The organism is Erwinia piriflorinigrans CFBP 5888 (assembly GCF_001050515.1).
Taxonomy (GTDB): domain Bacteria; phylum Pseudomonadota; class Gammaproteobacteria; order Enterobacterales; family Enterobacteriaceae; genus Erwinia; species Erwinia piriflorinigrans.
Genome location: NZ_CAHS01000021.1, coordinates 57,179 through 113,050 on the forward strand (window position 1 = coordinate 57,179; position 55,872 = coordinate 113,050).

Annotated in this window: 59 protein-coding genes and 4 pseudogenes (2 of these 63 only partly in view); 14 read left to right on the forward strand and 49 right to left on the reverse strand. The window is 52.3% G+C overall.

All coding sequences use genetic code 11. The features are described 5' to 3' along the window. The 6 genes from EPIR_RS14650 to EPIR_RS19215 form a co-directional block, all read right to left on the reverse strand. Positions 1-45, reverse strand: the beginning of a protein-coding gene (locus EPIR_RS14650) for a phage tail assembly protein (RefSeq protein ID WP_023656242.1). It extends 258 nt beyond the left edge of the window; 45 of the gene's 303 nt are visible here — the first part of the coding sequence; its start codon is at positions 43-45; the stop codon falls past the left edge of the window. A 56-nt stretch (positions 46-101) separates the two neighbouring features. Continuing rightward, positions 102-617, reverse strand: a complete 516-nt coding sequence (locus EPIR_RS14655) for a phage major tail tube protein (RefSeq protein ID WP_023656243.1) — start codon at positions 615-617, stop codon at positions 102-104. A gap of 9 nt (positions 618-626) precedes the next feature. Next, the gene (locus EPIR_RS14660) at positions 627-1,799 is read right to left on the reverse strand and encodes a phage tail sheath protein (RefSeq protein ID WP_023656244.1); all 1,173 of its coding nucleotides are present in this window, start codon (positions 1,797-1,799) and stop codon (positions 627-629) included. A gap of 223 nt (positions 1,800-2,022) precedes the next feature. Continuing rightward, complete coding sequence (locus EPIR_RS14665; protein ID WP_023656246.1) at positions 2,023-3,096, reverse strand: phage tail protein; 1,074 nt, start codon at positions 3,094-3,096, stop codon at positions 2,023-2,025. A 63-nt stretch (positions 3,097-3,159) separates the two neighbouring features. Then, positions 3,160-3,714 carry a phage tail protein I gene (locus EPIR_RS14670; protein ID WP_023656247.1) on the reverse strand — a complete coding sequence of 185 codons (555 nt, stop codon included), beginning with the start codon at positions 3,712-3,714 and terminating at the stop codon, positions 3,160-3,162. After that, positions 3,707-3,832 (reverse strand): hypothetical protein, encoded by a 126-nt coding sequence (locus EPIR_RS19215; RefSeq protein WP_023656248.1) that lies wholly within the window; start codon positions 3,830-3,832, stop codon positions 3,707-3,709. Before EPIR_RS19215 ends, EPIR_RS14670 begins: the two co-directional genes overlap by 8 nt. A 607-nt stretch (positions 3,833-4,439) precedes the next feature. Here EPIR_RS19215 and EPIR_RS18975 point away from each other — a divergent pair. The 5 genes from EPIR_RS18975 to EPIR_RS18405 all read left to right on the forward strand — a co-directional run bounded on the left by EPIR_RS18975 (position 4,440) and on the right by EPIR_RS18405 (position 8,289). Continuing rightward, a complete protein-coding gene (locus EPIR_RS18975; RefSeq protein WP_023656251.1) occupies positions 4,440-5,840 on the forward strand; it encodes a hypothetical protein in 1,401 nt (466 codons plus the stop codon). Between the two features lie 303 nt (positions 5,841-6,143). Next, complete coding sequence (locus EPIR_RS19245; RefSeq protein ID WP_023656252.1) at positions 6,144-6,296, forward strand: hypothetical protein; 153 nt, start codon at positions 6,144-6,146, stop codon at positions 6,294-6,296. 105 nt (positions 6,297-6,401) lie between these two features. After that, complete coding sequence (locus tag EPIR_RS19220; RefSeq protein WP_338043468.1) at positions 6,402-7,232, forward strand: POTRA domain-containing protein; 831 nt, start codon at positions 6,402-6,404, stop codon at positions 7,230-7,232. A 254-nt stretch (positions 7,233-7,486) separates the two neighbouring features. Next, positions 7,487-8,014, forward strand: a complete 528-nt coding sequence (locus tag EPIR_RS14690; RefSeq protein WP_048697793.1) for a hypothetical protein — start codon at positions 7,487-7,489, stop codon at positions 8,012-8,014. Positions 8,015-8,142: 128 nt separating this feature from the next. Further along, positions 8,143-8,289 carry a site-specific tyrosine recombinase XerC gene (locus EPIR_RS18405; RefSeq protein ID WP_023656254.1) on the forward strand — a complete coding sequence of 49 codons (147 nt, stop codon included), beginning with the start codon at positions 8,143-8,145 and terminating at the stop codon, positions 8,287-8,289. 141 nt (positions 8,290-8,430) lie between these two features. On the opposite strand, the gene EPIR_RS14695 is transcribed toward EPIR_RS18405, so the two are convergent. The 16 genes and pseudogenes from EPIR_RS14695 to EPIR_RS14770 all read right to left on the reverse strand — a co-directional run bounded on the left by EPIR_RS14695 (position 8,431) and on the right by EPIR_RS14770 (position 18,501). Further along, a complete protein-coding gene (locus EPIR_RS14695; protein ID WP_023656255.1) occupies positions 8,431-8,682 on the reverse strand; it encodes a hypothetical protein in 252 nt (83 codons plus the stop codon). 12 nt (positions 8,683-8,694) lie between these two features. Further along, the gene (locus EPIR_RS14700) at positions 8,695-9,033 is read right to left on the reverse strand and encodes a type II toxin-antitoxin system RelE/ParE family toxin (protein WP_048697902.1); all 339 of its coding nucleotides are present in this window, start codon (positions 9,031-9,033) and stop codon (positions 8,695-8,697) included. Positions 9,034-9,660: 627 nt separating this feature from the next. Next, positions 9,661-10,260 carry a tail fiber assembly protein gene (locus tag EPIR_RS14705; RefSeq protein WP_023656258.1) on the reverse strand — a complete coding sequence of 200 codons (600 nt, stop codon included), beginning with the start codon at positions 10,258-10,260 and terminating at the stop codon, positions 9,661-9,663. Continuing rightward, entirely contained in the window at positions 10,260-11,252 is a 993-nt protein-coding gene (locus tag EPIR_RS14710; RefSeq protein ID WP_023656259.1) for a phage tail protein, read from the reverse strand. The genes EPIR_RS14705 and EPIR_RS14710 overlap by 1 nt, the downstream gene beginning before the upstream one ends. Next, positions 11,249-11,854 (reverse strand): phage tail protein I, encoded by a 606-nt coding sequence (locus tag EPIR_RS14715; protein WP_023656260.1) that lies wholly within the window; start codon positions 11,852-11,854, stop codon positions 11,249-11,251. The genes EPIR_RS14710 and EPIR_RS14715 overlap by 4 nt, the downstream gene beginning before the upstream one ends. Further along, positions 11,847-12,755: a baseplate assembly protein gene (locus EPIR_RS14720; protein WP_023656261.1), complete on the reverse strand. Its 909-nt coding sequence runs from the start codon at positions 12,753-12,755 to the stop codon at positions 11,847-11,849. Before EPIR_RS14720 ends, EPIR_RS14715 begins: the two co-directional genes overlap by 8 nt. Further along, positions 12,742-13,101, reverse strand: coding sequence for a GPW/gp25 family protein (locus EPIR_RS14725; RefSeq protein ID WP_023656262.1), 360 nt, complete (start codon positions 13,099-13,101; stop codon positions 12,742-12,744). The genes EPIR_RS14720 and EPIR_RS14725 overlap by 14 nt, the downstream gene beginning before the upstream one ends. Beyond that, positions 13,098-13,676: a phage baseplate assembly protein V gene (locus EPIR_RS14730; RefSeq protein WP_048697796.1), complete on the reverse strand. Its 579-nt coding sequence runs from the start codon at positions 13,674-13,676 to the stop codon at positions 13,098-13,100. Before EPIR_RS14730 ends, EPIR_RS14725 begins: the two co-directional genes overlap by 4 nt. Then, the gene (locus tag EPIR_RS14735; protein ID WP_048697798.1) at positions 13,673-14,134 is read right to left on the reverse strand and encodes a phage tail protein; all 462 of its coding nucleotides are present in this window, start codon (positions 14,132-14,134) and stop codon (positions 13,673-13,675) included. Before EPIR_RS14735 ends, EPIR_RS14730 begins: the two co-directional genes overlap by 4 nt. Further along, a pseudogene (gene lysC, locus EPIR_RS19140) lies at positions 14,097-14,315 on the reverse strand (Rz1-like lysis system protein LysC); the annotation flags it as partial. The gene EPIR_RS14735 and the pseudogene lysC, both read right to left, overlap by 38 nt. Next, on the reverse strand, positions 14,215-14,658 hold the full coding sequence (gene lysB, locus EPIR_RS14740; RefSeq protein ID WP_048697800.1) for an Rz-like lysis system protein LysB: 444 nt from the start codon (positions 14,656-14,658) through the stop codon (positions 14,215-14,217). The gene lysB and the pseudogene lysC, both read right to left, overlap by 101 nt. After that, on the reverse strand, positions 14,655-15,221 hold the full coding sequence (locus tag EPIR_RS14745) for a lysozyme (protein WP_084007860.1): 567 nt from the start codon (positions 15,219-15,221) through the stop codon (positions 14,655-14,657). The genes lysB and EPIR_RS14745 overlap by 4 nt, the downstream gene beginning before the upstream one ends. Further along, a complete protein-coding gene (locus EPIR_RS14750) occupies positions 15,202-15,417 on the reverse strand; it encodes an HP1 family phage holin (RefSeq protein ID WP_048697906.1) in 216 nt (71 codons plus the stop codon). The genes EPIR_RS14745 and EPIR_RS14750 overlap by 20 nt, the downstream gene beginning before the upstream one ends. A gap of 3 nt (positions 15,418-15,420) precedes the next feature. Next, on the reverse strand, positions 15,421-15,630 hold the full coding sequence (locus EPIR_RS14755; protein ID WP_023656267.1) for a tail protein X: 210 nt from the start codon (positions 15,628-15,630) through the stop codon (positions 15,421-15,423). 390 nt (positions 15,631-16,020) lie between these two features. Further along, positions 16,021-16,653 carry an Asp23/Gls24 family envelope stress response protein gene (locus EPIR_RS14760; protein ID WP_023656268.1) on the reverse strand — a complete coding sequence of 211 codons (633 nt, stop codon included), beginning with the start codon at positions 16,651-16,653 and terminating at the stop codon, positions 16,021-16,023. Between the two features lie 1,656 nt (positions 16,654-18,309). Next, positions 18,310-18,501, reverse strand: a complete 192-nt coding sequence (locus EPIR_RS14770) for a hypothetical protein (protein WP_023656271.1) — start codon at positions 18,499-18,501, stop codon at positions 18,310-18,312. Between the two features lie 1,247 nt (positions 18,502-19,748). Here EPIR_RS14770 and EPIR_RS14775 point away from each other — a divergent pair. After that, positions 19,749-20,276 carry a phospholipase D family nuclease gene (locus tag EPIR_RS14775; protein WP_048697908.1) on the forward strand — a complete coding sequence of 176 codons (528 nt, stop codon included), beginning with the start codon at positions 19,749-19,751 and terminating at the stop codon, positions 20,274-20,276. A 153-nt stretch (positions 20,277-20,429) separates the two neighbouring features. On the opposite strand, the gene EPIR_RS14780 is transcribed toward EPIR_RS14775, so the two are convergent. From EPIR_RS14780 to EPIR_RS14805, 6 genes and pseudogenes are all read right to left on the reverse strand, one after another. Continuing rightward, positions 20,430-21,488 carry a serine hydrolase domain-containing protein gene (locus EPIR_RS14780; protein ID WP_193387551.1) on the reverse strand — a complete coding sequence of 353 codons (1,059 nt, stop codon included), beginning with the start codon at positions 21,486-21,488 and terminating at the stop codon, positions 20,430-20,432. Positions 21,489-21,635: 147 nt separating this feature from the next. Continuing rightward, positions 21,636-23,753, reverse strand: a pseudogene (locus EPIR_RS14785) (replication endonuclease); the annotation flags it as partial. Between the two features lie 61 nt (positions 23,754-23,814). Beyond that, entirely contained in the window at positions 23,815-24,042 is a 228-nt protein-coding gene (locus EPIR_RS14790; RefSeq protein ID WP_023656276.1) for a TraR/DksA family transcriptional regulator, read from the reverse strand. Next, positions 24,042-24,272: a DUF2732 family protein gene (locus tag EPIR_RS14795; protein ID WP_023656277.1), complete on the reverse strand. Its 231-nt coding sequence runs from the start codon at positions 24,270-24,272 to the stop codon at positions 24,042-24,044. Before EPIR_RS14795 ends, EPIR_RS14790 begins: the two co-directional genes overlap by 1 nt. A 65-nt stretch (positions 24,273-24,337) precedes the next feature. Further along, the gene (locus tag EPIR_RS14800; RefSeq protein WP_023656278.1) at positions 24,338-24,679 is read right to left on the reverse strand and encodes a DUF5347 family protein; all 342 of its coding nucleotides are present in this window, start codon (positions 24,677-24,679) and stop codon (positions 24,338-24,340) included. A 71-nt stretch (positions 24,680-24,750) separates the two neighbouring features. After that, on the reverse strand, positions 24,751-24,987 hold the full coding sequence (locus EPIR_RS14805) for a hypothetical protein (RefSeq protein WP_023656279.1): 237 nt from the start codon (positions 24,985-24,987) through the stop codon (positions 24,751-24,753). 98 nt (positions 24,988-25,085) lie between these two features. Here EPIR_RS14805 and EPIR_RS14810 point away from each other — a divergent pair, with 98 nt between their 5' ends. The 3 genes and pseudogenes from EPIR_RS14810 (at position 25,086) to EPIR_RS18415 (ending at position 27,624) form a co-directional block, all read left to right on the forward strand. Next, positions 25,086-25,700 (forward strand): phage repressor protein CI, encoded by a 615-nt coding sequence (locus tag EPIR_RS14810; RefSeq protein ID WP_023656280.1) that lies wholly within the window; start codon positions 25,086-25,088, stop codon positions 25,698-25,700. 432 nt (positions 25,701-26,132) lie between these two features. After that, a complete protein-coding gene (locus EPIR_RS14815; RefSeq protein WP_023656282.1) occupies positions 26,133-26,321 on the forward strand; it encodes a hypothetical protein in 189 nt (62 codons plus the stop codon). Between the two features lie 179 nt (positions 26,322-26,500). Continuing rightward, positions 26,501-27,624 (forward strand): annotated as a pseudogene (locus EPIR_RS18415) (IS3 family transposase). Positions 27,625-27,664: 40 nt separating this feature from the next. On the opposite strand, the pseudogene EPIR_RS18420 reads toward EPIR_RS18415, so the two are convergent. The 10 genes and pseudogenes from EPIR_RS18420 to EPIR_RS14875 all read right to left on the reverse strand — a co-directional run. Further along, positions 27,665-27,929, reverse strand: a pseudogene (locus EPIR_RS18420) (IS1-like element transposase); the annotation flags it as partial. 675 nt (positions 27,930-28,604) lie between these two features. Next, positions 28,605-29,093, reverse strand: coding sequence for a hypothetical protein (locus tag EPIR_RS14835; protein WP_048697810.1), 489 nt, complete (start codon positions 29,091-29,093; stop codon positions 28,605-28,607). Continuing rightward, positions 29,090-29,959, reverse strand: coding sequence for a winged helix-turn-helix domain-containing protein (locus EPIR_RS14840; protein ID WP_023656290.1), 870 nt, complete (start codon positions 29,957-29,959; stop codon positions 29,090-29,092). The genes EPIR_RS14835 and EPIR_RS14840 overlap by 4 nt, the downstream gene beginning before the upstream one ends. A gap of 551 nt (positions 29,960-30,510) precedes the next feature. Beyond that, positions 30,511-31,719 carry an IS256 family transposase gene (locus EPIR_RS14845; RefSeq protein WP_023656291.1) on the reverse strand — a complete coding sequence of 403 codons (1,209 nt, stop codon included), beginning with the start codon at positions 31,717-31,719 and terminating at the stop codon, positions 30,511-30,513. A gap of 196 nt (positions 31,720-31,915) precedes the next feature. Further along, entirely contained in the window at positions 31,916-32,497 is a 582-nt protein-coding gene (locus EPIR_RS14850; RefSeq protein ID WP_048697812.1) for a DUF1120 domain-containing protein, read from the reverse strand. Positions 32,498-32,509: 12 nt separating this feature from the next. Then, positions 32,510-34,915: a fimbria/pilus outer membrane usher protein gene (locus tag EPIR_RS14855; protein ID WP_023656293.1), complete on the reverse strand. Its 2,406-nt coding sequence runs from the start codon at positions 34,913-34,915 to the stop codon at positions 32,510-32,512. 11 nt (positions 34,916-34,926) lie between these two features. Next, positions 34,927-35,625: a fimbria/pilus chaperone family protein gene (locus EPIR_RS14860; protein WP_023656294.1), complete on the reverse strand. Its 699-nt coding sequence runs from the start codon at positions 35,623-35,625 to the stop codon at positions 34,927-34,929. Positions 35,626-35,694: 69 nt separating this feature from the next. After that, positions 35,695-36,387: a DUF1120 domain-containing protein gene (locus tag EPIR_RS14865; protein WP_023656295.1), complete on the reverse strand. Its 693-nt coding sequence runs from the start codon at positions 36,385-36,387 to the stop codon at positions 35,695-35,697. Positions 36,388-37,152: 765 nt separating this feature from the next. Next, on the reverse strand, positions 37,153-37,608 hold the full coding sequence (locus EPIR_RS19145; protein WP_023656297.1) for an apurinic/apyrimidinic endonuclease family protein: 456 nt from the start codon (positions 37,606-37,608) through the stop codon (positions 37,153-37,155). A 14-nt stretch (positions 37,609-37,622) separates the two neighbouring features. Further along, positions 37,623-38,633 (reverse strand): LacI family DNA-binding transcriptional regulator, encoded by a 1,011-nt coding sequence (locus EPIR_RS14875; RefSeq protein ID WP_023656298.1) that lies wholly within the window; start codon positions 38,631-38,633, stop codon positions 37,623-37,625. Positions 38,634-39,060: 427 nt separating this feature from the next. Here EPIR_RS14875 and EPIR_RS14880 point away from each other — a divergent pair, with 427 nt between their 5' ends. Genes EPIR_RS14880 through EPIR_RS14890 form a run of 3 tightly spaced genes read left to right on the forward strand, consistent with a single transcriptional unit; the run spans position 39,061 to position 42,163 of the window. Further along, on the forward strand, positions 39,061-39,984 hold the full coding sequence (locus EPIR_RS14880) for a substrate-binding domain-containing protein (RefSeq protein ID WP_023656299.1): 924 nt from the start codon (positions 39,061-39,063) through the stop codon (positions 39,982-39,984). 49 nt (positions 39,985-40,033) lie between these two features. Further along, positions 40,034-41,212, forward strand: a complete 1,179-nt coding sequence (locus tag EPIR_RS14885; protein WP_023656300.1) for a Gfo/Idh/MocA family protein — start codon at positions 40,034-40,036, stop codon at positions 41,210-41,212. A 9-nt stretch (positions 41,213-41,221) separates the two neighbouring features. Next, positions 41,222-42,163: a sugar phosphate isomerase/epimerase family protein gene (locus EPIR_RS14890; RefSeq protein WP_023656301.1), complete on the forward strand. Its 942-nt coding sequence runs from the start codon at positions 41,222-41,224 to the stop codon at positions 42,161-42,163. A gap of 89 nt (positions 42,164-42,252) precedes the next feature. Here EPIR_RS14890 and EPIR_RS14895 read toward each other — a convergent pair whose 3' ends face one another. The 6 genes from EPIR_RS14895 to EPIR_RS14920 all read right to left on the reverse strand — a co-directional run bounded on the left by EPIR_RS14895 (position 42,253) and on the right by EPIR_RS14920 (position 48,490). Continuing rightward, a complete protein-coding gene (locus EPIR_RS14895; protein WP_023656302.1) occupies positions 42,253-42,780 on the reverse strand; it encodes a hypothetical protein in 528 nt (175 codons plus the stop codon). Positions 42,781-42,859: 79 nt separating this feature from the next. Next, positions 42,860-43,891 carry a hypothetical protein gene (locus tag EPIR_RS14900; RefSeq protein WP_023656303.1) on the reverse strand — a complete coding sequence of 344 codons (1,032 nt, stop codon included), beginning with the start codon at positions 43,889-43,891 and terminating at the stop codon, positions 42,860-42,862. A 75-nt stretch (positions 43,892-43,966) separates the two neighbouring features. After that, complete coding sequence (locus tag EPIR_RS14905) at positions 43,967-44,473, reverse strand: hypothetical protein (protein ID WP_048697817.1); 507 nt, start codon at positions 44,471-44,473, stop codon at positions 43,967-43,969. Between the two features lie 47 nt (positions 44,474-44,520). Next, entirely contained in the window at positions 44,521-47,124 is a 2,604-nt protein-coding gene (locus EPIR_RS14910) for a fimbria/pilus outer membrane usher protein (protein WP_023656305.1), read from the reverse strand. Positions 47,125-47,133: 9 nt separating this feature from the next. Next, on the reverse strand, positions 47,134-47,844 hold the full coding sequence (locus EPIR_RS14915; protein ID WP_023656306.1) for a fimbria/pilus periplasmic chaperone: 711 nt from the start codon (positions 47,842-47,844) through the stop codon (positions 47,134-47,136). 55 nt (positions 47,845-47,899) lie between these two features. Next, the gene (locus EPIR_RS14920) at positions 47,900-48,490 is read right to left on the reverse strand and encodes a fimbrial protein (RefSeq protein WP_023656307.1); all 591 of its coding nucleotides are present in this window, start codon (positions 48,488-48,490) and stop codon (positions 47,900-47,902) included. Between the two features lie 1,156 nt (positions 48,491-49,646). Here EPIR_RS14920 and EPIR_RS14925 point away from each other — a divergent pair. Beyond that, a complete protein-coding gene (locus EPIR_RS14925) occupies positions 49,647-50,270 on the forward strand; it encodes a hypothetical protein (RefSeq protein ID WP_048697824.1) in 624 nt (207 codons plus the stop codon). Between the two features lie 151 nt (positions 50,271-50,421). Continuing rightward, positions 50,422-50,859, forward strand: a complete 438-nt coding sequence (locus tag EPIR_RS14930; RefSeq protein WP_023656310.1) for a bleomycin resistance protein — start codon at positions 50,422-50,424, stop codon at positions 50,857-50,859. Between the two features lie 89 nt (positions 50,860-50,948). Here the strand turns inward: EPIR_RS14930 and EPIR_RS14935 are convergent, their stop codons facing one another. From EPIR_RS14935 to pqqC, 5 genes are all read right to left on the reverse strand, one after another. Beyond that, positions 50,949-51,182, reverse strand: a complete 234-nt coding sequence (locus EPIR_RS14935; RefSeq protein WP_048697827.1) for a hypothetical protein — start codon at positions 51,180-51,182, stop codon at positions 50,949-50,951. 316 nt (positions 51,183-51,498) lie between these two features. Continuing rightward, a complete protein-coding gene (gene pqqF / locus EPIR_RS14940) occupies positions 51,499-53,889 on the reverse strand; it encodes a pyrroloquinoline quinone biosynthesis protein PqqF (RefSeq protein ID WP_023656311.1) in 2,391 nt (796 codons plus the stop codon). Between the two features lie 3 nt (positions 53,890-53,892). Then, entirely contained in the window at positions 53,893-55,041 is a 1,149-nt protein-coding gene (gene pqqE / locus EPIR_RS14945; protein WP_023656312.1) for a pyrroloquinoline quinone biosynthesis protein PqqE, read from the reverse strand. Further along, positions 55,028-55,309 (reverse strand): pyrroloquinoline quinone biosynthesis peptide chaperone PqqD, encoded by a 282-nt coding sequence (gene pqqD, locus EPIR_RS14950; protein ID WP_023656313.1) that lies wholly within the window; start codon positions 55,307-55,309, stop codon positions 55,028-55,030. The genes pqqE and pqqD overlap by 14 nt, the downstream gene beginning before the upstream one ends. Beyond that, positions 55,306-55,872, reverse strand: the 3' portion of a protein-coding gene (gene pqqC, locus EPIR_RS14955; protein WP_023656314.1) for a pyrroloquinoline-quinone synthase PqqC. It continues 189 nt past the right edge of the window; the window shows 567 of its 756 coding nt (coding positions 190-756); its start codon lies off the right edge, out of view — the gene reads right to left on this strand; it ends in the stop codon at positions 55,306-55,308. Before pqqC ends, pqqD begins: the two co-directional genes overlap by 4 nt.

The window sequence follows — 55,872 nt, forward strand, 5'->3', positions numbered from 1 at the left end:
AGGGGTATCCAGCAGAACAATTTTTTCGTTTGCTTTGTCGCTCATTGTTTTTTTCCTGATTATCGGGATGGCTGGCGCGGGGAGCCGCGCCAGAAAAAGGTTTACAGGCCGAGTGCGTTGCGGTGCGCTTCCATCAGATCAACGCCGCCGACGATTTCCACCATGTTGACCAGGTCGACTTCGTACAGCACTTCGCCGTCGATGGTCAGTTTGGCGTAGCTGTTGGTGCTGGTGACTTTGGTGGTGCTGCTTTCGCCGCTTTTCCACTCGCCGGAATCCAGCTCTTTGTGGCGACCGCGTACCACCAGCTCCACCGCCTGCACTTCGCCGGTATCATCGCGCTGGATGGAGCCGGTAAAGCGCAGCTGGATGCCGTCTACCGTGGCTTTGCCCATCTGCTTAAACAGCAGCAGCTCGGTGCCGCCGATGGTGAATTCCGTGTCCAGCGCGCCGTCATCCAGCCCCATGTCCACGTCCACCGCGCCGGGCATGCCGCCCCCGCGATATTTCTCAAACTTGCGGGTGAATTTCGGCAGCGTCAGAGATTCGGTCAGTCCCTGCCAGTTGTTACCGTCATTGAACAGGTTCAGATGTTTTAACTTGCGTGGTAATGCCATGTTGTCCCCTTACGCACTGACCTGACTGGAGAAATCCAGCAGGTAACGATCGGTGATGCGCTGACGCAGCATCAGGTTTTCCAGCGGCGGCACTGGCGTGAAGTCATAATCAATGGTCAGTTTCCCGGCTTTCAGGGAATCTTTATCGTTGACCGACTCATCCAGCCAGCAGTCCGCGCCGATGATATAGCCCTGGGTTTTCAGGTTACGCAGCTTGGCGCGAATGCCTTCGATAATGTCACGCGCCAGCGACGGGTTAAGCACGCCGTCTACCGCCCACATGTGCGCTTCAGCGATGGTGTCGGCCAAAACCTGCGCGGTGCGGGTGTAGTTTTCAAAGGCGAACAGCGGATCGTCGCTAAGGCAGCGTGAGCCCCAGAAACGGAAGCCGTCTTTGCGGATAAGCGTGGTGACGTCGTTCTGGTTGAGCAGCCCGGCATCAGTTGCCGGATCTTGCAGATCCCAGAACACATCGGCAGAAAGCCCGGTGACGCCGTTCACGCCGACGTTTGACAGGGATTTATGCCAGCCGGTCTGCTGATCAATTTTGGCGCGCAGGCCGAGCGCACGGGCGGTGGCGTAAGCGCTTTCTTCGGCCTTCTTCACGCTGTCAAAGTTGACGAAGTCAGGCCAAATCAGCATCCCTTCGCGCTGACTGAAGTTTTTGCGGTAGGCCAGCGCTTCCGTCACCGTTTTGCAGCCGTGGGCAGCCAGGTAAGCGAAGCCGCGCAGGCTTTGCGCCACACTCAGCAGTTCGGTGGCGACGGCTTGGTTATCCAGCCCCGGCGCGCCGAGGATACGCGGCTTAACGCCGAGCTGTGTCTGGGCAGAAAGCAGCGCTTTGATGCCGGTTTTTTTGCCGTCATCGGTGACGCCACCAATGAGATTAGCGGTGGTTTCCTCTTCGCTTTTCCCTTCAGGAACGCGTACCACCACCGTGACCGGGCTGGCCTGGTCGGCGATGGCCTTCAGCGAACGCGCCAGCGTGCCGGACTCACCGGCTTTACCGCTGGCGGTAAGCACGTCGGTCAACAACACCGGTTTGTTAAGAGGAAAGAGGGTTGCATCGGCATCATCGCCGGTGCAGACCATGCCCACGATAGCGGTGCTGACCGTGGTAATGGGGCGGGTGCCTTCGTTGATTTCAACAACGCGCACGCCGTGGTGATAGTCCTGAGCCATAAGGCAGTTTCTCCGGTTTACTTGGGGTTTGGTTATTGTTGTTTTTTTCCGGCACCGGTTGCACGCGAAGGGCTTTGTTATGCGGCTGATACAATTCGCCGCGCGTTTTCCCCTGCCGTGACGCAGGTTGGCGGCCGACAAAAACGTCGGCTTCAGGCAAAAAAAAGCCCCTGCAACAGGCAGGGGCCGGATTATCTGGCTGCGCAGTTCAGGGTGCGCGGGATTACGTCACCCGATACCAGGCCATCAGTTTGATATTCGCTTCAACAACGTTGAACGCCACATCGCTCCCCATATTTTCCGTTCTGCCGTCGACGAAGTTGTGTCCGTGTGGACCGATGTAGAGATCGTGAGCGTGATCGCCCCCTTCTGAAGTGTCATTACAGTCGTGCATAAGCTGATTATCCGATCCGCTGGACTGGGCCCCCCACTTTCCTCCCGGGCTTCCCCAACCGCTTTGATGGGCATGCCTGCCGCCCGACGAGGTCGTTTTGTTGCCGAGATCGGCTTCCTGTATCGCGCCGGTGACCGACAGCGACAGGGTTGGCAGGTTGTCTCTGGTGAGGATCACGCTGTCGCTGCCACCCATCTGCCCCACGTCTGAGCCATCCGCGCACGCCACGCGCACGGAACGCCCTTCCTCAAGGTAACGCCATGTTGACCAGGGCCATGTGCCATTGGGGTCAACGTGTTGCTGGAAGAAACGCACCGTGCCGATGGGATTATTCTCATCCCAGGCGCGACGGGATTCGCCGGCTATCGCGTCATCTATCGCCATGATGGTTCTGTTATCGGCCGCACGGATTTCCTGGTCAGTGTAGGTTTTTGCCGCGTCCAGTGCGGCGTTGACGTCTTCCCGCGTGGCAATCACGAGTGTCGGATCGACGATCATCTCCACGTTGCTGGTGCTGCTGACAGCGAGTTGGATGCGCACAATTTGCGTGCGGCTGGAGCCGTCTTCTGCCACCGGCTTATAGCTTTCCGGCATATTCCCGATGGCCACACACACGCCATCGTTGGCGAACAGTGCAACCTCGCGCAGCCACCAGCCGCCCGTCTGCGGCGGTATGATTATCTCTGCCAGCACCGTGCCGGGCAGAACCACCTCCAGCTTATTGAGCAGCGAGCGGTAAACTTCGCCAATCAGCGCCGTCTGCGCCGGATCGGGGATTGGCAGTACACCGCCGCCGTCCCCCACCGCCATATGTGTGATATCCATTTTATCACCAGCCGCGATGGCGGCAGCCAGGCGATCTGCTCCGACGTGGGTCAGGGTGGCAAAGTATTTTTTCTGCATAACATCATCCTTTATGTTTTTTTCCCAATAATAATCAACACGTTCTTAACGTTTTACGTGCCGTCACGCACTTTCGTCCGGTCGACGGGCCTGGTCGGGTGAATAGACCGTGACGATATCGCCCGTACAACTGGCCGCTTTGAGATACGCCACGCCCGCAACGATCGCAGAGATAGCAAGCTGCGCGATATGGCGGCTCACCGGTCGTGTATCGCCAATAAGCCGCTCAAGTTCGCTGACCATTGCGGCGTTAATGCCCGTCTCTCCGACGTCAATTTCCAGGCGAAAGGTGCCCGCCGCATCGTCCTCCTGCCACCACTCCCGGAGGATCATGGCATAGCCGAGGTTTTCGATAACGCGCCGCATGGCCGCGACCGTCCCCTTATGCCGATGGATGTAAAATGCATGGATGACCGTCTGGCGTTTCTCCTCTTCACTCCAGCTTTTGTCCCAGCGGTCAACGGAAAACGCCCAAGCCAGATACGGCAGAAATTCGATCGGGCAGCTGGCCGGGTTCCACAGTTCGCGCAGCGGCGTTTGCAAGTCGGAGATGCCGCTACAGCTTGATGCCAGACGGCGCTCAAGCGGCGAGGAGCCGGTAGGTAACAGGCTATTCATTGCGGCCTCCGGTGATGCGGTCTTGCCCGGCGCAGATCGCCTGCACCTTATCCGGCAGCGGCCGTGCGGGGCCGCCCTGTCGGATAGCGGATGGCGGGATAGAAAAGGTTTTGCTCACAAATACACTCCATTGCGTTATTACCGGCGTAAGCGCCGCCGCGAACGGCAGCATGGGGTGCGCAGGCCCGGTCTGTTGTCCCCGCACCTGCACAATCAACCGGGGATATAGTCGGCCTCGAAGGGGATCACTGCACCCGCTGGCCGTTGTCGGATGGCTGACACAATACGCCGCTATAAAAAACGCCCGTTAAGGGCGCTATTGCGGCGGGCGGGCACTTTTTTCAGCGACATCGTTATCTGTGATACCGATGGCCTGAGATAACCATCATCCAAATACCTGAAATTAGGCACTCATCTCATTCTTAATACCCATATCATTATCGTATTCACGCCATTGCTTAAATAATTCGGATGTGTCTTATTAATCAATCATTCCCTTTAATTAAAAAAATAATATTGGTAACTGCATTCTGAAGTTAACCACTGCAAAAATAGCTTCTCACTCTATTTTTGGCGTATGTCTTTCAGCGTCCATATTAACTTCAATTTTATTTTTTTCAGACATAACTGGAATTTTGTCTAAAAAATGAAATATGAGTTTTCCGGAATGCAAAAGTATTCCTCCCATCGATACGGGCAATCACTGCCCTTTCAGGAATAACGACATGTTTATGACCCTCGAAAATGTGATTCAGGAAGGTTTTGGCTTCGTCACCGTTAATCAGGGTGAGGTGGAGCCACTGCCAGACATTGACTACTTTGTACAATTGATAGTCTATGCTGCCAGTAAAAACATTCCGTTGCGCAATAAGCAACCTGTAGATGAAGGTGATGCGCCTCGAAAAAAGGTGATGGAGCATTTGAATGCCGTAAGCCTTTCTGCGTTAGCAGCGTCGGCCTACATTGGAGCAATACAGGATCTGCCTACTCTGGAGCATGTCGCGGGTCGTATCTCTGCATTGCCTCACTTGCTGCGGCACAGTGCTGTACAAACAGCTGGCCAACAATTAAGAAAAGCCACCACCTGCCACCCGGAGAACCTCGCCCATGAGGATCTCCGGATGCGGGTGGGCAAACGGCGTATTCTGAACGGTGAATCCTGGATTGCGGTCGCCCTGGAACAAAAAATCGCACGCCCCACGGCGGTTATCGAACTGAACAGGGAGGTTTTGAACCGGCCGCACGGGGCGATTGTCCTGAACCACCCATTCCACCCCACGCTCGCCCCGTTCATTGCCGCACTGGAGACAATAGTCGTTGAAGGCGCGGCCGGAGAGGAAGCCCACAGCGGCATACCCTGGCAAAGGGTCGCCGGCAAGTACGAAATCATGTGTCCCCGGGCCACTAACCAACTTCAGCGGATAGCCGTCAACGGTGTGGCCGGGAAGGAGGTTCGCAACGGCGTCCCCTGGGAAGAGGTCGCCGAGAAATACGGGATCACGCTCGACGAAGCCATTGTCGATCTTCAAATGATTATTGTCGAAGGTAAGGCCTGGCAGGATGTCCGCAACGGCAAACCCTGCAACATAGTCGCTGAAAAACACGGGATCACAGACCCCGGGGCCCTTTACATACTTCAATATATGGCCATTGATGAGGGTGAGGCGGGAGAGGAGGTCAGGAGCGGCACATCTTGCGACACAGTCGCCCAAAAATGGGGCATCAGCGATGTGATGGCCATTTATCAACTTCAGATGATAGCCGTCAATGGTCTGGCCGGGGAGCGTGTCCGCAACGGCGAACGCTGCAACACGGTCGCCCGGGAATGCGGGATCACGCACGACGAAGCCTTTCTCGAACTTCAGCTAAAGACCGTCGACGGCATGGCTGGGGAGCGTGTGCGCAACGGCGAATACGGGATCGCGGTCGCCGGGGAATACAGAATCAGTCATCCCATAGCCTTGAAAATCCTTGAGACAATGCCCGTCCGCCATCCGCCGTTCGGGCAGTCTACCCGAACGGCGCGCGCTGGGATCTGGTCACAGTGGAACACCCTCGCCTTTACCATTCTCCTTCCCCCCCTGCGCATGATAGCAAACGCTTTTTGGCGTCTCATGGGCAGATAAAGATCTGTCAGCGACATAACGGAGATCGCCCAGGGTGAAAAGAGCACAACAGGCCAGGATAGGTGGGCATGAATATTAAGGAAGAATAAAAGGCAAGTCGGCCTGTTTATCTGCCCTGGACTGCCCTGCTGAATGCAACACGGCATGGCAGATTGATATTAATTGTGAGCCGCCATGCAATTTCGAATTTCCCGCGCTTCCCGACATGTCAATTGCTTTATTTTTGAACATTAAGTGACTAATAATCCAGCATCATTTGGTCGTACCAGTCATTGATGGAATTTTCAGGGGAAGGTTTTTTTCATGCATCGGCTTTCATTCAGGACAGCGGCTCCTTTTCTCGCGGGTGCGCTTTTAAGAAGTGCGCTGCCGACAATGGCCGCCATGCCATCGGATGCCCCCGCTCTGGGGGGTGCGGCTATTGATGCCCGCGAACAGCTGCGCCAGCAGGAGTGAACGCGCGCCCTGCAACAGCAAAATGCCCCGCAGGCCGATGCGCGTCTTTACCCCCGCGAGATTGCGCTGCCCGATTACCCGACCGATGAACGCCCTTGCTTTACCATCGATCGGCTAATCCTGGTCGGGGCGCAGGCCGGGCGCTTTCAGTGGGCACTCGATGCTGCCGCCGATGCCAAAGGCCGCTGTCTGGGCGCTCGGGGCATCGTGCTTGCCATCAATAAGGTGCAAAATACCCTGCTGGTCAAGGGCTATACCACCACCAGAGTGATGGCGCAGGAGCAGGATCTGACCAAAGGCGTACTGACGCTGACGCTACAGCCTGGCCTCATTGGCAATAAAACCCAAAACCGCCTCGATACCGGCACCCTCGGCTGGAGCGACATCCACAACCAGGCGGATTACCGGGCCGAACACAGCGGCGTTGCGCTCAGCACCGGCGGGCCGGTAGGCAGGGAGCTGTTGACCAACATGGCTGGCAGCATGCTGTCGGGGGCCAACAACAGCGGTCATGTCTCGGGGACGACGAAGGCCGCCGTCAGTGAGGGAGCGCTGACGATCCGTGATACCGGCAGGCAGCAGCAGCAGAATGTCGCAGGGTTAAACCGCGATACCGACCACGCCAACGACGGCCGCATCAGCCCGATCTTCAATAAGGAGAAGGAGCAGCAGCGGCTACAGCAGGCGCAGCTGATTGGGGAGATCGGCGGTCAGGCGATGGACAGCATTCTCACCCAGGGCGACATTGCCGGACTGAAGGCGCAGACGGATCCCGCTGCACTGGCGCAGGCCAGGGAGCAGCTGGAAAAAAGCGGCAGGCCGGGCGACGATGCGGCGGTGATGCAGCAGGCGTATAACAATGCCATACGGCACCGGCAGCGACCTGCAAAAGGCGGCGCAGGCGATAACCGGGGCAATGACCGCGCTGGCGGGTAATAACCAGGCCGGAGCGCTAACGGAAAGCGAAAAGTGGCAGGGCGAGAAAAGTAGAAGTGATAGTTCCTGATTTGCCAAGAGATTTTATTTGGTTTAGTAACGATGGTTATGGTATCTGTTATTCCGCACTTATCTTGATGATTTATCTGAAGGTGATGAGGTTGCCTGTAAGCTATTCCTTGAAATCCTGAGAGCAGAAGGCCGAATAGAGCTGAATTCATATTAATTTCAAAAAATACAAAAAGGATAATTTTATGTATATGAAAATAAATTCGCTGGGGTTAGTTATAGCTTCCTTATTAATTTCAGGTTGTAGTTTGAGTTTTAGATCGATACCGGAAGAATATGCTGGTTCCGATGCATCACATATCAGAATACAAGACACGGGTAATACAGTCATTCGTTTTTATAGTAAGGAGGGCAGCTGCTATAAGAAAACTGCTGAAAAACGTCTAACCTCAGCATTAGCTATTATGGGCATACCTACTACAGGCTCAAAGAAAATAGCAGGAATGAAACCATCGGAAAATATAAAAGGAATACTTGTAAAGGAATACAGCATTAAACCCAATCAAACATTAACAGTCACCCACTACTATAAAGAAAACCACACATACGGTTCATTTGATCGTGAACTCTCGGAAAAGTTCTTCCCTCAACCAAATCATGACTACGATATAATAGTCGGTGATTACTCAATCACAATTAAAGATCTTGCCCCTTCGGATAATAAAATTCATACCTGGGATGGCGATTTATGTAAAACAGGTTTATTTGACTAGTTATACCTTAAATCCCGACACTTTATGGTTGGGGTTTTACTTTATAACCAGCCAGTTACGCTGTCTGTCATCCCTCTTCTACGACTCTTCAATCACCTGAATAAACTTGTTGCTTGCGGTTCCTGGCAATGGACGGACTGAGCGCAAACGGTATCACTTATGCGATGGTGCCGTATCTATGGGCGGTGGGGATTGAAAAAAGCAGCTGCCGCCTGTTCCGCCACGCGATGGCTACGCAGATGCTGGAGAACGGCACGGATCTGCGTTGGATATAGGTAATGCCTGGTCACCACAGCGTTGAGTGTACCCACATCGATCCGCAGGATGCAGCACATTCTGTTTATCAGCCTCCCTTCGCCATAGCCAGCGAAGGGAGGCTGTTGAGAGGGAGAGCCACAGAGAGATAGGGAGTGACTTTATTTCCTGGTCTGCGGCTCCGCATCACCGTTAAGCTCGCCGCCAAGCGTCTCAACATACCGTTTTAACGACGGTAAATGCGGGGTGTTGCCCGCTGCTTCCTTCGCGCCTGGCTGCCCGGTTGGCGGTATATTCAGCTCTTCGCGGAGTTTGCTCAAGGCCACTTCCTGGCGCAACTCATCAGCCAGACTCTCTATACGCGTCCGGCTATCAGAGCCACGCTCAGCTAACATTTCATCTAACGTTAACATTACGACTCCTTATTATTCCAGGTGCTTACTGAATTCGGCATCAGCCCGTGTGATCATCTGTTGGTAAATCCCTTTATCGTCAACTCCGCTATTATCAGACGGGCATAAAACGATGGCACGCTGTCTGGTGTCAAAAGCAAAGAAAACGCTGAAAGGTAATCCTGCATGGTCAATCGAGAGTTCTTTCATATTTTTGAACCGGGAACCCGCAACCGTCTCTGCCAGAGGATGTCCGAGAGCTGGCCCCTCTTCATGCAGAATGATAAAAACCGCCAGAATATCTTCCTGGAGCAGTTGATCCTGATTTTCAAACCATTCGTTAAAACAATCCGTTGTTATTACCTGTACCATAATCACCATCCTTATTAATAGGTATCATCATCACCATCCTTAATATTCCTTGTTGGCGATAAAAGAAGCTATCTCTAATGCGCTTTAAGAACAAGGAAAAAAGTGCGGTTTGCTTTTTAGGCGGTTAAATGTGTGATCCACCGCTAATACCCAAGTATCACGTCACAAATAAATCACTGGTTTTTAGAGTGAAATAAAACTCGTACTTTAGGGGAGGTCTTTATTTTAGGTTATTTTTACTTAGAAGCGTAAGTCTATGTATTGTAAATTTTTTTAGCCAATCTTATCTGCAACTACCGACTTCGGTAAGCTAACGCAGAAGTAAGAGGCAATAAAACGCTTTAAATCTGTTTCCGAATAAACCCCAAGATGTATTTTTCAACCTACAAAAAATTAACAGTCAGGAACATAAAGATTTCCGGTTAATCCCCCAACGCCACACAATTAAAAAACGATGGGAAATACATGATAACAATAATCACCAAATAAAAATCGCTCGATACTTTGGTAAGAGCGTTATGGCTGGACGCCGTCGGAATAAACAAAGGAATGGATAATGACAAAAGATTAACCGGTATGGAGAGCAACCGTCAGACTGAAACGTCCCCGCCGCGCGGGGACTTTTTTTTATTTTTCCGGCGCGGCGGGCCAGTCGATATCGGGGGCCAGCGCGGTATTCACCCGCATCAGCAGCACACGATATTGACGCCAGGCGCTGTAGCGAGCCTTTTCCTCGTCAGTCGCCATCCCCAGCTCTGATGCATCCTGCAATGGGCTGATAGTCTCTCCCGCCGCCTTGATCAGCGCATCCTTCTTCGATTGCGCTGCGGCCACATCCGCTGCCTTTTTCAGAGCGGCGTCGGTGACCCATTTTTCCCCGTCCCATTTGTCGTAGCGGGTGGCCGGAGCAAGCGGCGTGGTGCCGTTCGGGTAGTCGCCGGGTGCGGTAACCGGCTGCGGCTGCGCGCTTGCCGTACCCCATACCGTTTCGCCTCGATGGTCGGGCAGATATTCCCAGCCCGCGTTTTTGGCCTTGCGGCAGACGGCAAAGCCCTTTTTGACGGGCGGTGGCGCGTCGGCACACGACCAGGCCGGCAGGCCAATGCCCATCGCCAGATACTCGCTGGATGTCGACAGGTATTCACCCGTTGTGCCGTCATAATGAAATACGGTGAACTCCCCGGCTACGGTGGCGATCTGCTCTTTATTCAGTATGGCCTGGGTCATTATGCTGCCCTCACGATATAGTTAAATGCGATATTGCGCGGGCGGGTTTCCGCGCCCCCCGTCTTTTCCATAAAAATATAGGTATGACAGCGAGATCCTTTTTGAGCGGTGACATCAATGCCTTCGCTGTTCTGATCGGTAAAGGCAATAATATTCTCTGTCGGCGTGCCGTATTCATTCACAAAACGGTGGTTGTGCGAACGCAGTTCGTCGCCCTGCGCAGAAAGCAGCCCACGCACCGCATCCGCCCCCCTGCCATCATCCCAGCCGCGAATAAACTCCCCGCGCAGATCGGGCAGTTTCAGCGAGGGATACGCCCGTGCCAGCTGCGGATACTGCACGGCGGTAAACGCCGAGCCGTTACATTGCAGCCAGCCGACCGGCGGGGTTGCCGTGGGCCACGGCAGCGGCACGCCGACCGGAATATATTTCTCTATTTCTACCGTTTTCAGGTACTGCGCATGCGGGTCCGCCGCCGCCAGGTGCTTCGCCAGCTGGTCGTCGACGTACACGCGCAGCTCCAGCACCTTGTCATCGACGTATTTGCGCGTCGCCAGCACCACCGCCGGGTCGATTTTCAGCGTGATACCTTCCGTACTGCTGACGATCATCACCATACGCACCGTCTGGGTGCGCCCGCTGCCCTCCGCCAGCTGCGGCTTGTAGCTCTCCGGGCAGTTGCCCACCGCAATCAGCGCCCCACTTTCGTCGAACAGCCCGACCTCGCGGATCCACCAGCCGCCCTCGTTTTCCGGGATCACCAGCTCGGCAATAATCTGGCTGCCGTTCTGCGGGTCGATATACAGCGCGTTCAGATCGGCGCGGCGCTTTTCCGCCACCAGTTGGGTTTGCTGCGCGTTGGGGGTGGGCAGCACGCCGCCGCCATCCCCCACCGCCATTTTGCTGATTTTCAGCGGGACGCCAAGCACGGCGGCATTCGCCAGCTTCGCCGCACCGATCTCGGTCAGCAGGGTATAAAATTTTACGCTCATGGATTGACTCTCATATTATCAATAATGTGGATGGCCGCGCCCTCGTAAGCGCCGCCGCTGGAAACAATGGTTTCGGTGATATACGGATAGATGGTCAGCTCCTCGCCGCTGTAGTTGGCCGCGCCGACAAACAGCGGGCCAGAGGTTTGCAGATGGATCGACATCCCCACCAGGTGGCGGCTACAGGGCCGGGCATCGCTAATCAGCCGCTCCAGCTCCTGATACGTTTCCTCAGTGATACCCTGTTCCTGCACGCCGATATCCAGGCGAAACGTGCCCGGTGCTTCCCCGTTCTGCCACCACTCTTTAATGCGGATCAGATAGCCGAACGGCTCCACCACGCGGCGTACGGCGCTGGTTGTGCCCTTATGCTGATGAATGTAGAACGCGTCCTGCACCATGCGGCGCTTGACGCTTTCGCTCCAGCTTTCATCCCAGCGGTCGACGGAAAACGCCCAGGCGAGATACGGCAGAAAGCCCACCGGGCAGGCTGCCGGGTTCCACAGGTCGCGCAGCGGCGTGCGTAAGTCGGAAATGCCGCTACAGCTCTGAGCCAGGCGGCGCTCCAGCGGCGAGGAGCCGGGCGGCAGCAGGCTATTCATCGGTGCCCCCGCCGATCACGCTCCATTCGCTGCACGATGCGGCCTGGGTTTTGTCCAGCACCACGTCCTGCAACGGCTCGGCCAGCTCCACGCGCTGCACCCCCTCCACATGCAGCGCGGCGTAGATGGCACTGCGGCGAATATCGCGCCCCAGCCGCGTCTGGCTGGCGATATATTTTTGCAGGCTGGCTTTCGCCGCCGCCATCACCGGCTCGGCCTCCGGGCCGGGATAGAGGAAAATCGTTGCCTCTACGCGGTAAGGGATAATCTCCGCACTGCGCACCGTCAGGCGGTCGGCCACCGGACGTACGTTCTCGCTGTTCAGCGCCTTATCCACCACCGTCAGCAGGTCATCCGCCGCCGTGCCGTCGCCCTCGCGGCTTAGCACCGTCAGCACCACCTCTGCCGCCGCCGGACTGGTGGCGCTGGCATCGGCCACGCGCCCGTCGGCACTTCTGGCGTGGAACTCGTAGGCCGCCGTTGGCCCGGCCACTGACAACCCCTCAAACGCGGCGGGGATGCGCTGGCGCAGCGCCTCGTCGCTCTCCATCACCGCCGCCAGCGGCGGCACGGCGCTGTCGTCGCCCGGCGTCACCGTCAGGCGCGTCACGTTGTAGTTGGCGGCCAGCTGCTCCAGATCGCTGCCGCCCGCGTAGGCCACCATCACCGCCTTCGCCGCCTCGTTGATGCGCTGGCGCAGCAGGAGTTCGCGGTAAGTGCTCTCCTGCAACAGCTTGACGACCGGCTCGGATTCCAGCGCCAACGTGTCGGCGATCGCCTGCTGCTCTTCCGGCGGGTAAAGCGCAATAAAGGTCGCCTTACGCTCCGCCAGCAGCGCCTCGAAGTCCGGCACATCGACGATCTGCGGTGCCGGGAGTTGTGATAAATCAATCACTGCCATTTTCTGCTCCTGTTGATACGGAAAGGGAAACCGCCGCGCCGTTGCTGCGCTGTCCGGCCAGTTCAACGACCATCGAACCGTCAAAATTGCTGTTGATATGGACGGAGTCCAGCATCAGCCGTGGCTCCCAGCGACAAAGCGCCACGTAAACCGCCGCCATCACCTGGAGGCGCAGACCGGGGTTTTGCGGCTGGTCGATCAGCGTCGACAGCAGGGAGCCGTATTCGCGTCGCGCGATGCGGCTGCCCTGCGGCGTCAGCAGAATGTCGCGCACCGACTGGCGCAGATGTTCGGTATCGTTAATCGCGCGTCCGCTGCGGCGATTCATACCGGTATACAGGCTCATAGCGGGCCTCCAGAGGTATCGCCGCCGGACTTCACGCCCGCGTGCTGGTGCTTATCCAGAATGATGCCGTTGGAGCTGAGCGCCCCGCCCTGCTGGGTCACGCCGCCGGCGATCGCCACCTTGCCGTTGATGCGCATATTGTCTGTCTCCACCACCAGTTCGGCGGTTTTCAGGGTGATATTGTCGGCCGCCTCAATCACCATCGATTTGATGCCCTTGACGTACCAGCGGCCGCTGGCGGGTTCATATTCAAAGCGTCCGCCGTCCGGGTAGTCGGTAACGCTGGCATCGACTGAGGCGGACGGCGGCGGGAAGCGGTTGCTGTAGATCGCCGGAAGTGCAAACGCGGTTTCCAGATTGCCGCCCATGCTCAGTAACACCACCTGCTCGCCGGGGGACGGACACCACCAGGTGCGCGCGCCGCCCGCACGCAGCGTCAGCCAGCTGATCCAGTTTGTTTCCAAATCACCTACCTGCACCCGGCACAGCCATTTCTCCCGGTCAACGTCACTGACGATGCCGGTGCGGATCAGGTTGGTGATAAGACGCATGATTTCAGTCAGTTGTGCGTTCATCGAAGCCCCCTGTCCCGTGGTGAAAAATGTGCGGTCGCCGGAGGCTGCCTGACCGTCCACCTCTCCTCCGCTGGCGGCGGTTCCGGCTGCGCGGCAACCTGTGCGGGCGAGACGTTGCCGTTTACCCGCACCGGTTCGCTCAGTTGCAGACAGAGACGGATCGCACCCTGCGCATCGATGGCAAAGGTAAACAGCTTTTCGCGCAGCTGCGGATGGTTGAGGGCGTCCGGCTGGCTGGCGTTGAGCCACAGTTGCACCGTCGCCATCAGCCAATCCAGCTCGCCGCTGAAGCTGTCGACGGTGACATTCAGCTGGTAGCGGTATTCCCACGACATCGGCCCGGCCTGACTGGCCACCAACGCACCGTTTTCCACCGACATATTCAGCCTGTCGGGATGTTGACTGATTTCGGGCAGTGCGCTATTCAGCGCGTTGCGTAATGATTGTGGCTTGTTCACGTTGTCGCTCCTGGCAGTTAATTAGGGTGTCCACCTTGTCGGCACAGGCCGCCCAGGCCGCCTCGGTTTCATTCAGCATCTCATTCAGATCGCCGTTGGTGCGCGGGGTCGCTCTCTCCAGCCGACACGGCGTCACTGCCGGACAGCCATTGACGGTAAGCTGCACCTCCGGTGAGTGCCGGTCTGTCGCGCAGCCGGATAAGGTCAGCAGGCAAAATAGTGTCTGCCCAGCGGCGTAAATCCTCATTTTCACGTTTTAACTCCTCTGTCCGGCGCTGCTGCTGACGCAACAGCGCGTGGGTGTTTTCCGCCTCCGCATAAAGGCGCGCCTGCTCACGGCCGTTGGTTTCGGTCAGGAGCGACAGGCCGATCAGCTGGGCGTTCTTTTTCGTCAGTGCCTGCGCCTGGTTTTGCAGCGTGACGTTCTGCGCGTCAATGGTGTGGCGGCCCGCATCCAGCCGCCACAGCTGCCAGCCCAGCGTCGCCAGCGCCAGACCCAGCAGGACGATCAGCGCGCGCGTCACTCTCCCTCCTGGGGATTGACTGGCGTGGGGATCTCCTGCGCTTTCCCATCTGTTTCCGCGTCGCTTAAACACCAGGCCATCTCCCTGGCGCGTCGGTTTGCCAGCCCCTGGTTGAACACGCCTTTGACATACGTCCAGCGCGGCAGCTGTCGGCACGCCGCGCGCCAGTTTCTTTCGTTCAGCCGGTCGACGATGTTCGACGGGCAGAGTTTTGTCGTGCCGACGTTGAAAGCCAGTGAGACCAGCGCGTCATAGACCCGCTGCGGCGGCTGCACCGTCAGGCAGCGCGTCAGTTCCGCTTCAACATGCAGTACGTTGGCGATCAGCCCCTCTGCCGCCTGGCGCGGCGTGATGCTGCGGCCCGGCACGACGCCAGTGGTATTGCCGATGCCGTCAGTCCAGACGCCAGCACTGCACTGATACGGCTCCAGGCGGCAGCCTTCGTAGTCAGCCAGCAACTTCAGCCCGTCCGGCGAGATTTTCAGCTGTTGAAACTGCGGCAGCATGGCGGCGATAGCCACCACCACGGCAACCGAGCAACGCTTAACGATTGAAGGATTCATGTTCCTCCCGCGCGATCTGCCCGCTGCGCAGCAGCTGCCAGGATTTGTGTTTGTAATACCAGTTGATGGCGAGCATCAGCACGCCAATTAACATGCCGCAGAGGGTGGAAATATCTTTGAGCGACAGATCGCCCAGCCAGGCCAGCAGCAGCGCGACGCCGTAGGTGATAAAGGCGCTGATTCGGTCAAGGCTCATCATTCAATCCCACAGCCGGACGCTTTGCGCCGTGGTGGCTGCGGCAGCGGCGGTTTCCGGCAGCTCCACCTCCAGGCCGTGCGGTAAAAACGGGCCATGCCCGGCAAGGCCAGGATTGGCCTGCAAAACCAGCGCGGTCACGCCAGCGGTGCGCCCATAGTGACGCCAGCAAAGGGCATCGACCGTGTCATGCTGATGTGCTTGTACTTTCATTAATAAGTTCCCCTTTAAGGTGCGGAACGTGCCGATCGGGTCAGTCAGACGGCACGCTCACGGTGAAAACAACACGCTGATGCCCTATGTTTGCGGGGATAGGGCCAGGGAACAACGAATGCACTTTGTGCCTTCGGGCATACAAGAGGGAGGACTAAAAATGTGGGCGAGCAAGAGGGCAGCGTTGTGAGATGCGCCGCAGATGATGGAATGGGATATGTGAAATCCGCACCACGGGAACCGATGTGGCGCGTTGATTAGGACTTTACCAGCCGGGTAAGCGGTTTGACCTGTTACGGATCTTTATTAAGGAGTATCAAAAACACCACGCGGTGAGAGGGACTCGCCAGCCCTGTTAAGGCGCTGGCGCAAAAAACTCGTTGTATCTGACTATTTCTTTCCCGCATCCATAAGCAAAAATTCATTCAAAATAAGAAGCTCAATGGTTTGTGATTGCAAGGTGAAGCCATTTACCTTAGCGATGATTTTCCTCACCCTTAGCATATTAGTCAAAGTAAATAACACCATGACGAAATAGATTAAAGTTAAGACAAAAAGCAGAATGCCAAACCACAAAAAAGTCGAGTCATGATTAACGTTAAAATATGTATTCAAGAGAAAAAAGGTGGTTATACCGAAAAGGATCGTTATTGCGATAAAAACCAAAATGGTCGCCCACATCCCTTTTTTCATCGAAAGGATGCCATTGCCATATTTATACACACCCCGCAGGGTAAACAAAGACTTGCACTCTTTTTCGCTATCACGATGATGAAGGAAGTAGATAATAATTTTTCTGTTAAGCTCAATATCAAAACTTAACCCGTAATGCCTCATCAGCATTTCCTGACAGTACTTATTTGCCGAGAACAGGGCTATTTTCTCGCTGAAGAGCCACTTTATCGCTTCGGATCGTAATGCAAAAGGATGATTGAAAAAGTTATTCTTTGATATTGCACGCTTAAAAAAAGGGAAAATACTGGTTCCAATTTTTATGATTGTACCGATAATAGAAAAGTTCATTTAGACCCCTATAGTAATATAACGCTTAATTGCTTTTACAAGATAAAATTTTATTCATATCATCAACGACCTCGGCCTGCTGACTTCATGAGAAAAGGTAGAGCTAATGTGTCGTCGCACGTGAGACTCCCCCCTAATGATATATTCTCTATTGGTCATGGTTCCTGGCGCACCCGCCTCCACAATACGATCGACGCCTTCACCTTCTGTTATTTCTCTGGCCTGGAGAAACCAATCACGTTGAAATTTGTAATTAATGATATGGTCAGCATCCATCTCATTGAGTCATTTTTCTTTATCATCATTCGAAGTCAGGGCACTAACGTTGATGTCTGATATTTTCGCAAGCTGCAATGCAAACAATGACACCCCGTACCCAGAATAAGCACCGCTTGGCCTGCTTTCAGCGGTCGCGGTATCAGCAGGCTATTCCATGCGGTCACTGTGGCACAAGGTAGGGCTGCGGCTTCTTCCCACGACAGATGTGGTGGAATGGAGACCAGCGCGGCGAGAGGGTGCCTTTACCAAACAGCATAGACAGATCACGGTAGTTGAGGCTGCACATTGTGACTTTCACCAGAACCGCTCTGCGCGAAGGTTTCGGCTCGTCCTCATGCGTCATTTTGAGCGCGTCTAAACGACCAAAGCTGTTGATACGAAAACATTGCAGCAAAAAATCCTGTGTTTAACATTTGCAGTATTCACTTTAAACGATCCGTAACGTAAGGCAACCAAAATGATAAATTTTTTTAAACAATTGCGTAACTTTGGCTTCAGCAACCTACCGATAACTGATTAGTTAATCTGATAAAATCACCTTTCCTGAAATAACGTAGCTTAGTCAATATATAAGCTGTATTTTTTATAAGTAAGGAAATGAAAAATGTACGTTACCAGCCGTTCTCCATCCACTGTCAGGTTTAATGCCATTATCACCGACAGGCAATATCGATCGTCGATAACGACAATGTCATTTATATCCCCCCCGATCACGAATTCTTTTTTCGCGGAAGCGGACTTTGACTTTTAGTGAACCCGAGTGAATGAAGCGAAGAAACCGACTAAAGAATGGAAGTGCCTGAAGTAACTGAAGCGGCTGGGATCGTGGGGTAAAAACGTTGTTTATGATACATAACTGCCGATTTTTTGGTCTTTGATCTTTTCAACACTCAAATTAAATGACAGGAGCAAAGATTGGCAAAATGCTCCTAATGCTGACACAGTAAAATAACATCGCCATTAGGGTTACTGGCTGAAAAATATAATCTATAAATGGATCGATGGCCGCGCCCGCAGCATACGCCACTCCCCCCGCCCCACGGCTGGATACCCAGAGACCTGCACGCAACACCCTCATCAAAATATCGATGTTCAGGGCGTCAGGATGACTGATAAAAATCCTATTACCTGGCGCCCTGTATAATGACTGCCTGCCCTGACAGGCTTAGAATCGATATTGCCTGTAAGGGTTTCTCACTTCCGCTGTAGTCCTCCCAGACCTGTTGTCGTACTCCCTTAGTTGTAGCTCGCACAGCGGCATTCAGGCGGCGGACGTCATTAAGGCATAAAATACGCCTGTGTCGCTAACGGACATTAAGGGCTGCGTGGGCGCTTTTCTGCTGTGCGCAGAGCACATCTGATTAGCGTAGCAATGCCCTATGTTTTGAAATGACCAAAAGGCTGCCCAGCCTGATGATTGCGTATCCGCTCCATCAGCTCATTAGTGAGTTCTGAAACCCACTGGATAGCGAGCCTTTTTTCTTCTTCATCGCATTCACTAGCTGCGACGAGCTTGATAAAGAAATCAATGCGTTGGAGCTTGACAGACTCCAAAAGATAGTCCTGCATTTTTCCTCCTTATTTAACTACTGTATATTTACACATATGTTTATATAAACAGTATAGAAGGCGCTTTGAAATGTAAAATGTTTTTTAGTGTTCTCATCGATCGTCTGTGACACATATCGATCATTACGTGTTCACTTAAGGTCGTTGAGCTTCCTTCACAGCGGCATGTGTCCATACCATTGCTACAGGTCACGGCAAAACTGTACACCCCTTCACCTGTGGCAGGCATCCTGCCTTCCGATAGCTGCTAATGATGATTGTGACGCAATAACCGGGCGCAAACTATCAAGTATTTAGGAATTATAGTATTTTCGTGACGTCTGTTTTATTTAGAGATATTGATTCCCTGCTCGTACTGTGACTCATTTATTATGTGGTCAAATGCGTCATTTGCTATTTTAGCGAGACTAACGGATATATTCAGCACCTTGTAGATTAAACTAACCAAAAACTCTTATTGATTTCAATAAGAATTTACCAACATTCACTTATTCAGGAGCCGCAATATTATCGCGTGTACTTTTACTTTTTCTAATAAAAAAAGAAACTTCAGAAATAAAGCCATAATTTCTTCGCCACAAGAAAGGAAGAAGAAATGAATTGTAGATAAGGAGTTTATTTTGGATAAAAAATGGCAAAATCAGATACACTCGATGACAGTGTTTAAAGGCCGCGTGAACATAGATTAAAGGTATGGTTCAGCCCTTATCAACCGCCTTCGTGGCGATGCAATACTCTCATGATCCAGAAAGCTATTTTTAACGTTTACACCACCGGGACGACCGCCTAAAATGCCCTGTCACCGACGACACCTAAGGCCTGATAATATTCAGCAACACCCATCGCACCACGTTATTTATTTCCCAAAAATATCAAAAAATTGATAGCTGGCAGACTGGAATAGGGAGAGAAATATACGATGCCTGTAGTTTTCCCAAGAAAAAAGTCTTGGAATAACGTGATTGAATCGCGACGATAAATGGATGCATGCTGAACTGACTTTACGTAATTTTGTTACCACTCATAAAAAAAGAAATGTTACCGTATACACTCGATACACAAACAGGACGAGAGGAATAATTCGGCCGGATCAAAGACCGCGATACTTTAGCGCCGTGAACCGAATCTCTAAACCCCGTATCCTGTTAAAATTTATCTGCCGAGGAAACCTGTCGCGATGATCAAACGCCGGACTGTTTTTCGATTCGATAACTTTGATAAACCTACAAACCTGGATCTGACAAATGATGCGTAAACCAGCGTTCTTTGTGCTGGCTCTCGTCATAGCTGTGCCAGCGCTGACCACAGCCGCGCCTGTCGTTTTCGCCGGCTTTTCCCCCTCAACGGGCCAGAGTGCATTACAGATGGTTTTATGCGCCATCGATGGTGCCAGGCGTAGCGTAGATATCGCAGCTTACAGCTTCACCAGTAAGCCGGTTGCGGCGGCGCTCGTTGCCGCAAAAAATCGCGGGGTGGCTGTCCGGCTCGTGGCCGATAAAAAGGCCAATAGCGACAGATACACCGCCGTTACCTTCCTGATTAATAAAGGTATATCGGTACGTCTCAATGGGAAATACGTCATCATGCATAATAAATTTATGGTCGTTGACGGCGACACGGTACAAACCGGGTCATTTAACTACACCGCCAGTGCGGCGAACCGCAACGCAGAGAACGTGCTTCTTGTTAAGAATGCACCGATGCTGGCGACGGCGTATCAGGGCGAATTTAACCGTCTCTGGGACGAGTCCGACGCGCGGGTCAAGGGGTATTGAAAGCGCCGAGTACAGGGCCTGTGATCGCTCTCCTGACGGTTTTATGGCACTTATCAGATTGACAGCTGAGGATGGCCCGCCGGAATTTATGCCTGCTTTGAGGAAACCGGCAACCTGTTTATTTCAATCGACTGTCAATCGAACAAGAAAGATTTAATCAATGTGATCAAACAAAACTGAACCGTCGCATAATTTCTCTGCTAAATCCACCGTGTCATACTCTTCAATATTACTGAGTACGGCTAAAGTAAAACCCCGGTTTTGCGAGCGCGAAAAATGACTTTCACCGCCAAAAGTCGATCCTTGGTGATTGTAAATGACTCCCGACTTACTTTCTTCCGCCTGCAAGCCAAAGCAATAAGGCTCAAAATCACTAATACACTCGCCATGTTCGCTAATTTCGCTCAGAGGAGATAACATTTTATCGATTAACGCTCTTCCTCCAACCTGTCCTGTTGAAAAATTATTTCCCCACTTCATAAGGTCATTAACAGAGGAATAAACAAGGCTTGCACCAAAAACGTCCCACCGGCTTTCTGAAACCTCATACTGACCTTGTTCCGACTTTATATATCCGGTAACGCGACGGCTGTTATCGCCCCCCTCTACGGCTAAAAATGAGCGACTCATCCCTAACGGCAGAAAGATGTTCTCTTGCAAAAAATCAGCAAATCGCTTACCAGACGCCCTTTCAACTATCTGATAAAGCAGGAAGTAGCCTGTATTACTGTATTCAAACTTTGTCCCTGGGTTGAAAATCAAACCCGACTGTTCACTGAGTCCTTTTAAGATATCATCTTTACTGTAGCGATCATGAAATGATATCCCCTTAGATTCAGCGATATCAAACAGACATGGCAGGCCAGAAGTATGATAAATAAGGTTCAGGATATTAATATCTGCGGCATAATGATTTATTTCTGGAATATATTTCCCTATGGGATCATAAAGATTGAGAGCACCTGCTTTTTCTAAAAGAAGCACACTGAACGCAGTGAATTGTTTCGACACGGAGGCCAGGTCAAAAATGCTGTCCGTCGTGATAAACGCCCCGCTTTCCACATCCTCTACGCCATAACTGAACGCTAAAGATCTGCCATTATCATATTTCACTAATGCAACGGCCCCTGGAGATACACAATCAAAACTTTTCATAACAATCCCAGATAAAAAAATCATCAAAAATTCAAACACAGACGGTTGCTTACCCATAGCAGACATTCCGATGTCACCCGCTCCGTGACATGTTACATGCCTTATTCACTCATCGTAACGCCAGATGCGCAGCAAAGTATCGCACGTTTCCTGCTGATCCCCCTGTCGCGCTTTGGGTTTGACCTGCTTCAGCCTGGCCCGCAGCTCGCGCAGCTCTTTTTTACTCATATGATAAAAATCCGTCACCGACATTGGCCCGTCCGATACATGCATATAAGCTGCTAAGTTGTTTATATTTTCTACAAGGGGACAGTTATTGCCACGAGTCCAAGGGGCGGCAGAACCGCCCTGGTCGGCTGTCGCCTCCTGAACGTCAACAGCCTTACGTACCTTTTTCCACTTCACCGCGTGGGTGCAGATACGCCCCGCCACCAGCGGCGACCAGATGCCGTAAATGCGGATGCCGCAATCGCCGTAGGTGCCGGGTTCGTCGTTCAGCGCGTAGGCGGTGCGGATCAGGTGATTTTTGCGCGGAACCAGTACGCCGCCCTGCTTCATGATGTAGGTGGCAAAGCAGCCGACGTCCGCCGCCGCCAGTACCGCGTCCAGCCGCGCATTGTCCAGCACCGGCGCGCCCGCTTTCTTATCGCCCTGCGTCCTGCCCGCCTGGCCGGCTAACAGGCGCAGCTCGCGGTACGCCTGACGCCCCGGAATACCAAAGAAACGAAACTGTTGTACGCGATGCAGCGATGCCCAGGCGTTAACGTTTTCGGCGTTATCGCGCAGGGATTTGCCGGTTTCTTTGCTGATTTCCCCGGCCAGCCCGCGCCCGTCAATGTTCTTGCTGATGTATTTGGCGATATAGCTGGTTGGCGATCCCTTACGCGGGTTAATCAGTTCTGCCTTGAAGCGCGGCCCGGTGTTGTTCCCCAGCTCCACCCGGTCTTCCCTGATGGCAAATTTACGCAGCAGAGCGCTGATGCTGCGGCGCTCCTTTTTGCGCATAAAGCACAATAAATGCCAGTGTACCGTGCCGTCGTGATGCGGCTCGGCCACGCGCACCCCGTACCAGCGCAGCCCGCGCCTGTGCATCGCCTTGCGGAAGGCGGCGAAAGTATTGACCAGGTAATCGCTGCTCTCGCGCACCGTGGCGCTGCTCCACGTCGGGTTTGGCCTGCCGTTGCTCAGCGTGGCGTGAAAGCGCGACGGGCAGGTGACGGTATAAAATACCGCGCAGTCGACGCGCATTTCGGCAATCAGCTCCAGCCCCTTCACGCAGGCCATCATCTCATTGCGCCGGTGCGCCGGGTTGCTGGCGCTGGCGTTCACCACCTCTTCCATATCCAGCGTGTCGCCGTTTTCACTCACCAGCTCGTGAGCGCGGAAAAACTCCAGCGATTTCCGGCGCTGTTCGCGCTTGTGTATCACCGCTTCATAGCTGACGTAGGGCGATGCTTTTTTGCTGACCAGGCACACGGCGCGCAGCTGCTCCTCGCGCCATTCGCAGCGCGTCTGCCACAGCTTGCGATACCACCAGTCGGCGCACAGCATGCGCGCCAGCGAACCGGGAATAAGCTCATAAGGCACCGGCTTGCGGCGGTGCTTTTTACGCCTCAGCGCTTCAAAGGCGGGCGGAATGACGTCTAGCCGCATCGCTTCAGCCGCCACGCGCTCCCATACCCGGCGGATCTCCTCCGGCTTCACCTCATCGGCGGTAAACAGCGCGTTGCTGGCCTCTTCCAGACAGATGCTCATATGCGCGCTAACAAGGGTCGCCAGGCGCTTAACCCGGTGCTGATCCATTTCCGCCAGTACCAGCAGCCCGTCCAGACCATCACGACTGGCCATAAAGCGGAAAGACGCCGACGCCTGGCTGTCGCGCACGCGATCCAGTCGTTGCAGGCAGGGGGTGATGGTTTCGCGCAGATAGCGTGAGCAGGCTTTGGGTCTGTCCAGCTGCTGGAAATACTCAATGCGCTGCATCAGCGGCTTGCTGATAAAAGAGGGCTGCGCCTGCACGTTGGCGATAATCACGCAATTGGGGTTGGCGCGCTGCCGCTCATGCGCCAGGCTGACGCGGACGATGCGCCTCTCCTGCCCGCTTTCGCGCAGCAGAGGATCGCGTGGTTCATTGTAAAAATAGCGCTGCCAGACCGCATCGTTCAGCGCCTCGCGCCGCAGCCTCTGCTGCTCCTTGCCCTGCGCAATCAGCCTGTCGAGCGCCGACGGCGACGGCGACGACGGCGGGTCGAGATACGGGTTGATCGCCTTTTTTGGCGCATTCCATGGAAAAGCCCAGACGGGGCCACCGGGGGTTAACATGGCGCACCGGGCGCTGAATTTTGCGCGAACCGCGCCGTATTCGCGGCAACCCGCAGCAGGCTCACAGCGCTTTGCTCTGATAGTGCTTACTTTTCAGCTCGCCGATCTCCTGGCAGGTCACGCAGCACTGCACGCCTGGAATGGCATTCTGCCGCGCAGGGGGTATCGGCGCGCAGCATACGACGCACTGTTCACGCGTGACGGTGGCCGGTCTTGTCAGCGCTTTGCGCAGATGGCGCTGCAATTCCTCCTCCACGCGCTGCTGTACCCGATCCATTGCATCGGCCATCAGTTAGCCTCCCGCGACTGGTTGTGCAGGATCTCAACCTCCTGACGCAGCAGGTCGGCAGACTCTGCGCCGTTAAGCGCGTAACGAATAATATGTCGCGCTATTTTCTCCAACCGGGCGGCCATCACTTCGGCGCGGCCCCGGCGCTCGTCCAGACGCACCTCGGCCAGCATCAGCATCAGGCCGTCGTCAGTATGATCGGTATAGGGTATTTCACGGTTTTTCATCATTAAGGTTCCTGAATTCAGGCAATAAAATGCCCGGCGGGTTTACGCCATGTGTTTCTGTTGAAGGTTTAATCCGGCATGGATAGCCGTTTGGGAAATAAGCTCACCACTGCGCGAAAAGCATTCATCGCGACGATCAGCGCCCTTTTTTCGTCAGAGGTCAGCGAAGTGATATTGAGCGAGTGCCGTGCTGTGGGAATTTTTGCCATATAAAAAAGTGCCGCCAGCGCCCGCTCATTCTGTTGATGATGTTTTCCGGCCGGATCGCGCATGGTGTGAATAAAACGTGCCAGTTCAGCATCACTGGTTTCACCAAACGCTTTCGCCCGTAATTCGGCAATATAATTCAGCCCGTCAACCCGTTCGCCGGGACTTAACTGCACCGTCGCCGCCACGCCTTTAATCGCCATCGTTCCCCCTTTTCCCGATCCGGACAGCTCTATCGCCACAGATAAATCGAAAAATATCCAAAATGAGATGTTTACTCCTGCATGGGGATTTCACCGGCCGGGGATGCTTCAATGGGCAGCGCGACCATGTTCACCTCAACCAGGCCGTTCACTCCGGCCTTTTTCCCGATGGGCAGACGGCCTTCGCGGATCGTCTGACGCGCACAGGCTATTTTGTAGCCGGCGCAACGGCAGAATGCGTCCAGAGTAATGTCAGGATCAGACACCACAAGGTTGATGCCTGGATGCATTGAAAGTTGTCGTCTCATGATGCATGATTCCCCAGATGTGTTGTTAAATTCACTATTCGAGACCAGCGTCGCCCGCAGCGACATCACAATTGAGATACTAGGATTACAATAATAATATGTCAAGCCCTGATGAAAACCCAAAAAAGGCAACAAAGTTCAATTTTCCATCTCAACACGGTGGAAAAGAAGCGATTACCCGCATATTGAAAGCCTACGGAATGAACACCCGACAGGCGCTGTGCGACCATCTCGGCGTATCGCAAAGCACGATGGCTAACCGCTGGATGCGCGACAATTTCCCCCATGACTGGCTTATCGCCTGCCATCTGGATACCGGCGCATCGCTGCTGTGGCTCACCACCGGCGAAGGAGAGGCATTCACTGCTGCCGACAGCACTCCCGCATTGACCTTGAAATACATGGAAATCACAAATGGGGATTATTCATCGCCAGACTGGGTCAATTACGATCCCCGTTTAATCCCGGCAGATACGGCTGCACCGCTGCTGGTAAAGTTCGAACAATCGATCTATCTGGTGGATGAGCAGAACGGCGAGATTAATGACGGGCGCTGGCTGATTGAGATCGATGGCTTTAAGAGCATCCGCCACGTTTACCGCCTGCCGGGGGGGAGATTGCGCGTTGAAAACGGCCCTGCCTCTTTTGAATGCCATACCTCGGACATTGCGGTACTCGGCAAGGTAACGGGGAAAACAGAATTCACGGAGTGAAAATGAGTAATGATGCTGCCGGACGGCACGGTCATTCCGGCGCGGTGAAAATTGAAACGATGTCTATGAATCCCCCACAACGAATGGGCTGAAGCAACTGATGTGAGTTGCTTCAGCCCCACATGCCTAAGCCCCTTTCAACATATCAAACACTACGCGGGCAAAACCTCTGGCAAGCTCCGGATTCGACAGGTACTGCATCATCATCTCCTGTTGCGCATCGTTGCTGTCCATAACGGCATCATCATTGCCGATCGCCGCGCTGGATTTGTTTTGGTGAAGAATGCTTCGCAGAAATGCTCAACCTCACTCCACAGGAAAATGCCGCTGGCGCGCAGTTTGTCGAATAACTCGAAGACTAACTGCGGATCGCTGACATCGGTGAGTTCCGCCGTCTGATAATGGGGCTGAAAAGCATCGAAGATAACAGGGATGAGCCGCTATACCGGTGAAGAGCAAGCAGAGCAGATCTTAAAAGTCGTTAGTAAATGGCAACAACGTTGCCTGATGAATGGCGGTTCGCTTTTCAGCAACAAAAATCTCTGGAACTGCCAGTGTCTGGCAGAGATTGAGTGTGATGTGGTTAACAGTCAGTTAAAGCTGGAAGGCAACTTTATATAATGCCTGAAAGAACAGTTGGTCAGCGTCTCGCCGCAGGCAAAACAGCTCACGGCAGAAATGCTTTGGCTGCTGTTTCTTTGCGCCAGCAATATGCTCTAAATCGAAAGTGTAGTGGTTTACTGAATTTGGCCACCCGAACAGAGGTGATATGCTCACCTCAGAACAACACAGGTGCTCCAATGAAAAGAAGAAATTTTAGTCCTGAATTCAAAAGCGAATCCGCTCAGTTGGTTGTTGATCAAAACTACACCGTCTCTGATGCCGCTAAGACTATGGATGTCGGTCTTTCCACGATGACAAAATGGGTCAGGCAACTGCGTGATGAGCGGCAGGGCAAAACACCAAAAGAGATAATTGGAAGGGGTGTTGCGTTGACAGATTGAATCTACAACCGCGCTCTTGATGTCAGACTCCCTGAACAGTTCTCGATAATCGGGAAACTCAGGGCGCTTTATCCTGTGGCCACTCTCTGCCATGTGTTTGGGGTTCATCGCAGCAGCTATAAATACTGGAAAAATCGTCCTGAAAAATCAGACGGCAGACGGGCTGTGTTACGAAGTCAGGTACTTGAGCTACATGGCATCAGCCACGGTTCGGCCGGAGCAAGAAGCATCGCCACAATGGCAACCCAGAGAGGCTATCAGATGGGGCGCTGGCTTGCTGGCCGGCTCATGAAAGAACTGGGGCTGGTCAGTTGCCAGCAGCCGACTCACCGGTATAAGCGTGGCGGTCATGAACACGTTGCTATCCCGAATCACCTTGAGCGACAGTTCGCAGTAACAGAGCCAAACCAGGTGTGGTGTGGTGCGGTGATGTGACCTATATCTGGACAGGCAAACGCTGGGCATACCTCGCTGTTGTTCTCGACCTGTTTGCAAGAAAGCCAGTGGGCCGGGCAATGTCGTTCTCGCCGGACAGCAGACTCACCATGAAAGCACTGGAAGTGGCATGGGAGACTCGCGGTAGGCCCGCAGGAGTGATGTTCCACAGCGATCAGGGCAGTCATTATACGAGCAGGCAGTTCCGGCAGTTACTGTGACGATACCGGATCAAACAGAGTATGAGTCGGCGTGGAAACTGCTGGGATAACAGTCCAATGGAACGCTTCTTCCGGAGCCTGAAGAACGAATGGGTGCCAGTGATGGGTTACGTAAGCTTCAGCGATGCAACTCATGCAATAACGAACTATATCGTTGGATATTACAGCGCGCTCAGACCGCATGAATATAACGGTGGGTTACCACCAAACGAATCGGAAAACCGATACTGGAAAAAATCTAAATCTGTGGCCAGTTTTTGTTGACCACTACACTAGCCGGTTGTATGCGCGTGGTTACCGACTAGGGCCTGAGTTTTTTAAGTGCCGTAAAATCGTGTTGAGGCCAACGCCCATAATGCGGGCGGTTGCCCGGCATCCGACGCCATTCATGGCCATATCAATGATTTTCTGGTGTGTACCGGGCTGAGAGGCGGTGTAAGTGAACTGTAGCTGCCATGTTTTACGGCAGTGAGAGCAGAGATAGCGCTGATGTCCGGCAGTACTTTTACCGTTACGCACCACGCCTTCAGTAGCTGAAAGGGGGGACAACTGATAGAAATGGGAGCCACTGAAGCACCTCAAAAGCACCATCATACACTAAATCAGTAAGTTGGTAGCATTACCAGAAATCACGGGCATAAGCATGAAAGTATTATACCAATTAAGCAACAGCGCCGCATTCAAGATGAATTTAAGAACAGGGAGGTGTTTTTTAAAATTCATATATCAGGGATTCTACAATGATCATTAATTTTTAGGTTAAAATAATATGCATGCATTTTAATTCTGATAACACTATATAATATTTCATCATTTTTTCTAAACAGAGGTAATTTTGGCGGGGTAAGAACCATAAATAAATCGAGAATGCAATCGCTTAATAACTTTTTGCGAGTGATAATAGTTCAACTATCGACATGTAAAGATTTGTTTAATACAGATTTTTCCGCGAAAAAATTATACAAACCAGACTAATTAATTATACACAGGGTTTCATTGGGGTTGATTTCGAATGCTAACTTTACAGCTAAGGTTCTTCCTGCCGCGAGGAATATTTATCACCAATAATTTAATTGGTATACACATTTAAAATCGATGCATAAAAACCCTTCTAAAATTCCATTACCAAAACAAGACAGCTAAATTCTGGCAGGCAGGGCATAAAGCCACCAGAGAACAGAAATCGCGAGCACAGCGGTGTCGCGAAATAGCAGGCCTCTAGCAGCACAGAGTTCTTGGGGCGTTCAGATATACTTACAGTAAAACAGCGGTCTGTTATCGCGCATAAAGAAAATGCCTTCATTAACTCGAAATATTTTAAAATATATAGTGGCGCTGGGAACAGTTAAGAAACCAGGTAATATTTCCTCTGCGACACTATCGTTAACGCTATCCTTTTCTAACTTAATCGTCTTATGTATATGAAACAGCATGCTGCCGTACTCTTCTTCGACATTAAATTCAAACCGCCGGCTAACGGCGCCTGCCAGGCTATTATGCTCATAAACAGGCCCACCAAACATCATTGAACCTTTATTATTCAACACGCTGATACTGGCCACAGCGGGCATACTGAATTCCGGTGTCTCAAGCTTGAAAACAGCCTGACACTCATAGTTTTTTTTATTGTAATTATTAAAACCCCCTGTCCAGTAGAAAATAAAATAACTCACCACAACAACAAAGAGTAGCAATAATATTATATTAATAATTTCAAACCGCAAGCGCATCATTTTTGATTCCTGGCAAAATATTCTGAGATACATGAAATATATTTTTTTTCCTTAATTGAGCAGTATAACGCGGAACTTTTTACCGAACCTTCAAACAAGGTAACGTAAATGCTTTCATAGCCTTTGCATTCCGACGCTTTGATGTTTAAATATTTATTAGTGGTATCAATCCTCCCAGCATCAGGATTGACATAAATTTTGCAATGACTGTCAAGTCTCTTATAAAGAACATAATTTTGAAATGGAATCTCCTGTGAATTTTTTTCACGATTATGATTTATTACACGATATGCTAAACCGATTAGCGCCAGTAACATCACTCCCAGCCATAGCTGAGACCAACGATATTTCTTTCGAGTCAAAGTCGCATTTGCCACTGCATTTGGCAATACAGCCACTTCCGCAATGCTGCTATCCTGTTGACCAGATGTCAGATAGTCGTTATTTTCTGCTGAATCGTGATTACAGTTATCAGCCACATTGCCGGACGTTTCTGTCTGCTCCTCAATTTTTATAATTTCAATAGTCAGAGGTATCAGCAGGCCGGCGCGTTTAACGGTAACTATAATATCTTCATCAGGAAGGAACTCAGCTATTGCTTTACGCAGTGAAGAGATATTCTGATAAAAGGTATTTGCTGATACGTTCAGGCCATGTTCTCTCCATGCAAACGTCATCAGGTCGTATTTAGGAATCGTGGTGCCGTGGTTAAGTAACAGCATCTCTAGACAGCGGGATGCTGTTGAAAACAACGTATGTTCCTTCTGTCCGTTACGGGAACGCAGGAGATGGCTGTCAGAATAGAACTCAATCTCATCACCAATCAGGTAAACTCCTTGACTAGTATCTTCGTTAGGGTCAGTCATTAATTTTCTCTTAAAAATGGGGTTGTACGCCGGAACCGCCGAAATTACCGGCTCAACGAATTAGTCGATTTCTGAAGCATGTTTGACATTTGCTGGCGTGTACTTTTATGGTTCCGTAAATGAGAATCTGCACGAACCATCTATGTGAGACGTTGCAATCGGTGATTTTTCATTCCAAATGGCTATTTCTTTGCTGTACGGTTGATGGGGTCTTACGTACAGGCCGCCAAACGCCAAAATTGTGTGTCATGGAACTTTCGGCGGTTCCGGCATAGAACCCCAAATTAATCGCTCATGACAATATGAGTCTGAAACGGCCAGTGTTGATAGCAATCTGACGCCCTGATTAAGTTTAGACCAGCAAGCAGCAGAAAAAAGTTTGCAACTTTACTGCAGTAATTGCATTGCATAAGTTTATACCCTCCACTGAATTAGTCCTGCGCGATATTTTTTCGATGATAGCGGCTTGGGCTGCTAACCGGGTTTTCTGATGGCAGAAAGCTGGGAAGGGTTGATAGACCCTGTACACGATTCTGTTTAAATGCCTTTTCTCAGAAGTGACCGTCCAGGCGGTTACCGAACTCGATAATAAAGCGACTTATTGCCATACGCCAGTCCCTCAGTGGCATCGTCCATTTTTGTGATGCCGCCTGGATTGTCAGCCCCACCACCTTTTTCACCGAGTCGTCAGTCGGGAACAACTTACGCTTTTTGATGGCATGCCGGATCACGCTGTTTAAAGACTCAATGGCGTTGGTCGTGTAGATGACCTTACAGATGTCTGCCGGGTAAGCGAAGAACGTCGCCAGGTTGGCCCAGTTTACCTGCCAGCTTCGGCTTATCGGCGGATAGCGGCTGTCCCAGGCACTGGCGAACGCTCCCAGCGCCTGCAGCCCAGCCTCTTCTGTGGGGGCTTGGTAGATGGCTTTCAGGTCGCGGGCGACGGCTTTGTAGTCCTTCCAGGAGACGAACCGCAGACTGTTGCGCACCATATGCACGATACACAGCTGGATTCGGGCCTGCGGATACGCTGCATTAATGGCGTCCGGGAAGCCTTTCAGGCCGTCATCGCAGGCAATGAAGATATCGTTCAGGCCACGGTATTTCAGCTCCGTCAGCACATTGAGCCAGAACTTCGCACCCTCGTTTTCGGCCAGCCAGATACCCAGCAGCTCTTTCTGGCCTTCGATGTTGATGCCCAGCGCCAAGAACACGGATTTATTGATGACGCGACTGTCCTGCCGGACTTTCAGCGCAATAAAGTCATTATTAACAATTGGATAGACTGAATCCAGTGGGCGACTTTGCCATTTGGTAACCTGTTCCATAACGGCGTCGGTGACCTTCGATACCAGCGCCGGTGAGACATCCGCGTCATACAGTTCTTTAAACGCCGCCGCTATCTCGCGGGTGGTCATCCCTCTGGCGTACAGTGACAGGATTTGGTTATCCATCACGCTGATGCGGGTCTGGTTTTTCTTCACCAGTTGTGGTTCGAAAGAGCCATCACTATCGCGCGGAGTGCGTAGCTCCAGAGGGCCATCGCCAGTGGTAACGGTCTTTGTGGAATAGCCGTTGAGGGAGTTGGCGCCTGGTTTAGGCTGGTTCTTATCGTAGCCCAGATGGTGGGACATTTCGGCGTTGAGAGCTGCATCGACGCTGATTTTCTTCAGCAGACGATCGAACTGGCTGAGATCTTCAGGGGTTTTGAGATTTTTGGCCAGCTCGTTAGCCAGAGCTTTCAACTGTTTTTCGTCCATAAATCAACCTGCTTTTGTTGTTGGATTGAACATATAAAAATCAGGAAATTACACAAATTTATGTACAGGCTCAGTTGATATCGTCGTCTTTAGCATGTAGTGATTGTCTATGCTAAAGTCACGCAGTATTGACTGCTTCTTAAGTTGAGACAGTGAATAGCCCTTTTAGCTATGGTCAGGCCGTTTGAACGATACTTCACTCCAGCGTAATACGCAGACCAGCCTCACTTTCCAGTGGTACCGTGACCCGGTTGTCCTTTTCGGCCAAACGTGGCTCAATCACCAAATCAAATGTAACCGTCCGCCCGGTCACTGCCTGCCCACCGTTATTCGGAATAATAACACTGCCATCTTCCAGCGCCGCATTCCCGACGCTTACCGAGCGACTTCCTTTATCCGGTGATGCGACTGTCATGCCAGAGAACATACCATCGACCCTCAAATTGCTGGCCTGCAGCTTCAGCCAGCCGCTGCGACCATAACGCACCTGCCCTGCAACGCTGCTGGTACCGTCGATTCTTAAACGAAAGCTTTGCGCATAAGGGCAGGCAACCGTCACTGGCAGGGTGCGCGCTCCCGGCGTTAGTTCACCGGCCCGGCTGGTTTCCTGTAGCTGCCAGCGCGACAGTACGCCATAGTCGATCACCTCCCGCACTGTACGGATAACACACATACTGCGGTCCTCCTCAATGCTGCCGTTCCCAGTGCTTAAACCTGCTTCAGCCGCCACGGCCCCCGCACTCGCCCACATACAAACCAGTATAGTTTTCTTGAACATTTGGCTTTTCTCTTAGCTACAGACGCTGTCTGCGGTTTCATAAAGAACATCCTGCACGGCTTTCTCTGGCAGCTTCAGGCTGAAGCTGCAAAGCGTTTTACCTGAGACCTGTACATCATATTTATCGTGAACAGCGGCATCCGGCACAAAGACAGTGCCGTTTTCACCCGACATGGTGATAAAGGTACCACTCGCGTTAAATACACTTGCCCCATGCGGGATAGTGTCGCCAGTAGCATTTCTGATGGTCGCCAAAATCCGGCGGGTGCGGACCACTGCAAACTCAACTTCAGTGACAGCACCGCGTGCGGCTTCGGTTTGCTGCCAAGCGTTGGCAATATCCACATTCTTTTTCAAGCTGCGGGTATCCACCTGCACCACCGACTTACGAAAGCCGTTTAACCCTGGAATCACCGCGTAGCCGCGGCCGTCGGTCCACGTGGGACCAGCTGGCGTATCAATTTTTACACTGCGTTCATCCCCCACCCGAACAATGCCAAAAGTATCCCCGATCTGATAAGGCGAGGTAGTCACTCCGTTGGCATGAGCCACTATCGCGCCACTGGCACGGGCTGTTAAGGTTGTGGAGCTTTTATCACCTCCGCTCAAACTGCCGGAGAGCTGGCTAACCGGGGTTACCATATCGGCGGTTGCTGTGCCTCTGCGCTGCCCGCTACGCATTTCCCGCTCCGCCGCCAGACTGTAGCCGCGATCCTGGCCGAAGCGTTCGCTCCAGCGCAGGCCGGAACGCGTCTGTCCGTTGCCTTCGTTGATGTAACTGCTTAAGCGCCCTCTGTCTAGCGGTATACTGGTGGTCAGGTAGAACACATTATCTGAACCCGTTCCATCCTGCCGGGTGCTGCGTGCCAAGCTGGCCGACACCATTACATTGCCGAAGGATTTAGACCAGGCGCCACGCACATAGTCGGCTGAACCACCGCCGTAGTTGCTGCTGCGCCCTACCGAAAACGATAAGCTGCCCATGCTGCGCGCATCCCATCCTAGACTTAGGCCACTCTGAATATGGCTCATGCCACGGATCTCGCGCGGTTCCTTTTGCAGCGCATCATAAAGCTCGCGGTAACCTGTGCTCTGCAGGCGCGCGTTGGCTCCCAGCGACAGCCGCTCGGTGGGCGACCAAGTGAGTTCAACCCCGGCCTGCATCCCCTGTTTACTATGGCGATCTTCTCGGCTAAATGTGCTTTGTACTGTCAGCATCCAAGGTCGGAACACCTGGGTATCAAGGTCGAAACTCGCCATCATATAAGGTGACGACGCCAGCAATGAGGTGTTCAGCATTGTAGTTTTCCCCAGCGCAATACCTCCCGAAACAGTTGCCAGCAGAGGCTTACTGGCAATTCCAGACTGATCGGGACGACCAACGCCAAACGACAAACCGGGGGTAGAAAGATTGCCGCGCAGGAAGGCAGAAGCTGGCACCGTAAACTCACGCACGATCTCCCCGCTGCCGGTGACTTTTACCTGCAAATCTGTACGGGTATTCAATAAGCGGAAGCCACGCAGGCTGAACGGCCCTGCGGGCACGGTGGTGCTGTAGAGCAGTACCTGCGCCTGTCGCACCTCAACCACCGACTGGGTTTCGGCAATACCTTCCACCAACGCCGGGCCTTTATCCTGCTGCATCAGGGCATTTTCCGGAAAGAACTGTACGCCAAGCACCTGACCGGCGTTGCTCATGTTAATCTGCCCGGCCTGCATCACTTTGCGCGCCGCCGCCCAGGTTCGCTGGGCCCAAACCCCCTGTCTGTCTATACGATCATCACCGTTAAGGCGGGAGACCTGCTGGCGGCTGCGAATAATCCAATCGGCGACATTGTAGCCAGCCTCGCTGTTAAGCTGGATATACTCGGTTTTCATCCCCCGGCCAGATGAGGTCATATACTGCGTATCGTAGTTAATGAGCGCTGCCTGACCACCGTGGGACCAGTTTCGGTTGGCGGGATCGTCACTCGCCACCAGAAACTGTTCCGGTACCACTAAGATCAGAGAGTTCAGCCCCGGATCTGCGGTGACTTCCGCCTGCGGCCAAAGCGCATCCGGCGCGGTACAGATACCAGTGTTCTGCGATTTTTCGGGACGTACTAACCCGGCCTGACGAATAAAGTCATCATCTACACAGAGCTGACCTGCCTCACCGAAGTTCGCGCGAATACGGCCACGGTCAGCGCCATTGACCGAAAGCACTACGGTCGTCGGCCCCGCTATAAAGCGCGGAGTCTCACTGAACGCCGATGACACCTTCTCATCTACACCGCGAGATTGCAGCATGGCCAAGTCAAACTGGACGAGGCCACCATCCGATTGGGCGCTGGCATTTAGCGCAAACAAAATACAGGAGAGCAGCAGAGATATGTTGCATGTAGGTACCCTGCGTTTCGCGTGAGGTAGCCGGCTCATTCACGATACCCTCAGCCCGCCACCGTTGCCGTGTAGCTGGCAACGCTGAAGCCCCAGGTGGTGGCAGGGTAGAGCGTGACCTGACTGATCGCGATGCCGGTGTCAGACTTGCCTTTAGTCAGCGTCACAGTTTGCCCTGGCAGCAGATAGGCTTCAGGGAGCATCCATTCACCCTTCCCTGGCAAGGTACTCACTTTCTGGGAGAGACGTACAACGTAGGGCGAGGGGTTGGTCACCGTCAGATCGTTTCCGGCTTTGGTCCAGCTCAGCAGCTTCCACGGGGCCTGCTCACGCGCCAGACCGGCCGGGCGTATAATCACCGGCAAATTCTGACGGATAGTCATGCGTACTTCATTCTGATTCTTTTTCTGCGGCGGCACGCCTTCAAACACTACACGTTTAAGGCGCTCGGTTTTCAGGGGAGTGTCATCAGTGATGAGAAAGCGCACACTCTGCACTTTACCCGGCTCAACACGGGCGGCAGGTGGAGTAATGGTCAGCAGGCTGTCCTGATCATCTTTGGTGTTCTGCAGAGTGCTCAGAAGCAATACCGGGAAACTGTCGGTATTTTTCAGGTTAATCGCGCCTTCTCCGTCGCTCTGCTCAACAATAATAACTGAGGTTTCCGGCACAATACCAGTGGCGCTAGCAGCCACGTTAGTGAATAGCAGGCCGAGCGCGGCCGTCCTCAATAAAGAGCTGAAAAACATGGTTTTTCTCCGGGGAAATCAATAAGCGGGAATTAATCCCGCTCGAGGAATAAAAGGAAATGAACAGTGTTACAGGTAAACCAGTTCCAGAGTAGACAAGCCATCCAGGTCAATCGGCTGGGTCAGGTCCAGTTCAGAGGTCTTGTTGATATAGGCCTGTACGCCCAACTTACCGGTCATGTTGGTGAAAGATACCGGAGTAATGGTACCCACTTCAGCCCAGGTCAACTCACGATCGCTAATAGCCATGACGGAGCCTAACTGTGTATTTGCCCATCTACCGCCGCTAATACGCTGAATGGTGTCCACCTTCTTACCATCAGCAGTGGAGCTTGCAGCGTCTATACGAAGGCCATATCCACCAATTTTTTTCTCGCTTGACAGGCCCAGACCCGCAACGCCTACCGAACCAGTAGAACCGAAGAAGCCTTTAAGCGGTGCATTACCAAAGCCAGAGGCACTTTCAGTAACTCCTGCCAGGGTACCCGGGCGACCGTTGGTTGCTTTCAGCGCCAGCTTAACCGGTGCTTCACAGGTAATAGCGAAATCCAACTGTTTCTCCGCCAGCAGAGTATAATCTGTAGCCGACAGGGTATTAGTTGGAATATTGCCGTAATCAATTATCCCGCCACCGGATATGGTAGGCGTGCATGCCACCGGCGCAATTGTACCAATTACTTTTACATCAATGCTTTCGGCCTGCACCATTGTAGAGGTTGCGGCCATCAGGGCCAGAGCGATAATGCTATTTACTGTTTTCATGAATACATATTCCTTTTTTGGTTTTATCCTACGGGCAATAAAATGCCCGCCCGCCAGATTCTGGCAGAATACACTTATGTTTAACGTAGTTGACTACGTTTGTTTTGTGAAAAATTTTATTTTGTCACTGAGTGCCAAAAATTCGACACTGATACTTCTGACACATAGTCATCTGTAGGCATTATCAATGCTTACTTACCGCCTACCTATAATAACCAAATAACTTTCTGGCGGCGCTTATTAAACAAATTTATAGTGATGAGTGATATATTTATTTGATCAATTAAGCTACTTTATGAAAAATTGAGTGTTTTTTGATTTCTTTTTAACCACAATGAGTAACCTGTAAATACTTTTTACTTTATAAACAATGCAATAGGACGAGTTACATAAATAGCACCGCAAGTTACAATTCACCACATGTTAAGTTAAATTATGGTTGCACTTTATCTTTAATTTGTTAAAAAAACACTATTTACGTATGACATTCGGAAACGTTTATCCCGAAAAGGCAGGTTTTGATACTGACAAATGAAGTTCTGGAAAGTAAATCTAGTATAATAGAAATGAAAAATCTCTTAGAAGAAACCCGGTAGTTTTCTTTCGCTGAAAGTACTCATCCGTCTGGAAACCAGCCGCTTTATTTTATTCAAGATTCTGACTGGCAGGCCCCTTGAGTCTGTCACATCTAAAATTACCATAATATTAATTTTGCGAGTGTTATGGATGATCCGGTACGCTCCTGATATAACGTCAGTTCACACTTTATGCTGCGTTATTAATTTTAAAAAGCTCTCCAAGGTCATTGGATTGCAGTGCAGTTCCGGCATTAATTTCTGCGCCAGAAAAACCCAAAATAGCCTTTGTGCAAGAAATATTTATACAGAGAATTATTATTTTTTTCCTAAACAGCTGATCTGGATAGGGGGCAGTTGTTAAACAAAGGCGGGTCAAAGTTCGACTGCTGTTGACATGAAGCATTGCAGCATGTTCATCAGGATGATGACGACCAATACGCTTCAGTGCATTAATGCAGGTAATTTCAATGGCATACTTTTCCATTAACTGACGATATTCAGCGTAACTACCTCCATTATCAAGGTAACGGAAAAGATGTTCTGGCAATAATTCCAGCCCGGTAAAGCCAGAATCGTGAGCGATATGTAACTGTGTAACGGCATTGCTGTGCCAGACAGAGACACCATGTAATGATAATTTCATCTTCCCCCCTGAACTCATGACTTAAGATGTGAACGTCGGATACGCAACTCTCCCTTCTGCCACGTATTATCTTCGGTACTTTTTCCTTCTGTCAGGCGTCCAATCGCTTCCTTCATCAACCGGTCAATACGATGGCTGTAGGTGGTGAGTTGCCAGCCCGGCGCAGCGGCCTCATCGATGTCATCGAACCCCACCACGGCAAGCTGCGTTCTGGGAGCGATTTCGCGCAAAGCAGCCATCGCGCCAAGTGCCAAAATATCATTTTCGCAAAACAGGGCCTCAATACGACCCTGTTCAGGCATCTGCAACAGGTAATGCTGCATTGACTGGTAACCCAGTCGCCGATCGTAATGTTCCGCGTGCAGCTCCAGACCTAAAGTAAAGCCATGCACGGCCAACTCATCCTGAAAACCTTCTTTGCGCAGCAGATGCCCATCTTCTGCACCGGGCCCCGACATATAGCCGAAGTGCTGATGTCCTTGTTCGACCAGCAGCCGCGCAATTACTCGGCCGGCCTGGTAATCGTCGATATTGACGACGGCGATGCCCTGTCCTGTGGTACTTCTGGCTACCTGCACCAGTGGAACGTTATGCGTATCTTCCGCTATTGCAACAAGCTCAGACGTTAACGCCGTAGCCAGAAATAAAATGCCATCAACCTGGAGTTGATAGGCAAGTGCCATAGCCGAACGGTAATTCTCGCCGGTAACGTTAAGCAGTAGCGCCATATAACCCCGGGCCTGCAATTGTCTTGTCACTTCATCCAGCATCAGCATCGAATGCGGATTTTTCAATTCGTCAATGACGACACCAATGAGGTGAGTCTGTTTTTGCGTCAAACTACGTGCCAGCAGATTAGGACGGTAACCCAGCTCTTTAGCGACATTCAGCACGCTTTCACGCGATTTGTCGGAGATCGACGCGCCTTGCGTAAATGCACGCGAAACGGTCCATTTTGATACACCTGCTTTTGCCGCTACATCACTGGCCGTTGCCCTGTGCCGCTTGACTGCTTTTTTGGTCATCTGCCCGCCTCGGATGAACGATGAGTGAATCATTATGGATACTCAAAAATAACCCTGAATAAACTCATGTCAGGCAAGGGCCGCTTGCCTGACAAAGAGAGAGATTATGTTTAACCAATGCACCCGATTGCAAACATTTTGTGATCAAGTATAGATCTTTGCGTAAATACTATTTGACTATTTTCGGCCTGACTCCCACATTCAGCACTATCCCTAAAGATTCAGTTTAGAAGAACTCATACAAAAAGGTGACGATGTTATTAATTTTGCACCCGATTGCAATCGCAGGATTTTAAGGCTATTTCCCGGTTTCAGCCGTCACGTTTCATGAAATAGCGATCGATGCCGGTTTATAACCGCAAGGTCTGCGAAATGCCGCCCCTGGCGCCAGGCAATAAGTGAGAATTCTTAACCAACAGGACTCAACATGAAAAAAACAGTCAGTTTGTGCATGTTACTGATGATGACATTCGCTGGCAGCGTTAAGGCCAAAACCTACGAGATTGGCGTCGCGCTGGCTAATTTTGATCTCAATTTCGTCTCTATTTTACGCGCACAAATGCTCCATGAGCTCAACGCGCAAGGGCTGAAAAGCCAGTTTTCCGATGCAAAAGGCGATGTCGCCTTACAGCTACAGCAGGTAGATGATTTTATTAACCAGGGAGTAGACGCCATTATTCTCAACCCCGTTGATACACAGGGCGTGATGTCTGCAATCAATGCCGCTGAAAAAGCGCAGATCCCACTGATATTCGTCAACCGCAAACCGGAGATCCCTTTACGCGGTGCGATTGCGTATGTCGGCTCAGATTCTGCTACGGGTGGGAAAATGCAGATAGAGGCGCTGGCAAAAGAGATGAATTATCGGGGTAATATCGCGATTTTAATGGGGGCATTATCCAATGAAGAAACGAGGGAGCGCACTCGAGCCGTGGAAGAGTACGTTGCGCAGCACAAGGAGATGAAAATCGTCGAGAAGCAGACGTCGAAATGGCAACGCAATGAGGCAGTTGACGTGGTTTCAACGTGGTTATTGAACGGCGTCCCCATTGACGCCATCGTCGCCAACAACGATGAAATGGCGATTGGGGCCATTATGGCGTTAGATCAGGCGCAGAAAAAAAACATCCTGGTGGCTGGCATAGATGGCACGCCCGATGGATTGCAGTTCATCAAGAATGGCCGAATGGCGGTAACGATTTTCCAGGATGCAAAAGGCCAGGCAATCGGCGCGGTAAAAGTTGCCTATGCGATGCTGGAAAAACAGAAGGTAGATAACTACAACTGGATCCCCTATCAGACGGTGACGAAAGAAAACTTTCAGCAATTTATCGCAACGAACGTAAAGTGATTTTTTCAACTCAAATTGCACCCGAGTGCAAAAATATAAAGGAGCATCTATGTTAAACGGTGAAAAACGCATCCATCGACCTCTGCGCTGGGCAATGATTGGCGGCGGAAGATTCAGTCAGGTTGGCTATAAACACCGCTCCGGCGCGTTACGTGATAATACCGCTTATCAGTTGGTGGCGGGTGCATTTGATATCGACGCCGTGCGTGGGCGTGAGTTTGGCGCCAACCTCGGCATTTCCGCAGCTCGTTGCTACGACAATTATGAGCAACTGTTGGCGGAAGAAGCGAAACGTGAAGACGGCATTGAGGTGGTCACCATTGCCACACCAAACGGTACGCATTACGAAATCACCAAGGCCGCGCTCAACGCCGGTATCCACGTCATCTGCGAAAAGCCGCTTTTTTTTACTACGGAACAAGCGCGGCAGATTAAACAACTGGCTGAATCGAAAGGGTTGGTCGTAGGCGTTACCTACGGTTATTCCGGGCATCCGCTACTTATGCAAATGCGGGCCATGATCGCCAAAGGGGAAATCGGTGATGTACGCATGGTCGAACTACAGTACACCCACGGTTTCAGCGCTAATGATAACGCCGACAAGTTCAGCGATGCACAAAAGTGGCGTGTAGACCCTAAAATTGCTGGGCCCTCTTTCGTTCTCGGAGACATCTCCACCCATACCTTTTATATCTCGCAGCTGGTCCTTCCGGCGTTGAAAATTAGTCGTCTTCTCTGTGACCGACAAAGTTTTATCCCGTCACGCGCGCCGCTGGAAGATAACGCAATGGTGCTGATGCACTACCAAAATGGCGCGGTGGGCCGCATGTGGGCGTCGGCGATCAATGCCGGTTCGATGGACAGCCAAAGTATTCGTGTCATCGGCTCCCGTGCCAGTCTTGAATGGAGCGACTACAACCCCGGTGAGTTGAAGTATGAAGTACAGGGGCAGCCCAATCAGACACTGCATCACGGTATGCCCTATCTCGACGAAAGTGCCCTTGCGGATGAGCGTCTTGGCGCGCTACATACTGAAGGACTGGCTGAGTCATGGGCAAACATCTACCTGAAATTTGCTATTGCCATCGATGCCACGCAGCGCGGGGACAGTAAGACGCTGGAAACGCTGATCTATCCCGATATTGATGCCGGAATAGAAGGTGTGCGCTGGATTGAAAACTGTGTGCGTTCAGCGAACAGCGGCGCGACCTGGGTTAATTACGAATAAGGAAAAAAGATGAAACTCTCTTTCTGTACCGACAGTCTGGGTCATCTGCCGTTTGAAGAGATGCTGGACAAACTGCTGGAACTTGGCGTCACCGGCGTGGAGTTGACCACCGGTGGCTGGTCATCAGCACCACATGTTCGTACCGGGCAACTGCTGGAAAGCGCGGCTAAACGCCAGCAGTTTGCACAGGCGCTGCAAAGCCGTGGCATGTCGATTGCCGCTCTTAATGTCTCCGGCAACCCGCTTGACCCCGGTGAGTTAGGAAAACGTCATAAACAAGATACTGAAAATGCATTGAAGTTAGCGGGCGAACTGGGGGTGAAAAAAATAGTCATGATGAGCGGGCTGCCACCAGCCAGCCCGCACGATACGATACCTAACTGGATAACCTATACCGTCAGTTGGCCGCCAACGCTGAAAGATTGTCTTGATTATCAGTGGAATGAAGTGGCCATTCCCTACTGGCAAGGGCTGGTAAACAGGGCGCGCAGCAATGGGGTCGAAAAATTTGCGCTTGAGAACTTCAGCTCAATGCTGGTCTGGAACCCGGCAACCCTTTTCCGGCTGCGTGATGCAGTGGGGCCAATGGTCGGGATGAACCTTGATCCCAGCCATCTTCTCTGGATGGGGGCCGATCCGATTGCTGCGGCACGCGCACTTGGCACGGCCATCCATCATGTACACGGGAAAGATGTCAGAATAGAGCGCGGGCTGGCCAACATTAATGGTCTTCTGGAGACCAGCCCGATAGAAGATGTGGCAAACCGCGCCTGGAACTATGTGGCCGTCGGTTGCGGCCAGGATCTACAGTGGTGGAAAGAGTTCTTTTCCGTTATCCGCATGATGGGTTATAACGACTGGGTTTCGCTGGAAATGGAAGATTTGACCATGTCGGTAGAGGCTGGCGTGACGTCATCTATTGCCGCCCTGCAACAAACTATCAGTCAGTAATATTTCGTTCTCTGACTACAGCAAGATGCGGTAGTCAGAGAAAAACCCGCCCGATGTGCCAGGGAGCGCCAGTCCAGGGGCTATGGCTTTTAAAGCGGGGCGACAACAACGGTCATGATACCGGATACCGTTCCGGCGGTGACGGTGCCTGTTCCGACCGCAGGCTTCAAGCCGAATACCGTACTGGCCGATGTTATCCCCTTAGTTAACACCACCGGGCCTTGACTAAAATCAAGCACGGTTCCGTCATCCGTTAGACAAAATTGCATAAATGCTTTATCCGTCGCCATGCACATGCTCTTCGTTGGCGTGGCTCCGCCGGGGGTAAAAGTCAAACTGTAACGGCTGGCACCTGAACATGACACGGTGAAATTTAATCTGCTCTGGTAATCATCAAGTAAATCCCCGGGTGCTTTACCGTTAAAAACCGATGCCGGGATATCAGGCAGTGTCACCGTCTCCGGCTGTGATATCGTGCAGGATGAGGTGATATCGGCATACAGCGTCACCGCAGTTGTGACGGCAGGCTGAACAGAGCCGTAACCAGCCGCACGCGTCACCGCCAATAACTGTGCGGCTAACACCAGCGTGGTGCAGAGGTAAGCCAGGTATTTCATTGATTCTTTTCCTAAATGATTCAGGCGGAAAGTCACCGCTGACGGCAGATTATCTGCAACCTGTCTATTCGCGTCATAATTAATGCGGTTCAAAAGTCAGCAGTATTTTCGCTTCGGATCTTCCACCCGTGATGTTTTTTCCTTTTGTGGTGAGAAAGGTGATATTTTTTTCCCTGCGGGCCTCCCATACATAATATTTCTTACCCATATCGAACTTTTTTCCGTCGATGAAGACGCAGTAATTCAGCGACCCAATATTATCGTTGGCACAACCATCCGCAGAAATTGAAGCAGACGTTATGGTTAACGTTCCCCCTCTGCCACTGTTACACTTCAGCGTTGTACCCAGCATCCCTCCGAGATCGTCGATGATCTCTCCTGCCTTTGTCTTTTGCAGCGTGCTCGCCGCGATCCTGCCTAAATAAAGAGAGTTGGCAATATCAATCGTGCAGGATCTTCCTTCCTCTACGATGAAATCCAGAACCCCATGCACCTGCGCCCCTTGGTACATTTTGACGGTCAGCAAGGTTGTAAATCTAAAGGGCTTATCAGTAGTATTGACAAGCCGCATCATGCCTGATGAGGTCACATTCCCCACGTAGCGAGAAACTGGCATAACTGGCATAGGGCAATCCCTCGCGGGGCTCACCTTCCACCACACTTTTCCCACCGCTTGATACTGAATCAGCCTCTGTATGCAGGTGACCCCATCTAAGATCACCCCATCAGCACGGGTTTTCGAAAATTTGGTTTCGAATGTCAGGTTCATTCCCAGGGTAATGCCAGCGGGGAGCACCAGATCCTGGCCAAGTATAAATTCCTCAATGAGCCCATTTTGGGGGGCTGGCTCGCCCGGCATGACAGTCCATGCAGCGCCGAAGAAAGAAGCCGGGATCGCCCTGTTCTCCATCGCCCCGGTCTTTTGAAGATAAGTCACATCCATTTTACCAAAGTTAAAGTTCAACAATGCCCAGGCACCATTGGCGAGCCCCCCCCAGAGCAGAATACCGGCCAAAAAGTACTGACTTTTGCGCGCCAGAGCACGACCGTAGGTTAAAACAAGTACGGCTGTCGCCCCCGGGCGTGCAGCACTGAATAAAGAGTTGGACATCACGTCTCCTGAAATTTGCCGGTCCGCTAAGCAACACATCGGTTAGGGATGCGCCAGCGCAGCCCCTGCCCCTGATTATTGGGGGGCAATCACCAGGGTCACCCCTCCCTTAACCTCTCCCGCCGTCACCCCGGTATGATTTCCAACCTGTGGGGTCACGGTAAATGTTATTGCACCATCTGCTAAGGTTTTCGTTAACGTGGCTTTACCATCTTTGAAATCAATCACCTTGCTATCCTCCGTGAGGCAAAAACGCATAAAGTCGGCGCTCGTTTTTATACAGGGGGTTGTGGTTGCCGCCATCGGGGTCAGGGTAAGGGAATAATGCTCACTGCCGTAACAGGTTGGCGTCATCTTGAAGTTTTTGGGATGACCAATGGTATCGCCGTCATTTTTACCGACAAAATCGGCTGCCGGAATGGCGTCCAGCGTCACCTCTGTTGCCGACAAGGAGATCGCGCATGATGCGGTGACATTAGCCTTTATATTCACCTGAACGGTATTAGAATCTGCGGCATGCACTGCGGTCGCCAGCCCCATCATCACAAACAACCGTGCGCAAAGATAAAACGGGTATTTCATATCGACTTTCCTTAGTGGCGAGCTATAGAGGCTGGTAACGCGTTCAGCTAGCGGCAAACGAGCTGCATTTGAGCCAGCGGAGCCTGCTGTTGTTCTTGTGGGACACGGTAGCTGAGCGTGCATTGCTGCTGCGCCCCGCGCCCCCATTGGGCTGTTAACTCACCTTCAGGTGCCAGCCCGGCCAGGTAAACCTGCCCCTCGTCACTGACGATACCGCTACTCTCGCCGCTACTCGCCAGCGCGCCAAACGGTACGGGCTTACCGTTGAAGGTGAGCGTAAACAGGGCACGTACGCCGCTACGCGTTTTAAAATCTGCCCGTACCAGCGCACCACGGGTCGGCACAACCTGCATCACCGCACCGTCCAACTCCGTACGGTCGTCCAGCGTACTGACATCCAGCGCCACGCGATTTTCCCGGTAGCCGGATGCCCACGGGCGCACCGTATAGCCGCGCCCGTCGGTCTGTAAACCATTGCCGTTTTCCAGCGCTACACCTGCCGCACCGGGGGCCGCCACCAGAATATTGGTATCACCCAGGGGCTGACTGATTGTCAGTCCATCGCGGTGCAATACCATACTGCCGGCAGCGTCATAGCTCAGCTGGCGATAGTTGCTGCTGCTGCTGTATCCCATGCCGACATCTGCCGAGGCACCGCGATAGCTCAGCCTGGCGCTGCTGCTGCTGTCGCCGCGTGAACGCCCCCGCATCAGGTTCCAGTTCAGGCTGCCTGCGTTAAGCAGGGTTCCGCTCAGACCGACCTGCTGCGATATCGCCCCATCGCTACTGTGACTTTCAGTCATGGTGGCGTAAATGGACGGCGCGCCTGTCGGCAGCCACTGCGATAATGGCAGCGACGCAGAAAAGGAAACTGAACTGTCCGCACGACTCATCCCGACATTGCGGTTCTGGCTCATCGACAGGGTGTAGCTCAGCGGGCCAATGGTACTGCTAAATCCAGCCTGCACAGAGCGCGTCACGCCAGAGCGGTTCCAGAAACTCTGCTGACTGCCGGACAGATACAGCGAGCCGAGCGATCCAATCTGCTGGGAAATACTGGCCTGCAAACGTTGTCTTTTACTGTCATACAGGCTGTAGAAATCTATCTCCCGTGGCGGTAACGGACGGCCCTGCGCATCCAGCTGTACTTCTTCACCGTGCCAGCCGCTCATTCTTTTCAGGGTCGTCTCACCCAGGGTGTAGAAACCCCGGGTGGAGTAGCGATAGCCGGTGAGCTGGAAGGTGGTGCCGAGTGAGTTGAGCGAGCGCGCGTAGAGGAAACGCAAAGACTGCCCCCGGTGCTGGCTGTCGTCACTCAGCGTGCTGTTCGCATGGGTAATATCCGCAGACAGTGCGCCAAGTAACCCCATGTTGACGCCCGCCCCTAGCACCGCAGCACGGTAGCTGTCGGCATACTGCACACCGCCGTAGGTCGTCAGCCCCCAGGGAAGCCCGTGAACGAGGGTTCCCTGCATTACCAGCGGCTGGTTATAGTCCTCGCTGCTGCTGCGATAGCTGCCCGCCGTCAGGTCATAGCGGGTGCGCCCTTGACGCACCAGCACCGGAACCGAAGAGTAAGGCACGCTGAAACGGCGTACGCTGCCGTCCGCTTCAGTCACCGTGACCAGCAGATCGCCACTGGCATACATGGGAAAAAGGTCGCTAATGACAAACTCACCCGCACCCACCGTGGTCTGGTACACTTCATAGCCATTTTGCTTTACGCTGATACGCGCGTTAGAGCCGGCAGTTCCACGTATAATCGGGGCATAGCCGCGCAGACTTTCCGGCAGCATCGAATCATCGCTCGCCAGGCGCGCCCCTCTGAAGGCAAAGGAGTCAAACACATCGCCACTGCTGGTGTCATCGCCCAGCGTCAGCTCACTACGCCACGGGATAATGGCGCGGCTCAACGTTGTCGTGCCGTGCTGCCAACGCCGTTCATTACGGTAACGGCTGCGGTTCTCGCTCCAGTTACGGCGGTCACGCAGCCGCCACGGCCCCAGATTAATACCACTGTTCACATTCAAAAAATGACTGCGGCTGTTGCCATAATGCCCGCGACTGTCAGTACCACTCAGGCTGTAGCTGAGCATGGCGGCGGAGACTCCCTCATCCCAACGCTCGGGCGGAATGTCACCGCGTGCGCTCTTGTACAACGCAATCTGCGGAATACTGACGTTCAGGCGCATGTTGCGAAAATCAAACGCCGTCCACGCCTGCGGAATAAAGCTGCCGGGTGACAGGCAATCCCCTTCATCCTGCCCGGCTGGCAGTGGATAGAGCCGTAGGTTGACCCCAAGCGCACTCATATCGCGACCGGTCAGGCAGGCAATAAGACCGGTAGTATCGCGAACCGGCTCTTCATCCTTTATCCCTGCGCCCTCTTTTTTATCGCCGCCGCGTTGCGCGGATATAAAGCGCAGCCTCTGGCTGGTAGAAAGCGTGCCATTCAGCCAGATTTCTACCTCATAAATACCCGGAAGTTGCATCCCCTGTTTTTCAAAAAGGGAGAGGTCGGCCACCGAGTCCTCATCATCGGCGACCAGCCCCGGCGGGAAATAAAGCTCAGCACGTACGGCAGTCATCAACATCAGCAACATCGTCGCGCCCGCAATGACCTCAGGAAATGTCTGTTGCAACCTGATCACGTCCAGTCCTCAACGCAGATCTGATGAATAAATGGAGACTTCACGGGGCGGAGTGGTGGCACCATAGTCATTAATCGTGCTGTAACTGATACGGTCCCCCTGAACCGCCACGTCCAGGCAAGCATCAGATAGCGGAGAGACCATGACGGGATGAAGCTCCTTTTTACCCACTTTTATATCGGTTAGCGTGAGATAGTAGGGTGTTGGATTGGTGATTTTTAGCTTTCCCTCTGCGCGGCTGAAGTGTAATCGTTGCGGTGCATCGTCCGCAGAAGGGGTCAGCCCGGAAGGGCGCACGAACATTTTGATACGTGTGATCGCCGCCAGCACCAGCGCGTTCTGGTTGGCCATCGCCTCCTTGTCGACCGAAGGGACACCTTTCACATTTAAGTAATACAGGCTTTCCCGATCGACAGGCAGCGAATGACCGCTGAAAATCAGCCGTAACAGGTTCTCATCATTTGGGGCGCTGGTGTAAAGCGGTGGGGTGATAACAAAGTCACGGCTTTTATGTCCATCTGGATTTTCTACCCAAGACTGCACCAAAAAGGTCGATTTGTCCGCCGTGTTACGCACTGACACCGTGAGCTGCTTTGCATCCTGCGGATAGATAACACGCGTGGTGTTAAGCATGATCCCCCCAGCGCTGACGGCGGCTGGCAGCAGGCAGAGTGAGGCGAGCAACAAAAGCCTGCGGTAATTGAAACGTAAAGCTGACATTGGCAAAACCTCAAAAAAAAGTCACCATCACCAGGATGATGACTACACGAACAGGTTATTGGTAATGTACGGTGAAGCTCACATTCGCATTAGCCGCTCCGGGAGTGACTTCGGTTGCCTCGCCCAACGCAATGTACTGCGCCTGGAATTTCATATCGCTGTTACGCGCGTTAATTGACTTGGCCATAGTTGGCTGTTCGCCATCGAGCTGTACTGCCTTCCCATCCTGCAAAATCTGGATACCAATGCCTTTTGCTACCGAGCTATTGGCCTGGGAGCCAACCGGGGCCAGTGCCCTGGCATTTCCTGCCAGGGTATTGCCGCTGAAGGTTACCGAGGCTTTGGAATAAGTATCACTGGCGCAACCAATCAGTTTGATGGCGAAATCAACCGGACTGGAGACGGCGTTTTTATCGCTAATATCTGCGGTACGCAGCTGACCTAGTTCCACCGACTGAGATGCCGAACTGTTATCAATCACGCACGGCGTATTAACGACTGAGCCTTGCAGATGCAGAGTTCCACCTAAGTGGGAAACAGGCGGCTTTGTTTCTGTTACATTATCGGCAGCGACCGCTGGGTTAGAGATAGAGACCACAGCAGATAGCGCGAAAACAGCAGAAAAACGTTTTCTATATGTGTGCATTTTAACTCCCAATTTCCTTTATGGGTTGAAGAATTTCAATAATATTTAAACCAAGAAATACCAAGCCATTTTCCTTTGCAGAAAAAATATTTTCGCTTCACACTTCAGACGCAGATTTTCACAGATATTTTTCACCACCCTCTTTTCTATAAGCGAGCGGAATAGTTGAGCCAAATTATCGTTAACAAAAAAATAACCAGCACTCTTGTTCCCTGTTACACAAAAGAACTATTTGGATAGTCACACAGGTAAAAACACATATTAGCACCCTGCAAATGATAACGTAGTCAGAACAATATTCTTGAGAATAGTCAGCATACAAAAACGGCATATTGCAGCCCATCCTAAACAAGGACAGCCCGGATATTATTCCAACATTAATGAATTAAAAAAATAGGAGACAGCGTCATAAGTAAGTTCACAAAAATTTATCCTTAAAACCATAACATTCAATCCATTTCGACTAAGATAATACTTATATTTATTTAATCTGTAAAATTGTTGTTACCATTCTAATTTAGCAAATTGATAGCCAAAGCCTATCCATAACAAGAAAATGATCGTCACATCCTTTTAAATCTGGAATTATCCGAATTTATACGAGTGGTTGTCGCGCAAAATGGAGTAATGATAATTTCATTCACTCCGGCATAGAAAAATCATTATCGTAATGATTTACATATAGTTTTTTAACACACTCGTCATCATTTCGCTATATCAAAAATGACATAACCCGGATACCACAATATTCTTGTCAGAAATGTGATCCGCACGTTATTTAGAAGATAAAAGATATTCGGAAATAAAAGAAAACTATCGAGTACAAAAAAAGAGACAAAGACCTTATAGCAACTATGTTACCCTCCCGACAGGGCTACTCATCATCTTTTCAATATTTTGATATCGAGTATTTAAATTCGGACATGTACCATTACCTTTCCAGAGCTATTATTTGTCAGGAGTTTCAATAAGCCTGTGCTATTTTCGTTAGCGGCGAAAAACCAAATCGTCCGGTTTTGTCTTGTACCGCAGGCGCGATACCGTTGAGCAACCAGGCGTTAAATAACAGGATGTCATCTTGTTATCACGCTTTTAAAGACAGTTTTTTTACCGGCAATGTAATGCCTTTCTTGAAGAAATGAACATGGAAATCAACATGAAAATCAACACGATTAAGACCCAGCCTTCACCTGCTGCGTCAAAAGGGAATATTCTTATTAGTGAGAATTATTATCTTATATTAGCACTACAGTCTCTTTGCCCAGGCTTAATCCCCATCAACCCCGCCACTCCCGATCATTCTCTTTTTCTCCTCCTGAAAAAAACAGACAGCATTAGAGTGTTTGTTGACAGTAAAATTTGCTCTGCTGGGCATCTTGCACTGCTTGAAAATATCGTTGAAAAAGCGGGCAACGCTGAAATCGCTTGGTTACAGACGGACAGAGTTCCCCCTCCACCACTTAAAAATATTCACAAAATTATAGAGATGGATCAGGAAATAAACGCATTCAAAAAAGTCATTCGCAGCAGAAAGATAAAAGACAGGCACAACGCCTGCACCAGCTACACGTTAACCCGGTCAGAAATCAAATTACTGCCTTTTTTTCTGGAAAAAATAGGCAATAAGCAGCTACCGGAACAGTTTAAACACAAGGAAAAAAATTTGCTCAGTCATCGCGCCAACATCGTTAATAAAACCGGTTTTAGCAGCTTTGCTTTTTTGCAGGCGCTGTACACGAGAAATGGGGAAACCTTCTTGAGAATGTATTTAGCAGCCTGATAAGACGACGGCTTATCATAACGGGGGATAATGAATTCATGCCAAAAGAAGCATAGGATAGCAGGATGCTACTGGTCATAAATCCCCCATCAATAATGGAATAAACCATTGATAAAGGTGTCTGCCAGAAGCGTCATAAGGAGAGACATAAATGATCGATGAGAAACATACTGACTGGAACCGTATGGTGCCGGAGCTGACCGTCAGCGATCTTCCGGCATCCCTGCATTTTTATACTGAAGTGCTTGGCTTTACCGTCATCATCAGACGACATCAGCCTGAATTCGCCTATATTGCACTCGGCGAAGCCCAGCTGATGCTGGAAGCATATCATGATCAGGGCTGGAACACGGCAGAGCTCACCCGGCCGTTCGGGCGCGGCGTTAACTTTCAGATAGAGATTGATGACGTCAATCCGGTTCTCGCCAGTCTGCAAGATCGTCATATTCCTCTGTATCGCCAGTTGCGGGACAATTTTTACCACATTGGAACAGCAGAAGTCTGCCAAAGAGAATTTTTAGTGCAGGACCCGGACGGATACCTTCTGCGCTTTAGTCAGTATATTGAATCCCCGCCCTCCTCATCATAGCTTTTATCTTACGTGGCCATGCTGACTCTGCTGGTCACGCCTTGAGGAGGGGCCGAATGGCTCACCAGGCAACGCCTCACGGGAATAACTTACTGCTTCTTTCCATCATGGGGGATCAATGATTCGAGGAAATCCTTCTGCTTTTCATTGAGATCGAGCCTCTTTAACTTCTCAACCAGCTTGTTCGCATCTTGTTGAGCAGGCTGTGGGAGCTTCTTCTCATTACTGTTTGATGCATACACTAAAGAGATAATGATTAGCGCCCATACTAATAAACAAAAGATGAAGAGAGCTATCCATGTCGTCCTTCGAGTCATTTTCATTTTCCATCCCCAAAAAAATAGGCTCCATTAAGACAAATCTCAAGCTGAAATGGTTCCAAACAGAAACAATAACAGTCATATGCGTTATTTTTAGGGTCTATGGTGACTAAATTTAGAGCAAAACACTAAGTTTGTGATAATTAACAGAATATAAACCCGTTCCAATTCTGCAATAACATCGTTCAGCCTTCGCGTTTTGGTATCTGAGGCCGTGGAGCAAAAAAGCAGGACGTCCTGCAAAGAGACCGGTCAGTTTTTTTATGGACGCAATGTGGGAAAAGTGATGGATAAGTACTTAAGGATCGGCAAACCCCGCTCAAAGATGATTTACCGCCGTACCGATCAGCGTCCAGGCATGGTGACGATCGGCGATCAGGCGCTGATGATAATCTGCCAGCCCGGCGGGAGTCAGGGCCTGTAGGATTGCTTCATCGGGCTGGGGCAACGGTTGTTGTGCGGCCAGCCAGCGCTGGCGGCTTGCCTGCTGAAAATCAGCCGCAGTCTGATGTTGCTGCATCAACAGTGCCATTCCCTTTTCATGCAATGTCTCAACGCTGATATCAGTCAGCGCCTCATTAATGTCGACTAAAAATGAGTCAATATGCGCCGAAAGCTCACTCGTGCTCAGATGAGGAGATTGCAAAGCAAACAAGATCCCCGAACGTCCCGCAGCCTGGTAAAAACGGCAGCTGACCACATAACCAATATTTTGCTCGACGCGCAAACGTTGGAAAAATGCAGGTTGATAAATCAGTGCCAGCAGCTGCCAGGCCATAAGGCATTGCACGCTGTTTTCCACCAACGGGCAGAAGCGTAACAGGGCCGCGTCACGGCCGGTGGTCGCTACCTGATATTCAGGCTGCGGCGTTAACGGCTCTGGCAGCGTCTGATGCGGCGGATTAATGCTGCCGGGGAATGCGCTGAGCAGATGCGACAGAGACTGGCAGAGCGTATCATCACCGCCATCCAGTATCGCCTGCCATGCCAGTCGCGGCAGCCGTTGCTCTGCAGCCTGATAATGCGATGAACGCAACAATGCGGGTAAGGCATTGAGCAGTGTACGCACCGCGATATCGTCGCGCTGCGCCTGCTGTTGCTGCTGGTATTCACGCTCACCCTGCACGATCGTCGCCGGGGTTATTCCGCACAGCTGCTGATTTAGCGATGCCAGTATACGTATCATCAACGCCGGACTGCCGCACAGCTGGATCAGCCAATGCCCCTGCTGACAGCTGACGCTCAGATGCCCCCCCTGATGGAGGCAGTCTGCCATCAACGCCCGCAGACGCGACTGTATAATCACTCCCCACGGGGCAGGAAGATCGTCCAGCGGGCTCAACAGCAGTGCGGCACTGCCCTTACCCGCTCGTTGATGGTTCAACGCCACCGGTGCATCCGGCAAAGGTAGCCGCATATCCGTTTGATTATTTTCAAAAAAAACCAAATTGTCAGCAGGCTGATATGGGTTTATCGCCGCGCGCATTTGCGCCGCACAGTTAATGAAGAACCCCTGTACGCGGCACTGCTGCGCCCGCTGCCGTGGGCTAATCCATAACCGGGCCAGATGCGCCGATAACAGCTGCGCCCGCAGCGTGAACCCGTCGTTTTTCTGCGTCTGCGGGGGGGCAAAACCAAAGGCGCGTTCGCGTAGCCGATCCATCGGTGACAGCATAGCAAACTGGCTACAGGCGAGCTGTGCATAGTGCTGGCACCGATCTGCCGTTAGTGTCGCCAGTCGTTGCAACCAGTGACGCACCCAACCTTCAACCTCTGCCGCCTGATTCTCGTCAACCAGCACCAGTTCAAAGCTGACCAGCGTCTGCAAAGCACTTTGATACGGCAACAGCAGCCGCGCGCCATCGCACAGATTGCGCGCGCGCAGTGTCGCCATCAGGCCACCTGCTGCTTCATCCAACAATAGCTGGCGCAGCAACGTCAGCTCGCCGCCGCGTGGCCGATTCAATAAAAATGAAAGACGCAGGCGCGGCGCGCCCGCCAGTTGCAGGCCGATATCGCGCTGCGATGCGTATTGCAGTAACGGCAGCGCGGGCGGTGGCTGACCGGCTGCCGGAAACGCGCTGCCATACTGCCGGGCCAGCTGCCAGAGCGCTTCGGGCGACTGCGGCCCCTGCAACCACAGCGTGATATTCGCCGCATGATAATAACGTCGATGAAACTGCCGTAACGCCAGGCGCAGTGCCGACCCGTCATCGCTAAAACTCGCGGCGTTACCGATATGAAAACGCTGCCACGGATGCGCGGCAAACGCCGTGCTCTGCGCAGCATCACATAGCGTGTCCTGATGCCCTGCCAGCAGGCGGCACTCGGCATCAATAGTGGCGACTTCCTGGTGGATCGCCTGCTCTGCCAGCAGCGGGGCCAGCAGCATATCGCTCAGACGTGCCAGCGCGGATGCCAGCAGCCGTGGGGCGCATTCGAAGAAAAAGGCCGTGCTGCTGCCCTGCGTGGTGGCATTCAGCCGCCCTCCCAGCGCCGGAAGCCATGCCATCAGCCGTTCGTCATCCTCATAAGCACAACTGCCGGCAAACAGCAGATGTTCCAGCAGATGAGCCAGCCCCGGCCAGTTATCGGGTTCATGATGGCTACCGACATCGACCTGTAGCAGCGCCGAAGCATGCACGGCCTGCGCATCGCTAATCAGCGCAACGCGCAAACCGTTTTCGAGTCTTCGGCGCAGCGGTTCCATTCTTCAGCTCTTAAAAATAAGCTGAGAGTTGACCCGTTCAGAGTTCGCACGGTTGCGGAACTGTAGCTGGTTCACCTGAATGTTGGTGCAGTTGGCCTGTTCACGCGCGGCGAGGATGGTGCCGTGATGTTCTGATTTGCTGCATACCGGATCGGCGTTATCCGCATTGCCGGTCAGCATAAACGCCTGGCAGCGACAGCCGCCGAAGTCTTTCTCTTTTTCATCACAGGAGCGGCACGGTTCCGGCATCCAGTCAAAACCGCGATAGCGGTTAAAGCCAAACGAGTTGAACCAGATATCTTGCAGGCTTTGCTCCAACACCGACGGGAACTGGATCGGTAGCTGGCGTGCGCTGTGGCAAGGCAGCGCAGTCCCTTCCGGCGTCACGCTAAGGAAGATGGCCCCCCAGCCGCCCATACAGCCCTTCGGCCGCTCTTCATAATAGTCCGGGGTGACAAACAGCAAATTAGCCAGATTACCGCTGGCGGCCATCTTCTCACGGTAGCGATGAACGACCGCCTCGGCACGTACCAGCTGGTCACGCGTCGGCAACAGCCCTTCGCGATTAAGCTGCGCCCAGCCGTAAAACTGACAGGTCGCCAGCTCGACGTCATCGGCTTCCAGTTCGATACACAGCTCGATAATGCGGTCGAGCTGGTCGATATTGTGGCGATGCAGCACAAAATTCAGCACCATCGGATAACCGTGAGCCTTCACCGCGCGCGCCATCTCCAGCTTTTGCTGAAACGCCTTTTGCGATCCCGCCAACGCGGCATTCAGGGTTTCATCGCTGGCCTGGAAGCTGATCTGAATATGATCCAGCCCCGCTTCGGCAAACGCGTCGATCTTTTTCTGCGTCAGACCGATCCCCGAGGTGATCAGATTGGTATAGAAACCGAGATCGCGTGCGCTGCGGATCAGTTCGGGCAGATCCTTACGCACCAGCGGTTCACCGCCGGAGAAACCGATCTGTACCGCGCCCATCGCCCGCGCCTGTTTAAAGACATCGATCCATTGAGCGGTGGTCAGCTCTTTTTCCTGCTGGGCAAAGTCGAGCGGATTAGAGCAATACGGGCACTGTAACGGGCAGCGGTAGGTCAGCTCGGCCAGTAGCCATAGCGGCGGTTTGAGGTCAGATTCAGAGAGGTTCACGGAAAATTATCCACTTCTGTTCACGCGCAGCGGCAAAGAAATCGGTGACATCATCATCGACGCCGCCCGCCTCCGGGAAACGGGTATTCAGCGCCAGCACGATCTCCGCCAGCGAACGTTTACCATCCACCAGTTCAAGGATCATCGTTGCGCTGTCGTTGAGTTTCGCCATCCCCTCCGGGTAAAGGATCACATGGCAGTTCTGTACTTCTTCCCATTGCAGGCGGTAGCCCCGGCGGAACAGGGGAATGGTTTGATCGAGGCTCACAGCAGCTTTCCTTTATGCCAGACGGGTTGATCGGTCACGGTGTGGTAAGGCGCACGGTTCAGGCTATAGGCCATCGTCATGGCATCCAGCATGCTCCACAGAATATCCAGCTTAAACTGTAGGATCTCCAGCATACGCTGCTGCTTTTCCACGCTGTTGCAGTACTCCAGCGCCAGCTGTAAGCCATGTTCAACGTCGCGTCGCGCCTGGCCAAGTCGACCACGGAAATAACCGTAACCCTCTTGCTCGATCCACGGGTAGTGCTGCGGCCAGCTGTCGAGACGTGACTGATGAATTTCCGGGGCAAACAGTTCGGTCAGTGAGCTACAGGCGGCTTCCTGCCACACCGCACGCCGGGCAAAGGAGACATAAGCATCAACGGCAAAACGCACGCCGGGCAGTACTCGCTGCTCCGACAGCAGCACATCACGATCGAGGCCGACCGCTTCACCGAGGCGCAGCCAGGCTTCGATGCCGCCTTCACTATCGTCATAACCATCATGGTCAAGAATACGCTGCACCCATTTACGCCGTGTTGCCGCATCCGGGCAGTTGGCCATGAT

Bases quoted from the DNA above. Each gene is read 5' to 3' on its own strand.
- EPIR_RS14655 (WP_023656243.1), bottom strand. From the start codon at position 617: ATGGCATTACCACGCAAGTTAAAACATCTGAACCTGTTCAATGACGGT.
- EPIR_RS14660 (WP_023656244.1), bottom strand. From the start codon at position 1,799: ATGGCTCAGGACTATCACCACGGCGTGCGCGTTGTTGAAATCAACGAA.
- EPIR_RS14665 (WP_023656246.1), bottom strand. From the start codon at position 3,096: ATGCAGAAAAAATACTTTGCCACCCTGACCCACGTCGGAGCAGATCGC.
- EPIR_RS14670 (WP_023656247.1), bottom strand. From the start codon at position 3,714: ATGAATAGCCTGTTACCTACCGGCTCCTCGCCGCTTGAGCGCCGTCTG.
- EPIR_RS18975 (WP_023656251.1), top strand. From the start codon at position 4,440: ATGTTTATGACCCTCGAAAATGTGATTCAGGAAGGTTTTGGCTTCGTC.
- EPIR_RS19245 (WP_023656252.1), top strand. From the start codon at position 6,144: ATGCATCGGCTTTCATTCAGGACAGCGGCTCCTTTTCTCGCGGGTGCG.
- EPIR_RS14690 (WP_048697793.1), top strand. From the start codon at position 7,487: ATGTATATGAAAATAAATTCGCTGGGGTTAGTTATAGCTTCCTTATTA.
- EPIR_RS18405 (WP_023656254.1), top strand. From the start codon at position 8,143: ATGGACGGACTGAGCGCAAACGGTATCACTTATGCGATGGTGCCGTAT.
- EPIR_RS14695 (WP_023656255.1), bottom strand. From the start codon at position 8,682: ATGTTAACGTTAGATGAAATGTTAGCTGAGCGTGGCTCTGATAGCCGG.
- EPIR_RS14700 (WP_048697902.1), bottom strand. From the start codon at position 9,033: ATGGTACAGGTAATAACAACGGATTGTTTTAACGAATGGTTTGAAAAT.
- EPIR_RS14705 (WP_023656258.1), bottom strand. From the start codon at position 10,260: ATGACCCAGGCCATACTGAATAAAGAGCAGATCGCCACCGTAGCCGGG.
- EPIR_RS14710 (WP_023656259.1), bottom strand. From the start codon at position 11,252: ATGAGCGTAAAATTTTATACCCTGCTGACCGAGATCGGTGCGGCGAAG.
- EPIR_RS14715 (WP_023656260.1), bottom strand. From the start codon at position 11,854: ATGAATAGCCTGCTGCCGCCCGGCTCCTCGCCGCTGGAGCGCCGCCTG.
- EPIR_RS14720 (WP_023656261.1), bottom strand. From the start codon at position 12,755: ATGGCAGTGATTGATTTATCACAACTCCCGGCACCGCAGATCGTCGAT.
- EPIR_RS14725 (WP_023656262.1), bottom strand. From the start codon at position 13,101: ATGAGCCTGTATACCGGTATGAATCGCCGCAGCGGACGCGCGATTAAC.
- EPIR_RS14730 (WP_048697796.1), bottom strand. From the start codon at position 13,676: ATGAACGCACAACTGACTGAAATCATGCGTCTTATCACCAACCTGATC.
- EPIR_RS14745 (WP_084007860.1), bottom strand. From the start codon at position 15,221: ATGAATCCTTCAATCGTTAAGCGTTGCTCGGTTGCCGTGGTGGTGGCT.
- EPIR_RS14750 (WP_048697906.1), bottom strand. From the start codon at position 15,417: ATGAGCCTTGACCGAATCAGCGCCTTTATCACCTACGGCGTCGCGCTG.
- EPIR_RS14755 (WP_023656267.1), bottom strand. From the start codon at position 15,630: ATGAAAGTACAAGCACATCAGCATGACACGGTCGATGCCCTTTGCTGG.
- EPIR_RS14760 (WP_023656268.1), bottom strand. From the start codon at position 16,653: ATGAACTTTTCTATTATCGGTACAATCATAAAAATTGGAACCAGTATT.
- EPIR_RS14770 (WP_023656271.1), bottom strand. From the start codon at position 18,501: ATGCAGGACTATCTTTTGGAGTCTGTCAAGCTCCAACGCATTGATTTC.
- EPIR_RS14775 (WP_048697908.1), top strand. From the start codon at position 19,749: ATGCGTAAACCAGCGTTCTTTGTGCTGGCTCTCGTCATAGCTGTGCCA.
- EPIR_RS14780 (WP_193387551.1), bottom strand. From the start codon at position 21,488: ATGGGTAAGCAACCGTCTGTGTTTGAATTTTTGATGATTTTTTTATCT.
- EPIR_RS14790 (WP_023656276.1), bottom strand. From the start codon at position 24,042: ATGGCCGATGCAATGGATCGGGTACAGCAGCGCGTGGAGGAGGAATTG.
- EPIR_RS14795 (WP_023656277.1), bottom strand. From the start codon at position 24,272: ATGATGAAAAACCGTGAAATACCCTATACCGATCATACTGACGACGGC.
- EPIR_RS14800 (WP_023656278.1), bottom strand. From the start codon at position 24,679: ATGGCGATTAAAGGCGTGGCGGCGACGGTGCAGTTAAGTCCCGGCGAA.
- EPIR_RS14805 (WP_023656279.1), bottom strand. From the start codon at position 24,987: ATGAGACGACAACTTTCAATGCATCCAGGCATCAACCTTGTGGTGTCT.
- EPIR_RS14810 (WP_023656280.1), top strand. From the start codon at position 25,086: ATGTCAAGCCCTGATGAAAACCCAAAAAAGGCAACAAAGTTCAATTTT.
- EPIR_RS14815 (WP_023656282.1), top strand. From the start codon at position 26,133: ATGAGCCGCTATACCGGTGAAGAGCAAGCAGAGCAGATCTTAAAAGTC.
- EPIR_RS14835 (WP_048697810.1), bottom strand. From the start codon at position 29,093: ATGATGCGCTTGCGGTTTGAAATTATTAATATAATATTATTGCTACTC.
- EPIR_RS14840 (WP_023656290.1), bottom strand. From the start codon at position 29,959: ATGACTGACCCTAACGAAGATACTAGTCAAGGAGTTTACCTGATTGGT.
- EPIR_RS14845 (WP_023656291.1), bottom strand. From the start codon at position 31,719: ATGGACGAAAAACAGTTGAAAGCTCTGGCTAACGAGCTGGCCAAAAAT.
- EPIR_RS14850 (WP_048697812.1), bottom strand. From the start codon at position 32,497: ATGTTCAAGAAAACTATACTGGTTTGTATGTGGGCGAGTGCGGGGGCC.
- EPIR_RS14855 (WP_023656293.1), bottom strand. From the start codon at position 34,915: ATGAGCCGGCTACCTCACGCGAAACGCAGGGTACCTACATGCAACATA.
- EPIR_RS14860 (WP_023656294.1), bottom strand. From the start codon at position 35,625: ATGTTTTTCAGCTCTTTATTGAGGACGGCCGCGCTCGGCCTGCTATTC.
- EPIR_RS14865 (WP_023656295.1), bottom strand. From the start codon at position 36,387: ATGAAAACAGTAAATAGCATTATCGCTCTGGCCCTGATGGCCGCAACC.
- EPIR_RS19145 (WP_023656297.1), bottom strand. From the start codon at position 37,608: ATGAAATTATCATTACATGGTGTCTCTGTCTGGCACAGCAATGCCGTT.
- EPIR_RS14875 (WP_023656298.1), bottom strand. From the start codon at position 38,633: ATGACCAAAAAAGCAGTCAAGCGGCACAGGGCAACGGCCAGTGATGTA.
- EPIR_RS14880 (WP_023656299.1), top strand. From the start codon at position 39,061: ATGAAAAAAACAGTCAGTTTGTGCATGTTACTGATGATGACATTCGCT.
- EPIR_RS14885 (WP_023656300.1), top strand. From the start codon at position 40,034: ATGTTAAACGGTGAAAAACGCATCCATCGACCTCTGCGCTGGGCAATG.
- EPIR_RS14890 (WP_023656301.1), top strand. From the start codon at position 41,222: ATGAAACTCTCTTTCTGTACCGACAGTCTGGGTCATCTGCCGTTTGAA.
- EPIR_RS14895 (WP_023656302.1), bottom strand. From the start codon at position 42,780: ATGAAATACCTGGCTTACCTCTGCACCACGCTGGTGTTAGCCGCACAG.
- EPIR_RS14900 (WP_023656303.1), bottom strand. From the start codon at position 43,891: ATGTCCAACTCTTTATTCAGTGCTGCACGCCCGGGGGCGACAGCCGTA.
- EPIR_RS14905 (WP_048697817.1), bottom strand. From the start codon at position 44,473: ATGAAATACCCGTTTTATCTTTGCGCACGGTTGTTTGTGATGATGGGG.
- EPIR_RS14915 (WP_023656306.1), bottom strand. From the start codon at position 47,844: ATGTCAGCTTTACGTTTCAATTACCGCAGGCTTTTGTTGCTCGCCTCA.
- EPIR_RS14920 (WP_023656307.1), bottom strand. From the start codon at position 48,490: ATGCACACATATAGAAAACGTTTTTCTGCTGTTTTCGCGCTATCTGCT.
- EPIR_RS14925 (WP_048697824.1), top strand. From the start codon at position 49,647: ATGAAAATCAACACGATTAAGACCCAGCCTTCACCTGCTGCGTCAAAA.
- EPIR_RS14930 (WP_023656310.1), top strand. From the start codon at position 50,422: ATGATCGATGAGAAACATACTGACTGGAACCGTATGGTGCCGGAGCTG.
- EPIR_RS14935 (WP_048697827.1), bottom strand. From the start codon at position 51,182: ATGAAAATGACTCGAAGGACGACATGGATAGCTCTCTTCATCTTTTGT.
- pqqF (WP_023656311.1), bottom strand. From the start codon at position 53,889: ATGGAACCGCTGCGCCGAAGACTCGAAAACGGTTTGCGCGTTGCGCTG.